The organism is Amycolatopsis sp. M39, from assembly GCF_001651785.1.
Classification (GTDB): domain Bacteria; phylum Actinomycetota; class Actinomycetes; order Mycobacteriales; family Pseudonocardiaceae; genus Amycolatopsis; species Amycolatopsis rubida.
This window is the reverse complement of record NZ_LWSF01000005.1, coordinates 164,958-222,628: the sequence shown is the minus strand read 5'-3', so window position 1 is coordinate 222,628 and position 57,671 is coordinate 164,958. Positions and strand designations below refer to the sequence as shown.

Here is a 57,671-nt window from a genome sequence, read left to right as displayed (position 1 = left end):
GATAGAGACCTGACGGGAAACCGTCGATCGAACGTTCCGCGGTGGGATGCGAGTGCAGCAGGCCCGCGTACGAAAGGTTGGAGACCGGCGCGCATACCGCGGGATGCATGCGTCGCGTCAGGTCGAGGAAATACCCCAGTTCCGGCGGGATGATGTCCGCCTCGCCGATCAGGTGACCCAGCGCCGACGCCTCCGCGCCCGCCGGGTGCGTGCCCTGCACGACCTGCGGCAACTGTTGCGGATCCCCCAGCAGCACCAGGTTTTTCGCGCACATCGACACCGCCAGCGCGTCCGCGAGAGCGAACTGCCCGGCTTCGTCGATGACGAGAACGTCGAAGGGTTCCTCGCGCACGGCAGCGTTGGCGAAGGTCCACGCCGTGCCGCCGACCAGATGACCGGTGTCGTGTTCTTCACGCCAGCGTACCAGCGCGGTGTTGTTTTTCGGCTGCTCCCAAGGCAATGCCGGGTCAGGCGTCCGCTTCGCGCGCTTGGCGCAGGCCATCTCCGGCGCGTTCTCCATGGCCGCCGAGAGCACGTTCTCGACCGCTTTGTGACTGTTCGACGTGACGCCGACGGTCCGGCCGGAACGCACCAGATGTGCGATGAGTTTCCCGGCCAGGTAAGTCTTTCCGGCCCCGGGCGGGCCCTGGACGGCGAGCACGGAACCGTCGAGCTGGTCGACCGCGGTGAGCACCGTGGCGACCAAATCTTCGCCCGGTTCGGGCAACCCGCCGCGCAACCGGGGGATGCGGCGCAGCAGATCGACGCCGGGGTGCGACGGCAGCGCGGGCAGTGTTTCCCCTGCCAGCCGGGCGAGATCGGCTACCGCCTCGTCCTTCGGCGACGGACGGACCGGGCTGCCCGGCAGGACCGCCGCGGGGAGATCGTTGGACGTCCGGTCCGGGGCACTGCTCTCCTCCAGCGTCACTTCGACGGCGGTCGCGGACACGACTTTCGCGTCGCGCGCATCGGCGCCGTAGCGCAAACGCACGTCGTCACCAGGCGCGTACGGATGCGGACGGTCCGGGTCGCACCTCACGACCAGCGTGCGTTTCGCGGTGCGCAACCGGCCGGACGGCGGTACCCATTCGCCCGCGGTCACCGACACCGGGACCGCGCAGGTCGTGTCCACTTCGAGGTCGCTGATCGGGGCCGCCAACTGGCGGAAGAACTCCCACCAGGCCGGGTTCGTCTCGCGGCGGTGGTAACCGACGGAGGCGGCCAGCAGCGCGCGGGCGTGGTCGTCGGGGGTGAAATCCGCGGGGTCGTCGGGAAGGCCGTCCAGAAGCGGGTCGACCAGCGCGGCCATCGCGGCGGCGCGCTCGGCTCGGCGCTGGGCGGCTTCCTCTTCTTCGGTGCGGCGGAGCAGAGCGTCCACTTCGGACTCAGGGTCCGGCTCCGCAAGGTCGATTCCGGCTTCGGCGCGCACGCGGTGCAGGAATTCGTGCAGGCGCAAGGTGGACACGCAGTCGTACTCGTTGTAGTCCGCGATGCCGCGCAGCACTTCTTCGGTCTGCTCGGTGTTCCCCGCGGAGGAGAGCGTCAGGTAATCCTCGTACGCCTCGATGCTCGACACTGCCGTTTTTACCTCGCCAGCGCGGGCTTCCGGCATGTACAGTGGTTCTAAATACTTGATCGAATACGACCGCTGTCCTACCCGCAAAGCCTTGCGTACCACGGCATACAGGTCGATCATCGCGCCGCTGCGCAGCAGCTCGTCCACGGCTTCCTCCCGCGTGCCATGGACGGCGGCGAGCCGCTTGATCGCCGTGACCTCGTACGGCGCGTAGTGGTAGACGTGCGCGTCGGGGTGTTCCGCGAGCCGTGCGGTGGCGAAGTCGACGAACTCCTCGAACGCTCGTTTCTCCTGCGCGCGCGAGTGTGCCCAGAACGGGCTGAAGCGCTCGTCCGGGGTGACCGCGCCGAAGAGGTACTCCAGGCCGGTGCCGGCCAGGGCGTACGGGTCGCCTTCCATATCGAAGAAGACGTCGCCGGGGTTGGCTTCGGGCAGTTCGGCGAGCGCGTCCGGGGCAATGATTTCGTAAGCCAGTTCTCCGGTTTCGTCCTGCCGGACCTGGATCGCGGCCTGCGCGCGCAACGAGGCGAACGTGCCCTCGGACATGTCGCGCGGACGGTCGGCGGGCTCGGCGCTGGCGAGCGCGTCGATGGTGCCGAGCCCGGCGGTCGCCAGCTTGCGCCGCTGCTCGCTGCGCATCCCGGCGACCAGCGACAGGTCGCGGTCGGCCTCGCGCGCGGACGAACAGTGGCCGGCGAACGCGCATCCGGTGCACGTCGGACGTTCGTCGGCCCAGATCCGGTCGGGCAGCTGCGGCGGACGGTCCTCCAGCCGGTCGCGGAGCCGGTCTACGAGCGGGAGGAAGTCGTCGACGCGGAGGCTGCGCGTGCTGCCGTCGCCCAGCAGCAGGTGCATCTCCGGCCCGGCGGGCCAGCCGCCGCGGCGCAGAGCGTCGGCGTACGCGGTGAGCTGCACGACCGCCGACGGCTTGGCGTGCCGGGCGAGCTTCGTGTCGTAGACCTCGTAGCGGCCCTGGTCGTCGCGCAGAAGGAAATCCGCGCGGCCGGAGAACTCGCCGTCGTGGAACACCGCCTGGTAGATCACCGGCGCACCCGCGCGCAACGCTTCCTCGGTGGCCTTCGCCGCGACGACCGGATCGTGCTCCTCGATCTCGACGACCTGTGTCCGCTCGCTGCGCAACCGTCCGAGCGTGGCCGCCTCGTGCGCCCGCCCGTGCTTCACCGCCAGCCGATCGGGTGCGGAAGTGGGCCGCGGCGCGCCGGGTATCCCCGCCGCCAATGCCTGCTTGAGGATGCTCCGGTGCTCGCATTCGAGCAGGTCAGCGAGATCAGACGGCGTGTACATCGCCCGGCAGTCTGTCACGGCCTGCGGAGGGCTCTGGCGAGGCGGGCACCGACACGCCGCCCGGAATTGTCGGTGGCGGGTGGGATGATCTTGGAGTGCGCGGGAATGGGTGCGAGGGGAGGTGAGAGCTGGGGTTTTGGGGTGATCAAGGTCAACTGGTGGTGCTGGTGGTCGGAGGTGGAGCTGGATTGGAGGGTTCTCGGTTGACGGCGGATTCGGGTTGCAGGATTCTGGTTTGGAGTCTGTGCTGAGCAGCGTTCGGCGAGCAGCGTTCGGTGAGCTGCGGGCTGGTGGTGAGCTGCGGGCTGGTGGGGTCGCCGGTCAGGTCGTTCGGCGGGGTGCACACCGGCTCGACGGCCTCGGCAGAGCGACGGCCCACGACCGCTATGGCGCGAGGTGGCCGAGCGCGCCCGATGGCAGGTCTCTCGGGCCGCGACGAGCCCTGACCAGCGCGGGCGGGTGGCGTGAGGTCCTGCAACGCGCGGGCCGGTGACGTTGCCGATCACGTTCCGCCGAGTGCTCGCCACCGCGACAGCCTCGCCAGGGCGGCGGACGCGAGACCCTGCAAGGTCCGGACCAGCGACGCTGTCGATCACGTGCTGCGGGGTGCCGCGCGCCCCGACGGCCCCGTCACGGCGGCGGACGCGAGGTCCTGCAACGCGCGGGCCAGCGACGTTATCGACCCACATCCTGCGGGATGCGCGCCACCGCAGCGGCCTCGCCAGGGCGGCGGACGCGAGACCCTCCAACGCACAAACCAGCCACACCGCCGACCACACCTCCGAGGTGCACACCACCCCGACAACCCCGTCACGGCGGCGGCACGCCGTCCCGCTGAGACATCGGGCGGGCGAGCAATCGCTCAAGCCACGACTCACGAGCCGCGACGCATGCGTGAGACAGTGCGGATTCTGGTGCGAGGTCGTAGAAACCATGGAAGGCGCCGCCCCAGACGTGGAGTTCGGCGTTGCCTCCTGATGCCCAGATTGCGCTCGCGAAGGCGACGTCCTCGTCTCGGAAGACCTCAGCCGCGCCGACGTCGATGAAGGTTGGCGGGAGGCCGCTCAGGTCGGTTGCTCGTGCGGCGGCCGCGTAGGGCGAGACGGCGGCGGTTCCCCGGCGATCGCCGAGGACTGCCGTCCACGCGGTCAGGTTGCTGGTCCGGTCCCAGACGCCGGTGCCGTCATACTGGCGTGCCGACACCGTCTCGTTGCGGTCGTCGATCATCGGGCATTGCAGCAGCAGGCCGAGCAGCGCCGGGGTGCCGCGGTCGCGGGCCAGCAACGCGGTTCCGGCGGCGAGTCCTCCGCCGCCGCTGCCGCCGAACATGACTAGGCGCTGTGGGTCTAGGCGCAGGGTGGCCGCGTTGGCGGCCGTCCAGCGCAGGCCCGCGTAGCAGTCCTCGACGGGTACCGGGTCGGGGTGTTCCGGGGCCAGCCGGTACTCGACGGTGACGGCGACCGCGTCGTACTTCAGCACCCACTCGATCAGCGGGCCTGCCGCGGCGAACCGGTCTCCCATCACCATTCCGCCGCCGTGGAGGTGGTAGATGCCGGGGCCGGGCGTTTCGTGGTCCACGCGGGAGAGGACGGAGACCTCGATCTCGGCGCCGCCGTAGCCGGTGATCGTGTGGTGCGCGCAGCGGACGGGGCGGTCGCCGATTTGTTCTTCGATGCTGGGGAAAGGGAGATTCCGGTAGTGCGGCAAGCGGTTCGCGGTCATGCCGACCGGCGCGTGGCCGTCGAGTGCCGGCAGCACCGCGGCGAGTTCTGGGTCGAACGGGGGACGCGGCACATCGTGCGTCATGAAGGCTCCTGGAGATCATCGTTCCCTTCGACAGCGCACAGCGGAGCGCACGCTAGGGCGCGAAGGGGAATTTGGTGGGAAAGAGTCGTGACCGGGCACTCGTCGGCCGGTAAGCCGCCGAGAACCCGGCGGCTAGTCTCTGTCCACCTCGATGAGCATGCGGCGAGATTACCCTACTGCGGGGAAATCCTAGGCGGTGTTTTCGGGCAGCGCGCCCGAAGCCGCTGTCAGGTAAGGGCTGAGAATACTCTGGTCTCCTCGGGGTGACGCATCAGCGAGATCCCGCTGGGTCAGGCGACATCGCCCGGCACCCAGCCGCTACCGCAGTTGATCTCGCCGACGAGACAGCGCAGCAGTCTCCGCGGTATTGCCCGCCAGCTCGATCGCCCGGTCGTAAGCCGCACGTGCGTCCTCACCATGGTCTAACCGGCGGAGCAGGTCAGCGCGAGTGGCGTGGTACGGGTGATACCCGGCCAACCGGTCCCCGAGACTGTCGACCAACTCCAGCGCCGCCTCCGGGCCGTCGAGTTCGGCGAGTGCGATGGCGCGGTTCAGGGCGACGATCGGCGACGGGTCGAGGCGGACGAGCTGGTCGTAGAGGGCGAGGATCTGCGACCAGTCGGTCTCGCGTATCTCGCGCGCGGACGTGTGCACGGCGTTGATCGCGGCCAGGATCTGGTACCGGCCAGGGGCGGCCCGGGCGGCGAGGCGTTCGCGCACCAGGCGGTGGCCTTCGGCGATCAGCGGTGCGTCCCAAAGAGCACGGTCCTGTTCGTCCAGGGCGACTAGTTCACCCTCGGCGGACACTCGGGCTGGGCGGCGGGCTTCGGTGAGGAGCATCAGGGCCAGCAGGCCGGTCACCTCGCCGTGGTCGGGCAGCAGGGCGCGGATCAATCGCGTCAGCCGGATCGCTTCGGCGGTCAGGTCTTGGCGCACGGGGCCGGTGCCGGAGCCGGTGGCCAGGTAGCCCTCGTTGAAGGCCAGGAACAGCACGGTCAGGACCCCGGAGACGCGGGCCGGGAGGTCCTCGGCGGAGGGCACCCGGTACGGGATCCGGGCGGCCTTGATTTTGGCCTTCGCGCGCGTGATCCGTTGTCCCATGGTGCTTTCCGGCACCAGGAAGGCACGGGCGATCTCGGGCACGGTCAAGCCGCCGACCATGCGCAGGGTCAGGGCGACCCGGGATTCGGCGGCCAAAGCCGGGTGGCAGCAGGTGAAGATCAGCCGGAGGCGGTCGTCGTGGATGAGGTGGGGAGGCGTGGTGTCGTACACCGGCTGGGCCTCCCGTTGTTTGTCGTCGCGCTTGTTTTCGCGGCGGATGCGGTCGATGGCTTTGCGGGTGGCGGTGGTGGTCAGCCAGGCGCCGGGGCTGGGCGGCACGCCGTCGGCCGGCCATCGCTCCACCGCGGTCGCGAACGACTCGGCGGCGGCTTCTTCGGCGATGTCCAGGTCGCCGAAACGTTTGGTCAAGCCGGCGACCACCCGGGCCCATTCCTCGCGGTGGGCCCGGGTGATCGCCTCCTGGACGTCGCTCACTGGAACGGTCGCACCTCGACCTTCCGGTTGCACGCCTTCGAACCTTCGGCGGCGAGTGTGAGCGCCACATCAAGGTCCGGAGCCTCGATGACCCAGAAACCCGCCAGGTATTCCTTGGACTCCAGGAACGGGCCGTCGGTGACCATCCCGGCCTCGTCCCGGTTGTCGATGACGGTCGCGGTTTCCGGCGCGGCCAGGCCGCCGGCGAAGACCCAGTGGTTTTCGGTCTGGAGGCGCTCGTTGAAGACGTCGATCGCCGCGTCCTCCTCCGGCGTGGCGAGCGTGGGCTGGTCGTGGACCACGGAAATCAGGTACTGCATCGCAGGATCCTTTCTGAGGTCAGCGGCCCGCGTACTGCGGGCGCCCGGCCGGGCGCCAGACCTGCGTCGTCACGCCCTTCGTGTCCACTCGCGACTCAACCAGATCCAGGGCCAGATCCGGGCCGTTCCGCGGGAAAAGCCGCTTGCCCTGCCCGAGGACCACCGGGATCACGAGGAGGGTCATTTCGTCGACCAGGCCCTGTTCCAGCAGCCACCGGACCAGGGTGCCGCTGCCGTGCACCTGCAGTTCGCCGCCCGGTTCGGCCTTGAGGTCCGCGACGGCGGTCGCCAGATCGCCGGACAGGACGCTGGCGCCGGACCACGCCGGGGCGGTGAGCGTCGTCGAGGCCACGTACTTCGGCCGCTCGTTCAGGGCCTGCCGGATGGGTTCGCGGCCGGGGGCGTCCCCGGCGCTCATCGAGCCCCACGAGCCCGCGAACAGCTCGTACGTCCGGCGGCCGAACAGGAAAGCGTCGGCGCGCTGGTAGGTCTCGCTGATGAACGCGAGCGTGTCCTGGTCGCCCTTCCCCAGCGCCCATCCGCCGCGGTCGAATCCGTTTCGGCGGTCCTCGCCGGACGCGCCGCCGTTGCCCTGGACGACGCCGTCGACGGTCAGCTGGGTCACGGTCGTGAGCTTCATGGTCGCGGTTCCTTCGCTTCGGTGCTGCCCCTCGCGGGCGGCTTCACCACTGCTACGAACACCGGCGACCCGATCCGACAACGGGGTGCGAAAATCTTTGAGAAAATCTTCAGCGGCGTCTCTCCAGCCAGGCCACGACGGCGCGAACGAACCCGTCGACGCTGGTCAGCGGCTTTCCGGCGAAGACCGCATGGAGGTGCTCGACGCCGATCGGGGCGTTCCAGGCCCGGGCGCGGCGGTAGGTCTGTTCGTCGGCGGCCGCGCGGAGGACGTCCCAGCCGTGCCAGGTCGCGACGAGTGCGGCGTCGATCGCTGGGTCAGCCAGGGTCGCCAGGTCCCAGTCGAGGACGCCGGTCAGCTTGCCGTCCGCGCCGAAGTGGACGTTGCTGCCGCCGAGGTCGCCGTGGACGAGCCTCGCTGGGACGTCGTCGAGCGCGAGCAGCGTGTCGAGCCGCCGCCGGACGTCGTCCTGCCACTTCGCCGGCAGCCGGGGAATGACGTCGTGCAGGATCTCCGCCCAGTCCAAGCGGCGCGGGCGGTGGAGAACGGCTTCGAGCTCCGCGGAGATCTCGACCTCCCGCAGTGCCGTCAACAGCGGGCCGAACGCCGCCGGGTCGCCGACGCCTTCCGGCAGCCCGTCGCCGTCGATCCACGAAACCGCGACGGCCGCGCGCTCGCCGAACGTGGTGACCGGAGTCAGCGGCTCCGGAACCGCGAAGGGCAGACCGGCCGCCGCGACCGCGCGGAGGATCCTGACCCGGCGCGGCAGCTCGGCGGCGGAATCGGGGCGCTTGCTGATCCGTACCGCAGCGACGCCGGGCACCAGCACGACGTGGTGCATATTCCCTTGCGTGGCAAGGCGAGCGGAGCCGATCGGAGCATCGGGAACGAGCGCTTCGGCGATTTCCAGCAGATCAGCGGGGATCGATTGCGGCATGCCGCGATTGTGCACCTCAGCGGCGCGGCGGCAGCGGCACCACGTCCAGGTCGCGAGCCACATGGATCTCCCCGTCGAACACCTTCGCGGCCTCGTCGCGGAACCGGTCCGCCTCCTCGTACGGGTAGCGCTGCGAGAAGTGCGTCAGCAGCAACTCCCGGGCGCCTGACTCCGCCGCGAGCCGACCGGCGTCGGTGCTGGTCAGGTGGCCGTAGCGGAAGGCCAGGCCGGCGTCGCCGGCGCGGAAGGTCGATTCGGCGATCAGCAGGTCCGCCTCTCGCGCGCAGGCGAACGCGCCCGCGCACAGGCGCGTGTCCATCACGAACGCGACCACCTGACCCCGGCGCGGCACGCTCACGTCCTCGATCCGGACCACACCGGCCGCGGTGTCGAGTACGCCGTCGACCTGCAGCTTTCGCACAGCGGGGCCCTGGACGCCTGCTGCGGCGAGCGCGTCCGGCAGCATCCGGATCCCGTCCGGTTCGGCGTAGCGGTAGCCGAAGCAGTCGATGCGGTGTTCCAGCGGGTACGCCGACAGCGCGCCGCCGAGCGGGCCCGGCGCGGAGATCGGCAGCGGGACCAGTTCGGCGCGTTCGTGGAACGACGTCGAGTGCCGCAGCCGGTCGAAGTACTCCTGCCCGGACGCCGGGTAGTGGCAGCGCACCGGATGCGCGACGCCGTCAAGGGACAGCCGTTGGATGATGCCGGCGAGGCCGAGGCTGTGGTCGCCGTGGAAGTGGGTCACGCACAGGTGGGTGAGTTCGGTCGCCGTCGCGCCAGCGTACATCATCTGCCGCTGAGTGCCTTCGCCCGGATCGAAGAGGATGCCGTCGGTGTCGAAGCGCAGCAGATAGCCGTTGTGGTTGCGGTGCCGGGTCGGCGTCTGGCTCGCCGAACCCAGCACGACCAGCTCGCGTCGGGACATGACGATCATCTTCGCGCCGCGCCCGGGCTCGCCGCCACCGAAATGAACTCCGCGGAAACGGCGGCGGTCCGGGATGAATTCCCGGGCCGCCGCCCACTGTCGCCGAATGAATTCGTTCGATCACTTTACGCGAATTCGATCTTCAGCCCGTCCCGGGAATTGCCAGCGTCTCCCGATACCAGTTCCGGGCTTGGGCCAACCGGACGCGCAGTCCCGGTCCCGGGGACACTCCGGCGGCCTTCCAGACCTTTTCGCTGTCGTACCAATGGTCCCGGGTGAGCAGCGACCATTGGTGCCCGCTGAGCCACGGCGTGCGCGCCCGGTGCTCGGCCAGCGGCCGGTCCGAGTCGGGAACCCGCAGGTCAAGCGTGATGCAGACGGCTTCGAGCAGCTCGCGCATCCGCACCGGTTCCGGGTCGGCCACGTGGAACACCTCGCCGGGGCTGCCCAGCGCCGGGTCCAGCGCGAACGCGCTGAGCACGGCGGCGAGATCCGGCGAAGAGACCACTGACGTCCGGGCATCGCCGCCCGCGACCCACGCCGGCACCGCCCGCAGCCACTTCACCAGCGCCGGGACCACGTGCCGGTCTCCTTCGCCGTACACCAGGTGCGGCCGCAGAACGATCCCGCCCGCGGCGCGGACCTGCTGTTCTCCGGCCAGCCGGGTGCGGCTGGTGGCCGAGGCGGGCCCGAGGTCGAGCAGGTCCTCGGACTCGCCTCGATGCTCGCCGTCGCGGTAGACCGCGCAGGTGCTGAGGTACACGACGCGCCGCGTGCCCGCGCGATGTGCTTCCGCGAGCAGCCGGGCCGTGCCGCGGTCGTTGACCTCGGCACATTCCTCCTCGGTGCCGCCGATCCGGGACGCGGCGTGCACAAGCGTCGCGACGCCCGTGCACGCCCCGGCCAGCCCGGCGGCGTCGGTGAGATCGCCTCGGTGGATCCGCGCGCCGGATCGCGTGATCCACTCCGGCACCGCACCGCGCGCCAGCACCCGCACCGCGGCGCCGCGGGCGAGCAATGCCCGCAGCACCGCCGAGCCGATGAACCCGGTCGCTCCGGTGACGAGGATTTCCCCGGTCGTACTGTCCGCCCCCAGGCCGGCAGTCATGACCTGCCCATCGCCAGGATGCCGGTGGCGGCCGCGCGGCCCTTCTGCTCCAGCACCACCCGCACCACGCGGCAGCCGTCCGCGTCCGGTTCGAGTTCGTCCGCCACCAGCAGGCATTCGGAGTCGAACTCGACGTAGGCGGAGAACTCGAAATCCGAACGCAACGGCAGCGCGCAGGGATCGCCGAGCGTCAGCAGCGCCGCCTGCCGCGCGCCCTCGATCAGCACCATGCCCGGGACATGGTCCACCGAGTGGTCGAACAGCACCGGATGGTCCGGGTCGAACTGCAGCGACCAGGTGCCCGGCGCCGCGGTGTCCGCGACCAGCACGTCCTCCTCGCGGTCCCGGCCGACGAGCGCCGGGGCCACTGTGGGCAGCGCACGGGCTTGGAACGGCGTCGCCGCGAAGTGGTCGCCGCGCAGCCGGCGGTAGACCGCCGGGGACACGCAGCGCCAGGTTTCCGAAGCGGTGCCGACCAGTTCGTCGTCGCGGAAGCAGCCGAACTCGGTCCGCATGCCGACGAGATTCTTGCCCCGGAACACCGGGTCGTGCGCGCTCGCCCGCAGCACCACGTCGATCGGCCGACCCTCGGTGACCAGCCCTTCGGGGGCGATGGAGCTGGTCTTCCAGTCGGAGATGAACGCGTTGCCGAGCGAAACGCCGTAGGCGCGGTGCGCGATCAGCAGCGACGCCTGGCGGGTGGTTTCCGCGTACAGCATGGGGTCGTGCGACCCCGGGGTGCGCGGGCCGAAGAAGCCGTGCCGGCGCGGCCACTGCGCGCCGACCTCGAACTGCCCCTCGCCCACGATGTTCAGATCAGTGACGAAAACTTCCGAGACGGCCGCGCGGTGCACGAGATTGCGCGGGATCGTCTGCTGGAAGTCGACCGGACGTACGCCCGGCGAACTTTCGCCCTCGGTGATGAAGGTTCCTCGGACAGACTCCTCTAACAACATACCGACCATGTCGGTCCTCCCAGAAAAAAAGAACTTCCCCAGTACCCCCACACCATGTTTAGCGGATACGGGCGGACAAAACCATACCTACCTACCGGTTTTTTTCTTCTGGCTCCGATGGCCGGGACGGAGGTAGACTGGCGTGTCAGCGTGGCCGTTCCGGGCCCGCGGCTTCCCAAAAGGAGTGTGCGCAGTGGCTCGCCAGGAACGCGCGGAGCAGACCCGCAAGGCCATCCTCGACGCGGCCGCGTCCAGGTTCGACGCGGTCGGCTTTCTCGGCGCGAGCCTGTCGGACATCCTCGCCGAGGCAGGGGTGACCAAGGGCGCGCTGTATTTCCACTTCAAGTCCAAGGAAGAACTGGCGGACGCGTTGATCCGCGAGCAGTTCGTCGTGTGGGACCCGCTGGCCGACATCGAAAACCCGGGGCTGCAGACCGCCATCGACCTCACCCAGAACATGGGGCACAGCCTGCGCACCGACGTGCGCGTGCGCGCGGGCATCCGGCTGGTCATCGAGCAGGGGTCGTTCGTCGCCCCGGCCGCGAACGCCTACAAGCAGTGGAACGACACCGTGCACGGTTTGCTGCTCGCCGCCAAAGCGGCGGGCGACCTGCGGAAAGAGGTCAACGCGCACGATCTCGCGCAGTACGTGGTCGCGTCGTTCACCGGGACCCAGCTCAGCTCGCAGGTGCTGACCGGGCGGACCGACCTGCACGAGCGGGTCACGTTCATGTGGCAGACGATCCTGAACGCGGTGGTCCCGCCGCGGCGGCTGCACAAGTTCGATCCGGCAGGGACTTCTCCCGCCGACGCCGCGTGAGACCAGTACTGTCCAGTGGAAACCGGGCGGTCGGTTTACTTGGCGAAAGTGCTGCCGCGCCGCGGGTTTCGGCGGATCCGGCTCGCCGGGCTCGCGGGTCTCTCCTCGCACCGCGCGGCCGTCCGGTTCGCTTGACCGGCATCGGGAATTCTCGACCCCGCGCCGCGGATGCCGCAGCCGCTCAGGTGCCGGTCGCCTCGGCAGCGGCCGAATCCGCCGGCCGTGCGGCCTCGATCACCCGCCACAGCTCGGAAAGAGTGCTCGCCAGATCCGTGTCCGCCGGGATCGTGCCGCTCGCGGCCGCCGATTCGAGGCCGACACAGGTCACCACGACCAGCAGCGCCGCCATGTCCGGGCGGACGTGCGGGCTCAGCTCCCCCGCCCCGTGCGCCGCGGCGATGTCCGCGCGCACCTGGCCCATCCACGCGCGGACGAAGGCGGCGAACCGCGGGTCGTTCGAGCCCATTTCGCGGGCCAGCCGGAAGCTCGCGCCCACCTTGGCGTCCTCGGCGAGCCAGCCCATCAGCACCCGGCTCAGGCCGGCCAGCCTGCGCAGATGCGGACGACTCCCGCGGGTTCGCGCGACGTGCCCGCGCAGGACCGCGACGGCGGCCGACTGCACCTCGTCGCAGATCTCGTCCTTCGACGAGAAGTGGAAGTACAGGCCGCCCTTGGTCACACCCGCCTCGCGTGCGATGTCCACCATGCTCGTGGCCGCGTAGCCGTCGCGGTAAAACAGCGCCGCCGCAGCGTCCAGCAGCAGGAGCCTGGTCAGCTCCGCACGAGCCTGTTTAGTCACCGTCTTCCCCATCGTCTCGCGCCGGGAACGGCACGGCGTGTGTCCCAGCCCGCTCATCATGACATACCGACCGCCCGGTTTACCAGAGTTCATGGCCGATTACCTGGCAACATCGGCCCGGTCAAGATCAAAACAGACCAACCTCCCGGTTTCACCTTGAAAACCGACCTCCCGGTTTGCTATGGTCCGGTGGTGGACCCGGCTCGGACCGGCAGGCAGCGGCGCTGGGGGCGCCGCCGGACGGGTCCGGCGCGAGAGACACCGGAGGGCAGTCATGCTGAACTACGAAATTCTCGGACAGATCAGAGTGAGCGGCCGGCCCGGCGTCTGCGCCCCGCGGGCCCGCAAGATCGAGACCTTGCTGTCGGTGCTGCTGGCCAAGAACAACCAGGTCGTGACCGCCGAACACCTGATCAGCGAGATCTGGGGCGAACATCCGCCGGCGCGAGCGAGCGCGGCGCTGTATGTGTACGTGTCGCAGCTGCGGAAACTGCTGCGCGGCACTAGCCAGGACGCGGAAGAGAGCCCTGTGGTCACCAGTCCGCGGGGGTATTCGCTGCACGTCGGGATCGGCGAGCTTGACGCTGACCGGTTCACCCGGCTTTACGAGCAGGGACGGACGTTGCAGGGGGACCGCGGCTACGGGCAGGCGGCGAAGGTGCTGCGGGAGGCTACTGGCCTTTGGCGCGGTGCGGCGTTCGGCGGGTTCGCCGACTCGCCTGATGTGCAGGCCTACGCGACGCTCCTTGAGGAAAGCCGGCTCGGGTGCCTTGAGCTGCTGATGGAGACCGAGCTGCTGATCGGGCGGCACCGCGAGGTCGTCGGTCAGCTGTCCGCGCTGGCGAAGGAACACACGCTGCGCGAGACGTTCTACGAGTACCTGATGACCGCTTTGCTGCGCTCGAACCGTCGCGCGGAGGCCCTTGAGACCTTCGCCTCCGCCCGGCAGAACCTGGTTCAGCAGCTGGGCGTCGAGCCCGGCAGTTCGCTGCGGAAGCTGCACCACAGCATCCTCGTCGGCGAGATGTCGGACGCGGTCTGACCCGGCCCGCGTCCGGCCCAGCGGCCCGGTCCTCCGCCACCAGCGGAGACCGGGCCGTTACTCGTGCTCGGGGGCCGGGCGCGGAGAAAGGCGGCCCGTGCTCGGGGACACGGGCCGCCTTCGCCACCGCGGCGGGGGTCAGCCGCGGGCGCGCTGGTGGAACTTCCGGATCGCGAGGTACGCGCCGCCGGCGGTGATGACGACCGACCAGCCGAGCGCCAGCCACACCGTCGATCCCACGGCCGTGCCGTTCATCAGGCCGCGGACGGCGTCGATCACCACCGTCACCGGCTGGTTGTCGACGACGGCCCGCAGCACCGGCGGCATCGATCCGGTGGGCACGAGCGCGCTGGTGGCGTAGGGGACGAAAACGAAGATCATGCCGAGGCCGCCCGCGCCCTCGACGGTCTTGGCGACCGACCCCAGCAGCGTGGCGAGCCAGAACACGCCGGCGGCGAACAGCACCAGCAGGCCGGTCGCGGCGAGCCAGCCGAGCACGCCGCCCGCCGGGCGGAACCCGATGGCCAGGCCGACCGCGACCATCACCACGAGCGAAAGCATGCTGCGCAGCACGCCGGAGACGACGTGGCCGACGAGGACTGCCGAGCCCGCCATCGGCATCGAGCGGAACCGCTCGACCAGGCCCTGTGTCAGGTCCGCGGCCACGCCGACCACGGTGGTCGTCGAGTTGAAGCCGATGCTGACGACCACCAGGCCGGGCACCAGGTAGTCGACGTAGGCCATGCCGGGCAGGGTGATCGCGCCGCCGAACATGAAGCGGAACAGCAGCAGCAGCACGATCGGCAGCGAAACCGCCTGGATCAGCATCTCCGGGTTGCGGACGATGTGCTTGACGTTGCGCGCGACCAGCACCCGGCAGTCCGACAGCGCCAGCGCGAAGGGCGAACGACTCGGGGAGCCGGGGATCCGCGTCCCCTCGCTCTCCCTGGACAGGGTCTGGGTCATCAGTTCGCTCCCGCGGTTCCGGTGAGGGTGTGGAAAACGTCGTCGAGGGTCGGTTCGGAGAGTTCCAGCCGAGTGGTCGCGAGGCCCGCTTCGTCGATCCGGTTGAGCACCAGCCGGACCTGGGCGGGCTGGTCGATCGCGACGCTGACGGTGTCGCCGGTCAGCACCCCGCCGGCGACGTCGTGCGCGCGCGCCGCGTCGGCAGCGGTGGCGAAGGTGAGCTTCAGCCGTTCGGTGCCCACCTTGCGCTTGAGCTCGGCGGCGGTGCCCTCGGCGACCACGCGGCCCTTGTCGATCACCGCGATCCGGTCGGCGAGCTGGTCGGCCTCTTCGAGGTACTGCGTGGTGAGCAGGATCGTGGTGCCGCCGGTGAGCAGCTCGCGGATCGCGTCCCACATCGCCGAGCGGCTGCGCGGGTCGAGGCCGGTGGTCGGCTCGTCGAGGAACAGCACCGGCGGCGAGGTGATCAGGCTGATCGCCAGATCGAGCCTGCGGCGCATGCCGCCGGAGTAGGTCTTGACCTGGCGGCCGGCGGCCGCCACGAGGTCGAACTGCGCGAGCAGTTCGGTGGCCCGCGCCTTCGCCCGCGCGGCAGGCAGGTGGAACAGCCGGGCCATCATCTCCAGGTTCTCGCGGCCGGTGAGCAGCTCGTCGACCGCGGTGTCCTGCCCGGTCAGGCCGATCTGCTCGCGCACCGTCCGCTTGGACCCGGCGAGGTCGTGGCCGTTGACGGTCACGGTGCCGCCGTCGGCGTCCAGGAGGGTGCTGAGGATCCGCACCGTCGTGGTCTTCCCGGCGCCGTTGGGGCCGAGCAGCGCGAACATCGTGCCGCGCCGCACGCTCAGGTCGACGCTTTCCAGCACTTTCACGTCGCCGTAGGACTTGCGCAGCCCCCGTGCTTCGATTGCGTAGCCGGTGACCATGGGGTTACCTCTCCTCGTTCGGGTCTTGTCAGTGGGCCACAGCCCGGCCGGGCCGGACAACAGTGGCCGGGGCCTGCCGGGTTAGGGGTTCCCGCCCCTCGCGGCCGGTGCGCTCAGTCGTCGCCGGCGCCGATCGCCATGCTGATCAGCGCGTCGGCGTCGAGGTCGTCGATCGAGGCCTCCTCCACCGCTTCCGGCTCCTCGGCGCTGTCTTCGGCCAGGCGCACGCCGGCCAGCTCCAGCAGCCCGTCCAGCAGTCCGGCCGCGCGCAGCTTCTCCAGCGGGATGCCCGCCAGCGCCTCCCGGACTCCTTGCTCCGTAACGGTTTCTCCGGCGACGGCCGCTTCGGCTTCTTCGGCGGGCGCCAGTTCCCCGACGAGGAACTCGGCAAGGATCCGCGGGGTCGGGTAGTCGAAGATCAGGCTGACCGGCAGTTTCAGCCCGGTGACGAGGCTGAGCTTGTTGCGGAACCCGGTGGCGGACAACGAGTCGAAGCCGACCTCGTTGAACGAGCGATCCGCTTCCACCGCCTCCGGACCGGCGTGGCCCAGCAGCGCCGCGGCGTGCGTGCGCACCAGGTTCAGCATGGTCGGGACGCGTTTGTTCGCCGCCAGGCCGGCCAGTTTCGTCGCCAGCGATTCGGTGTCCTCCGCCGTGTCCTGCGCCGCGCGACGGCCGGGCGCGCCTGCCAGTCCGCGCAGCACGGCCGGGAGGTCGTCGCCGCCGGAGGACGCCAGCACGCGCGTGTCCAGCGCGATCGGCACCAGGTGCGCCTCCGCCGCACCCACCGTCGCGTCCAGCAGCCGCAGTCCGTCCTCAGTGGACAATGCGGCGATGCCGGTCTCGCCGATCCGGTGCGCGTCCGCGTCTTCCAGCGCCGCGCCCATGCCGTCGCTCCACAGCCCCCACGCCAGCGAGGTGCCGGCGAGGCCCTCGGCACGGCGCCGGGCGGCCAGTGCGTCCAGGAACGCGTTGGCCGCGGCGTAGCTGCCCTGCCCCGGTGCGCCGAGGACCCCGGCGGCCGACGAGAACAGCACGAACGCGGTGAGGTCCAGCTCGCGGGTCAGCTCGTGCAACGCCGCCGCCGCGTCGACCTTCGGGCGCAGGACCTTGTCGAGTCGTTCTGGGGTAAGGGAAGTCAGCACCCCGTCGTCCAGGACGCCGGCCGCGTGCACCACCGCCCGCAGCGGCGCGTCGGCCGGGATTCCGGCCAGCAGCGCCGCCAGCGCGTCCCGGTCGGCCACGTCGCAGGCGGCCAGGGTGACGTCCGCGCCGAGTTCGGCCAGTTCGTCCCGCAGCTCGGCCGCGCCCGGGGCTTCGGCCCCGCGGCGGCTGGTGAGCAGCAGGTTGCGCACGCCGTGCTCGCCGACCAGGTGCCGCGCCACGGCCGTGCCGAGCGCGCCGGTGGCTCCGGTGACCAGCACCGTGCCCTCGGCGTCCCACACCGGAGCCGCCGCCGCGTCGGCCGCCCGGACCAGGCGCGGCACCAGCACCGCACCCGCCCGCAACGCCACCTGCGGCTCGTCGGAGGCCGACACCGCGGCCAGCGTCCGGCCGGCCGGGGTGCCCACGCCGAGATCGGCCAGTGTGATCCGGCCGGGGTGCTCGGCCTGCGCCGAGCGCACCAGGCCCGCGACCGCGGCCCCGGCCGGATCGGGGTTCTCCCCCTCCTCGGCGGCCACCGCGCCCCGGGTCGCCACGATCAGCGAACCGGTGGACCCGGCCAGCCAGTCCTGCAGCAGGCCCAGCACGCGGTGCAGTTCGGCGTGGACGTCGTCCGTGCCGCCCGCGGGCAGCACGACCAGTCCGCTCGCCTCGGCGACCGATCCGGCCGCCTTGGCGCCCAGCGCCTCGGTGAGGCCGAAGGGGTCCGGGCCCAGCACGGTCCAGTCGGTGACCTCGGCGACGGCGTCGAGGTCGGCCTGTTCCCAGGCGACGCGGAACAGCGAGTCGCCGCCGCCGGCCGGCACCGCCTGCGGTACCGCCGACATCGGGCGCAGCAGCAGGGATTCCACCGACGCGACCGGAGCCCCGGCACCGTCGGCGACATCGAGCGAGACCGCGCCGGAGCCGACCGGGCGGACGTGGACGCGCAGGGTCGTCGCCCCGACTGCGTGCAACCGGACGCCTTCCCAGGCGAACGGCAGCGCCGGTTCGTCCCCGGCCGCGCCGGAGACGCCGATGGTGTGCAGCGCGGCGTCGAGCACGGCGGGGTGGATGCCGTAACGGTCCACATCGGACACCGAGGCCGGGAGCTGGATTTCGGCGAACGCTTCGCCGTCGCGCTTCCAGGCCGCGACGAGCCCGCGGAACGCGGGACCGTAGACCAGCCCGTCCGCGGCCAGCTCTTCGTAGGTGCCCTCCAACCGGACTTCCCCGGCATCGGCGGGCGGCCACTCGGCCAGCTCGAACTTCCCGGCCTTGCCCGCCTTGGCGAGCTTGCCGATCGCGTGCCGGGTCCAGACGGCGCTGTCGCCTTCCGGCCGGGAGTGCACGCTGAACGTCCGGGCGCCGCCGCCGTCGGGCGCGTCGAGGGCGAACTGCACGCGGACGCCGGAGCGCTCGGGGACGACCAGCGGGTACTCCAGGGTCAGCTCGTCCAGGCGCGGGCAGCCGGCCTCGTCGCCTGCCCGGATCGCCATCTCGACGAAACCGGTTCCGGGGAACAGGATCGAGCCGCCGACGACGTGGTCGGCCAGCCACGGGTGCGTGCCGACCGAAAGCCGTCCGCTGAACAGCAGCCCCTCGGCGCCGGCCAGTTCCAGTGCCGTCCCGAGCAGCGGGTGGTCCTCCTCGCCGACGGCGCCGGAGGTGCTCTCCAGCCAGAAGCGCTGCCGCTGGAACGGGTAGGTCGGCACCGGCACCGGCCGAGCGCCGGTCGGCTCGTAGACCGCCGACCAGTCGACGTCGACGCCGCTGACGTACAGCTGCGCGACACCGGTCAGCGCGGCCACCGCCTCGTCGTTCTCCTTGTGCAGCAACGAGGCCAGCGCCTCGGGCTGCTCGTCGAAGCAGCCCGCGGCCATCGCGGCGAGCGTGGTGTCCGGGCCCAGCTCCAGGAAGCGGGTCACGCCGTCCGCGGCCGCCCGGGTGACCGCGTCACGGAACCGCACGCCCGCGCGAACCTGATTCACCCAGTACTCCGGCGAGGTCAGGTCCGCCGGGCCGCCGGTGACCGTCGAAATGACCGGGATCCTCGAGTCCGCATAGGACAGTCCTTCCGCGACAGTGCGGAACTCGGCAAGCATCGGGTCCATCAGTCGCGAGTGGAATGCGTGCGAGACACGGAGTTTCTTGGTGCGCTCGAACTTCGCCGCCACTTCGGCAACCGCTTCCGCGGCTCCGGAGATGACAACGGCGGCCGGACCGTTCACCGCGGCGATGTCCACAGTGTCCCCCGCCGCTTCGCGAACCGCCTCGGGAGTCCCGTCGATCGCCGCCATCGCCCCGCCGGCCGGCAGCGCCTGCATCAACGCGCCGCGAGCGACCACCAGCTTCGCCGCGTCTTCGAGGGAGAGCACGCCGGCGCAGTGAGCCGCCGCGATCTCGCCGATCGAATGCCCGGCGAGCACGTCCGGCTTGACCCCCCACGCCCGGACCAGGCGGAACAGTGCGACCTCCAGCGCGAACAGCGCGGGCTGGGTGTAGCGGGTCTCGTCGAGCCCCTCTCCGCTGTCGATGACCGGCCGGATCGGGCGGTCCAGGTGCCGGTCGACCGCGGCGCAGGCTTCGTCGTACGCGGCGGCGAACACCGGGTACTGCTCGGCGAGCCGTGCCCCCATCTTCGCGCGCTGCGAACCCTGGCCCGCGAACAGGAACGCGGTGCGCCCGCTCGCGGTGGCGATCCCGCTGACGACCCCGCGCGCCTCCTCCTCGTCGACCAGCGCCGCGAGACCGCGGACGAACTGCGGTGACCGGCTGCCGATCAGCACTGCCCGGCGGTCGAACGCGCCGCGCGTGGTGGCGAGCGAGAAGCCGATGTCGGCGAGGCTGCCTTCGGGCTCTTCGTCCACATAGGACATCAGCTGTTCGGCCTGCGCGCGCAACGCCGCGGCGCCGCGGCCGGAGACCGGCCACGCGACCGGGCCGTCGTGCTCCGGACCAGTCGAGGCGGTGACCTCGCGCCGGTCGCCCTCCTCCAGGATCACGTGCGCGTTGGTGCCGCTCACGCCGAAGGAGGAGACGCCCGCCCGGCGGGTGTGGCCGTTCGGCAGCCACTTCACCGGTTCGGCCAGCACCCGCACCGCGCCCGAGGACCAGTCGATCTCGCTCGACGGTTTGCCCACGTTCAACGTCGCGGGGAGCTCGCCGTGCCGCATCGCCTCGATCATCTTGATCACCCCGGCGGCGCCCGCGGCGGCCTGGGTGTGCCCGATGTTCGACTTCACCGAACCGATCCACAACGGACGGTCCGCCGAGGTCTGCGTGCCGTAAGTGGCCAGCAGCGCCTGTACTTCGATCGGGTCGCCCAGCTTCGTGCCCGTGCCGTGCGCTTCGACAGCGTCCACATCGGACGGTTCCAGCCCGGCGTCGGCCAGTGCCGCGCGGATCACCCGCTGCTGTGCGGGACCGTTCGGCGCGGTCAAGCCGTTCGAGGTGCCGTCCTGGTTCACCGCGCTGCCCTTGAGGACCGCGAGCACCGGGTGCCCGTTGGCGCGGGCGTCGGAGAGGCGCTCCAGCACCAGGACGCCGACGCCTTCGGACCAGGTCGTGCCGTCGGCGTCGTCGGAGAACACCTTGCACCGGCCGTCGGCCGCGAGTCCCTTTTGGCGGCTGAACTCCACAAAGGTCTCCGGCGTGGCCATCACCGTGACCCCGCCGGCCAGCGCGAGCGAGCAGTCCCCGCCCCGCAATGCCTGCGCCGCCATGTGCATCGCGACCAGCGACGACGAGCACGCCGTGTCCACGCTGACCGCCGGACCTTCCAAACCGAGGGAGTAGGACACCCGGCCAGTGACGATCGAACCGGCGCTGTTCGCGCCCACGTAGTCGTGGTACTGGACGCCCGCGTACACGCCGGTCGGGCTGCCCTTGAGCGAAACCGGGTCGATCCCGGACCGCTCCAGCGCCTCCCACGACGCTTCGAGCAGCAGCCGCTGCTGCGGGTCGATCATCGGCGCTTCCTTCGGCGAGACACCGAAGAAGGCCGGGTCGAAGTCGCCCGCGTCGTAGACGAACCCGCCGCGCGCGACATACGTCGTGCCGGGGCGGCGGCCGGTCGGGTCGAGCAGGCCGTCGAGGTCCCAGCCGCGGTCGGCCGGGAAGCCGCCGATCGCCTCGCGGCCCTCGGCGACCAGTTCCCACAGCTGTTCCGGCGAGCTGACTCCGCCGGGCAGCCGGCAGGCCATGCCGACGATGGCGATCGGCTCGTCCGAGTTGTCCTTAGCGGACACCGCGCTGATCTCGACCGCCGTGCCGGCCAGCTCGGCCAGCAGGTGCGCGGCCAGCGAGGCCGGCGTCGGGTAATCGAAGATCAGGGTGGCGGGCAACCGCTGCCCGGTGGCCGCGGTGAGGCCGTTGCGCAGCTCGATCGCGGTCAGCGAGTCGAAGCCGAGCGACGAGAACTGTGCCGAGGACTCGATTTCGTGCGCGCCGCCGTAGCCGAGCACGGTCGCGGCGTGCCCGCGCACCAGTTCCAGCACGGCGTCGCGCCGGTCTTCTTCCGGCAAGCCCAGCAGCCGTCCGGCGAAGGAGTCCGCTGAGGATTCGGCCGTGGCGGCGACCCGGCGCGTGGTGCGGCCGACGAGCTGTTCCAGCGTACGCGGGAGCCGGTCGAGTTTGCGCAGCACCGGAAGGTCGAGCTTGGCCGGGACGGCGGTCGGCTTGCGGACCGCGAGCGCGCGGTCGAACAGCGCCAGACCGTCCGCAGTGGACAGCGGCACGATGCCGCTGGCCGCGAGCCGCTGCACCTCCTCTCCGGTGAGCGTGCCGCCCATGCCGCCGACCTCGCCCCACAGGCCCCAGTCGAGCGACAGACCCGGCAGACCGTGCGCGACGCGGTGCGACGCGAGTGCGTCCAGGTAGGCATTGGCCGCCGCGTAGCTGCCCTGACCGGGCGCGCCGAGCACGCCGGAGACCGACGAGAACAGCACGAACGCGGACAACGCGGTCTCGCGGGTGAGTTCGTGCAGGTTCAGCGCGCCGTCGACCTTCGGGGCGAGCACGGCGTCGACCCGCTCCGGGGTGAGCGCGGTGACCACACCGTCGTCGAGAACGCCGGCGGCGTGCACGACCGCGGTGAGCGGGTTCTCCTCCGGCAGCGACGCCAGCACGCCGGCCAGTGCCTCGCGGTCGGCGACGTCGCAGCGCTCCAGCCGGACGTCGACCTCGCTTTCCCGCAGTTCGGCGGCCAGCTGGCCGAGCGCGGGCGTGATCCGGCGGCTGAGCAGCAGCAGCCTGCGCACGCCGTGCTCGGCGACCAGGTGCCGGGCGAGCTTTCCGCCGAGCGCGCCGGACGCGCCGGTGACCAGCACCGTGCCGTGCGGGCAGAAGTACGGCCGGTCCAGCTCCGGCGTCGTGCGGACCAGCCGGGGCACGAGGACCGTGCCGAGCCGGACCGCAGCCTGCGTTTCGCCGGAGGCCAGCACCTGCGGCAACACCGCTTCCGGCGTGGTTTCGGCATCGAGGTCGAGCAGGACGAAGGCGTCCGGGTTCTCTTCCTGCGCCGAGCGGACCAGGCCCCAGACCGCCGAGGCGGCGAGGTCGGTGACGTCCCCGGCGGCCGGAACCGCGCCGCGCGTGACCACCACGAGCCTGGCTTGCTCCGGGTGTTCCTCGGCCAGCCACGTCTGGAGGGCGGCCAGGACGCGGTGCGTGAGTTCGTGCGTCTCGGCCGCGGTGCCGGATTCGCCGGCGCACTCCAGGACCTGCACGTCCGAAGTGTCTGCAGTGGATTCTGTCTCCGCAGGCCGCTGCCATTCGATCCGGTACAGCGGAGCGGCCTGCTCGGCGACTGGCGCGGCGAAGGCGCGGAACACCGTCTCGGCGACCGTCGCGACCGGCGCTCCGGTCGGGTCGGCGAGGGCGATCTCGTAGCCGTCCTCGGTGGTCGGCGTGAACCGCACCCGCAGCGCGGACGCACCGGTGGCGTGCAGCTCGACTCCGGTCCAGCAGAACGGAACCAGGCCGACGCCGCCGTCCCCGCCGCCCGCGACGCGCAGGGCGTGGGTGCAGGCGTCGAGCGCGGCCGGATGCAGGCCGAAGCGGTCAGCGTCGCTGTCCTCCGGAAGCGCGACTTCGGCGAAGATCTCGCCGTCGCGTTGCCATACTGCTCGCAGCGAACGGAAAAGCGGGCCGTAGGTCAGGCCGGTGTCGGCGAAGTCGTCGTACACGCCCTCGATCCCGACCGGCTCGGCACCGGCGGGCGGCCACTCGGCCAGCTCCACCCCGCCGCGGTACGACGGTGGCGTGACCGTGCCGCTCGCGTGCAGCGTCCACGGTTCGCCGTCGGCGCCTTCCGCGCGCGAGTGGACCGTCACGGCGCGGACGCCGTGCTCCCCCGCTGCGCCGACGGTCACCTGGACCTGCACGCCGCCGCGCTCCGGCACCACCAGCGGGCTGCTGAGCGTGAGTTCCTCGATCCGGCCGCTGCCGACCTGGTCGCCGGCGCGGACCACCAGCTCCAGGAACGCCGTGCCGGGCACGGTGATGACCTCGCCGAGCCGGTGCTCGGCCAGCCACGCGTGCGTCTCCGCCGAAAGCCGCCCGGTAAGCACCACGCCGTCGGTGTCGGCGAGCGAAACGGCGGCACCGAGCAGCGGGTGCCCGGCCGAGGCGAGGCCGGCCGCGGTCACCTCGTCGCGGTTGGCGCGGGCGTCGATCCAGTAGCGCTTGCGCTGGAAGGCATATGGCGGCAAGTCGACACGCTGGGCGCCACGGCCGGCGAAGACCGCGGCCCAGTCCGGGACGAGCCCGCTGACGAACAGTTCGGCCAGCGCCGTGAGCGCTGCCCGCGGCTCCGGCCGGTCCTTGCGCAGGACCGGCACGACCACCGCGTCGAGGCTCTGCCGGGCGAGCGCGGAGAGCACCCCGTCCGGCCCGACCTCGACGAACCGGGAAACGCCCTGGGCGCTCAGCGCGGTCAGCCCGTCGTGGAACCGGACCGCGGCGCGGACGTGCGAGACCCAGTACTCCGGCGTGGCGATCTCGGCCCCGGCGAGCGCGCCGGAAACGTTGGAGATCAACGGGATCTCGGGCCGGGAGTAGGCGAGCGTGCGGGCGACGGCGGCGAACTCCGCCAGCATCGGCTCCATCAGCGGCGAGTGGAACGCGTGCGAAACCTTGAGCTTCGAGGACTTGCGGCCCTCGAACTTCGCCACCACCGCGGCGACCGCGTCCTCGGTGCCGGAAAGCACCACTGAGTCCGGGCCGTTGATCGCGGCGATGCTGACGGCGTCAGTCAGGTGCGGGGCGACCTCGTCCTCGGTCGCCTGCAAGGCGGCCATCGAACCGCCGGCCGGGAGAGCCTGCATGAGCTTCGCCCGTGCCGCGACGAGAGCGCAGGCGTCGGTCAGCGACAGCACACCCGCGACGTGCGCGGCGGCCAGCTCGCCGACCGAGTGGCCGAGCAGGAAGTCGGGCTTGATGCCCCACGAAGACAGCAGCCGGAACAGCGCCACCTCGATCGCGAACAGGGCGGGTTGGGTGTAACCGGTCTGGTTGATCAGCCGCGGGTTCTCGAAGACGACCGTCTTGAGCGGACGGTCGAGGTGCGGGTCGAGCGCGGCGAAGACCTCGTCCAGCGCCTCGCGGAAGACCGGGAACGCGGCGGCCAGCTCGGCCCCCATGCCCGCGCGCTGAGCGCCCTGGCCGGAGAAGAGGAACGCGGTCAGCCCCTCGACGGCGGTGCCGGTGACGAGCGCGGGCGACGCCGAGCCCTCGGCGAGTGCGGCGACCCCGGCCTTCCCGTCGAGCACGACGGCGCGGTGGCTGAGCGGCGACCGGGACGTCGCCAGCGAGAAACCGAGGTCGAGCGGGGTGGCACCGTCCACAACGGACAGCAGCTGGGCCGCCTGCGCCTTCAGCGCCGCGGTGCCGTGCCCGGCGAGCGGCCACGGGACCGGGACGCCTTCGGGCCAGCTCGGCGTCGCTTCTTCCGCTTCGACGGCGGGGGCTTCTTCGACGATCACGTGTGCGTTGGTGCCGCTGACGCCGAACGACGACACGCCCGCGCGCCGGGGGCGTTCCCCAGCCGCCCACGGACGCTCCTCCGTCAGCAGTTCGACCGCGCCGGAGGTCCAATCGACCTCGGTGGACGGTTCGGTGACATGCAGCGTGCGAGGCAGCAGACCGTGCCGCAGCGCCTGCACCATCTTGATCACACCGCCGACGCCTGCCGCGCCCTGCGCGTGCCCGATGTTCGACTTGATCGACCCCAGCCACAGCGGCTCGGCGCGGTCCTGGCCGTAGGTGGCCAGAAGTGCTTGTGCCTCAATGGGATCGCCGAGCGTGGTGCCGGTGCCGTGGCCCTCGACAGCGTCCACATCGGACGCCGAGAGCCGCGCGTTGGCCAGTGCCTGCCGGATCACCCGCTGCTGCGAAGGGCCGTTCGGCGCGGTGAGACCGTTGGACGCGCCGTCGGAGTTCACCGCGGAGCCGCGCACGACCGCGAGGACCGGGTGGCCGTTGCGGCGCGCGTCGGAAAGCCGTTCCAGCAAAAGGGTCCCCGCACCCTCGGCCCAACCCGTGCCGTCCGCGCTGTCGGAGAACGCCTTGCACCGGCCGTCCGCGGCGAGCCCGCGCTGCCGGCTGAACGCCAGGAACGGACCCGGCCGCGACATCACCATCACACCACCGGCCAGCGCCAGCGAGCAGTCGCGCTGCCGCAGCGCCTGCACGGCGAGGTGCAGGGCGACCAGCGACGACGAGCACGCCGTGTCGACCGTGACGGCCGGTCCTTCCAGCCCGAGCGCGTAGGCGACCCGGCCGGAAATGACCGACGCGGCGTTGCCGGTGCTCAGGTAGTCCGCGACCTCGCCCGCCAGCACCGACGGCGGCAGCTCGTCGTAGTAGTCCTGATCGCCGCTGCCGACGAACACGCCCACCTGCTGCTTGGCGAGCGAGTGCGGCGCGATGCCCGCCCGCTCGAACGTCTCCCACGCCAGCTCCAGCACGAGCCGCTGCTGCGGGTCCATGGCGAGCGCCTCGCGCGGGGAGACGCCGAAGAACGGCGCGTCGAACTCGCCCGCGTCGTGGACGAACCCGCCCTCGGAGACGTAGCTCGTGCCGGGGCTGTCGGGGTCGGCGTCGAACAGGGTGTCCAGGTTCCAGCCGCGGTCGGACGGGAACGCGCCGACCGCGTCCCGGCCGCCGGCCACCAGTTCCCAGAGGTCCTCCGGCGAGCGCACGTCGCCCGGGTACCGGCAGCCCATCGCCACGATCGCGATCGGCTCGGCTTCCGCCGCCTCGACCGCACGAAGCCGCTCACGCGTCTCCTGCAGGTTGGCGGTCACCCGCTTCAGGTAGTCGACCAGCTTGCTTTCGTCAGTCATCGCCAGAATCCTCTTGTCGCTGGGTGGGTGCGCTCAGGCGCCGAGCTCGTTGTCGATGAGGGCGAACAGCTCGTCCGTGGTCGCGGTGTGCAGGACGTCGGCGGCCTTGGTGCCGGCCTGGGTCTGGTGCAGGGCGGTCACCATCGCCTGCAGGCGGACGACGATCCGGGACCGGTCGATCTCCGCGGCGTCCAAAGCGGACGCGACCGCTTCGAGCCGGTCCAGTTCCGCCTCCAGCGGGACCGCCGCTTCGCCGCCGCCCAGGCGCGTCCACAGATGCTCGGCGAGCGCCCGCGGGTTGACGTGGTCGAACGCGACGGTGGCCGGGAGCTTGAGGCCGGTGGCGGCCCCGAGCCGGTTGCGCAGGTCGACCGCGGTGACCGAGTCGAACCCGAGCTCCTTGAACGCGCGGGCCGGTTCGACCGCCGAGCCGTTGTCGTAGCCGGCGACCACGGCGACCTGGCCGCGGACCAGCTCCAGCAGCGTCCGCTGCTGTTCGGCGGGCGTCAGCGAGGCGAGCTTCCCCTTCAGGTCGCCGGTGTCCTCGACCGGGCCGGTCTCGTCCTCGGCGACCTCGGCCAGTGCGCGCAGCAGCGGCCGCGGCCGGGCGAGCTGGTACACCGGGGCGAACGTGGCCCAGTCGATGTCGGCGACCACCAGGTGGGTCTCGTCGCGGTCCAGGGCCTGGCCCAGCGCCTCGGCCGCGAGTTCCGGGGCCATCTCGGCCAGGCCGATGCGCCGCAGCAGGTCGCTCGCTTCGGCGCCGACCATGCCCCCGCCGCCCCACGAGCCCCACGCGACCGCGGTCGCGGTGCGTCCCGCGGCGCGGCGACGGCGGGCGAGCGCGTCGAGGTAGGCGTTGCCCGCGGCGTAGGCGGGCTGGCCGGAGGTACCCCACACCGCGGCGCCGGAGGACATCAGCACGAACGCGTCCAGCTCGGTGTCGCCCAGCAGTTCGTCGAGCAGAGCCGCGCCGGTGATCTTGGCGCGGGTGGCAGCGGCGAACTCCGCGGGCGTGACTTCGGCAAGGGCCGGCTCGTCGGTCAGCACGCCCGCTGCGTGCACCACGGCTGCCGGCGGGTGCTCGGCCAGCAGCGCCGCGAGCGCCTGCCTGTCGGTGACGTCGCAGGCCGCCACCGTGACGCGGGTGCCAGCCAGCTCGTCGACCAGTTCACGCGCGCCTTCGGCGTCGAGGCCGCGGCGGCTGGTGAGCACGAGGTGCTCGGCGCCGCGTCCGGCCAGCCAGCGGGCGACGTGCGCGCCGACCGCGCCCGTGCCGCCGGTGACCAGCACCGTCCCCCGAGGCTGCCACTCTGCTTCGGTCGCGGGCAGTGGAGCGCGGACCATGCGCCGGGCGAACACTCCGGACGGCCGGATCGCGACCTGGTCCTCGCTGTCCGCCCCGGATACCACCGCGGCCAGCCGCGCGGCGTCCGCGGGGCCGTCGACGTCGACCAGGCCGCCCCAGGTGGAGGGCTGGTCGAGCGCGACGACCGTGCCGAGTCCCCACACCGCTGCGGCGGCCGGGTCGGCGTCGGAGAAGGCGTCCACCGCGACCGCACCACGGGTGACCACCCACGCCGGGACGTCGACCTCGTTGTCGCGCAAGGCTTGCAGCAGCGCGACGGTAGCGGCGACCGCGGTGCTGAGTGCGGGGTGCTCCGGGTGTTCGCGGGTGTCGAGCGCGAGGAGCGACAGCACGCCGTCGAACGGCCGCAGCGCTGTCGCCTCGGTGAGCAGCCCGGCCAGTTCTTCGCGGTCCGCCGTCGCGATCACCCGCACGACGTCGCCGTGCGCGGCCAGCGCGTCGGCCAGTTCGGCCGCCTCGGGAACGTCGGCGGGGACGACGACCAGCCAGGTGCCGGCCAGCTCGCCCGCGACGCTCACCGGAGCCCACGAGACGCGGTAGCGCCACGATTCTATTGTGGACAGATCGGTGCGACGGCCGTGCCAGGCGGCCAGCGCCGGGACGACCTCGGCCAGCGGGGCGGCTTCGACGCCGAGCCGGGCGGCGAGCGCGTCGACGTCGCCCGCGGCGATGTCCTGCCAGAAGTCCTGGTCGGCGACCTGAGCTCCGGTCGCGGGCACCGCCGCGGCCTCCTCTTCGTGCCAGAAGCGCTTGTGCTGGAACGGATACGTCGGCAGTTCGACGAGCCGCGCGCCGGGCACCAGCGAGGCCCAGTCCGCCGCGCCGCCGCGGACCGAGTGCTCGGCCAGCGAGGTCGCGAACCGGGTCAGGCCGCCTTCGTCGCGGCGCAGGGTCCCGGTGACGGAACCGTTGTGGCCGCCCTCGTCGAGGGTCTCCTGGATGCTCATGGCCAGCACCGGGTGCGGGCTGATCTCGATGAACCGCGGGTAACCCGCGTCGGCGAGCTTCGCGACCACCGGCGCGAACCGGACCGTCGTGCGCAGGTTGGTGAACCAGTACCGGGCGTCCACAGTGGACTCGGCCACCGGCTCCCCGGTCACCGTGGAGGTCATCGCGACCGTCCCGGCTCCGGGGGCGATCGGGGCGAGGTCGGCCAGCAGACGGTCGGCGAGGTGCTCGACGTGCGCGGAATGCGACGCGTAGTCCACCGGCACCCGCTTGGCGCGGAATCCCTCGGCGACGAGCTGGTCGCGCAGCTCGTCGAGGGCGGCACCGTCACCGGACAGCACGGCCGAGGTGGCCCCGTTGTCCGCGGCCACCGAGATCCGGCCGTCCCAGGCATCGAGCCGGGAGCCAAGGCCGGAGGCGGGCAGGCCGACGGCGAGCATCCCGCCGCCCCGGCCGCCGAGGACGTCCCCGATCGCCTTGCTGCGCAACGCGACCACCCGGGCGCCGTCCTCAAGGGACAGTGCGCCCGAGACGCTCGCGGCGGCGATTTCGCCCTGCGAGTGGCCGATCACCATGTCCGGTTCCACGCCGTGCGCCCGCCACAGCGCGGCCAGCGAGACCATCACCGCCCACAGCATCGGCTGCACCACGTCCACGCGGTCGGCAGGCGGGGTGCCGCTTTCGCCGCGCAGCACCGCGAGCACCGACCAGTCCGCGAACTTCCGCAGCTCCGCGTCGCACTCGGCCATCCGCTCGGCGAACACCGGCGACTGCTCCAGCAACGCGGTCGCCATGCCGGTCCACTGCGAGCCCTGGCCGGGGAACACGAACACGGTCTTGCCGCGTGCGTCGGCGGTGCCGGTGACGACGTCCGGGCGAGACGCGCCGGAAGCCAACGCGCGCAGGGCTTCCGCAGCCTGCTCGCGGTCTTGCGCGACGACTACCGCGCGGTGGTCGAGCCGGGCCCGTCCGGTGGCGAGGGTGTGCGCGATGTCGGCGAGTTCGCCAGCTTGACCGTCCACATGGGACGCGATCCGGCCCGCGGCCGCAGCCAGCGCGGCCGGGGTCTTCGCCGACAGCACGAGCGGATAGACGGGAGCCGCGGCGGGCTCGGCCGTCTCGGTGACCGGTGCCTGCTCCAGAATCACGTGCGCGTTGGTGCCGCTGACGCCGAACGAGGACACGGCCGCGCGGCGGGGTCGATTCACTTCGGGCCATGCGCGCGATTCCGTCAGCAGTTCCACCGCTCCGGCGGTCCAGTCGACGTGCCGCGACGGGGTGCCGACGTGCAGCGTCTTCGGCAGCCGGGCGTGCCGCAGCGCCTGCACCATCTTGATCACCCCGGCGACGCCGGCGGCGGCCTGCGGGTGGCCCATGTTGGACTTGATCGAGCCGAGCAGCAGCGGCTCCCCCGTCGTGCGCTGCCCGTAGGTCTCCATCAGCGACTGCGCCTCGATCGGGTCGCCGAGCGCGGTGCCGGTGCCGTGTGCCTCGACAGCGTCCACATCGGACACTGAAAGCCCGGCGTCGGCCAGCGCCGCCTCAATCACCCGGACCTGCGAGGGACCATTCGGAGCGGAGAAACCGTTGCTCGCGCCGTCCTGGTTCACCGCGGATCCGCGCAGCACCGCGAGGATCTGGTGACCGTTGCGGCGCGCCTCCGAAACGCGCTCCAGCACCAGCACGCCGACACCCTCGGCCCACGACGTGCCGTTCGCGTCGTCGGAGAACGACTTGCTGCGGCCGTCCGCGGCCAGCCCGCGGCGGCCGGAGAAGTCGACGAACATCTCCGGCGTGCCCATCACGGCGACGCCGCTGACCAGCGCGAGCGTGCAGTCGCCGCGGCGCAGGCCCTGGGCGGCCATGTGCAGTGCCACCAGCGAAGACGAGCACGCGGTGTCCACCGACACCGACGGTCCTTCGAGGCCGAGCGTGTAGGAAACCTGACCGGACACGAGACTGCCCTCGGGGCTGCCGCCGCTGTAATCGTGGTACATCACGCCGGCGAAGACGCCGGTGGGGCTGCCCTTCAGCGCGTGCGGGTCGAGCCCGGCGCGCTCGATGGCCTCCCAGGACGCTTCGAGCAGGATCCGCTGCTGCGGGTCGGCACGACGCGCGTCGCGCGGGCTGATGCCGAAGAACTCCGCGTCGAAGTTCGCCGCGTCGTAAAGGAAACCGCCGTGGCGCGTGTAGGTCTTGCCGGGCCGTTCGGGTGTCGGGTCGTAGACGCCCTCGATGTCCCAGCCGCGGTCGGCCGGGAACTCCCCGATCACGTCGCGGCCCTCGTCGACCACGTCCCACAGGTCGTCCGGCGTCGCGATGCCCCCGGGGTAGCGGCAGCTCATGCCGATGATCGCGATCGGCTCGGTGTCGCGCGCCTCCAGCTCGTGCAGCCGGCGGCGGGCCTGCTTGAGATCGGCCGTCGCACGCTTCAGGTAGTCGCGGAGCTTGTCCTCGTTGCTCATGGTCTGCCCGTTCATGAGATGCCCAATTCGTCGTCCAGCACGGCAAACAGCTCGTCGTCGGTCGCCTCGTCCAGACCGGCTTCGGTTTCGGCTCCCGCGTGCGCGTCAGCCCACTTGCGCACCAGGGCGTCCAGGCGCGCGGTGACCTTCGCGGTCGACCCGTTCAGCGTTCCGGCCGCGCCGCCGAGCAGCGTTTCCAGCCGGTCGATCTCGGTCAGCAGCGGCTCCGCGGCGCCGCGGCCGGGGCCGAGCAGCTCGTGCAGGCGCCGGGCGAGCGCGGCGGGCGTCGGGTGGTCGAACACGACGGTCGCGGTCAGCTTCAGGCCGGTCAGCGCTCCGAGCTGGTTGCGCAGCTCGACCGAGGTGAGCGAGTCGAAACCCATTTCCTGGAAGGCCCGCTCGGGCTCGACCGACGCGGCCGAGGCGAATCCCAGCACCGCCGCGACCTGCTCGGCCACCACGTTCAGGAGGTGCGCCTCGCGCTCGGCCTCGGGCAGCGTGCTCAGCCGGGCGGCGACCGCGGCACCGGACCGGGCGGCCGGGCGGCGGCTCGGCGCGGGCCGGACGAGCCCGCGCAGGACCGGCGGAAGAGCGTCGCTGCGGGCGCGCAACGCCGCGAGGTCGAGCTTCACCGGCGCGAGCACGGCGTCCTCGGCGGTGAGACACGCGTCGAGCAGGGCGAGCGCCTCCTCGGTGGCCATCGGCGGCGTGCCGAGGCGGCGCAGCCGGCGGAAGTCGGCCTCGTCGAGTTCGCCTGCCATGCCGCCGTCCTCGGCCCAGGCGCCCCAGGTCAGTGCCGTCGCCACGAGCCCGTGGGCCCGGCGGTGGCGAGCCAGCTCGTCGAGGTAGGCGTTGGCGGCGGCGTACCCGGCCTGGCCTGCCGCGAGGACGGTGCTCGCGGCCGAGGAGAACAGGACGAACGCGGCCAGGTCGCGGGTCAGCTCGTGCAGGTGCCACGCGCCGTCGACCTTGGGGGCGAAGACACGGTCCAGCTCGTCGTCGGCGAGGGTCTCGACCCGGCCGGCGGCGGGAACGCCCGCGGCGTGCAGGACGGCGGTCAGCGGCGCTTCGGCCGGGATCGCGTCGAGCAGCGACCGCACGGACGCCGCGTCGGTGACGTCGCAGCTCGCGATCGTCACCTCGCTGCCCAGCTGCCGGAGTTCTTCGCGCAGTTCGGCCGCGCCGGGCGCGTCGGCGCCCCGGCGGCTGGTGAGCAGCAGACGGCGCACGCCGTGCCGCGTCACCAGGTGCTTCGCGACGACCGCGCCGAGCCCGCCGGTGCCCCCGGTGATGAGGACGGTCCCGTCCGGGTTCCAGTTCAGGTCCCCGGCCCGCGCGGTCGCGGGGGTCAGGCGCGGCACGAAAACCTTGCCGCCGCGGACGGCTGTCTCGGGTTCGCCGGTGGCCAAGGCGGGCTCGGCGGCGCCGTTCCCGTCAAGGTCGACGAGCGCGAACCGGCCCGGGTTCTCGGCTTCAGCCGCCCGCACCAGGCCCCAGACCGGCGCGAGGACCGGGTCGAGGTCCTCACCGCCGACCGCCACCGCGCCGCGCGTGATCACGGCCAAGCGGGTCTCGCCGTCCCCGGCGAGCAGTTCCCGCACCGCGGCGAGCACCTGCCGCGTGACCGCGCGGGCCGCGGCGGGCGGCGAACCGTCCGGAATGGACACTTCCAGCACCTTCGCGCCATCGGCGTTCCCGGTGCTCCCGGCGGGCGAAGCGGGTTCCCACTCCACCCGGAACAGCGAGTCCCGGGTCGACGCCAGCTTGTCCAGCGAGATCGGCCGCGCGGCCAGGGATTCGACGGACAGCACGGGCGCGCCGGTGTCGTCGGCGATCCGCAGCGTGATGGTGTCCGGACTGGTCGGCGAGACGTGCACCCGCAGCGCCGCCGCTCCCGCGCGGTGCAGGGTGGTGCCAGTGAAAGCGAACGGCAGCATCGGCTTCGCTTCGCCGTCCTCGGGCTCCGGGCCGAGCAGCTGGGCGTGCATGGCGGCGTCGAGCAGCGCCGGGTGCAGACCATAGCCGACAGCGTCGGCGGCGTCGGGCAGGACGACGTCGGCGTACACGTCGTCGCCGTCGCGCCACATCGCCCGCAGGCCCTGGAACGCGGTGCCGTAGTCGTATCCCAGCTCGGCGAGCCGCGCGTACGGGTCGGCCAGCTCGACTTCGACGGCACCCGCCGGCGGCCATTCGGCCAAGTCGAACGACGGCGGCTCCGCCTCGGTTCCGGCGAACCCCTCGGCGTGCCGGATCCAGGCGTCCTGGCCGTCGGGTCGCGAGTGGACAGCGATCCGGCGGCGGCCGTCGTCCTCGGCGTCCACCGAAACCTGGATCGCCGCGCCCGCGCGCTCGGCGAGAGTCAGCGGGGCGTGCAGCGTCAGCTCCTCGATCCGGGCGCAGCCCGCTTCGTCTGCGGCGCGCTGCGCCAGCTCAAGGAAGGCCGTGCCGGGCAACAGGATCGTGTCGAGTACGACGTGGCCGGCCAGCCACGGCACGGTGCTGGTGGACAGCCGGCCGGTCAGCACGAGCGTGTCGGAGTCCGGGACCCGCACGACGGCGCTGAGCACAGGGTGCCCGGCGGCCTGCTGACCGTGGTCCGCGACGTCCCCGGCTGTGGTGGCGGCGGGTGTCCAGTAGCGAGTCCGGCGGAACGAGTAGGTGGGCAGCGCGACCCGCCGGGCACCGGCGTAGAACGCGGCCCAGTCCACGGGAATCCCCCGAGCGTGCAGGGTCGCGAGCGCGGTGACGACGGTGTGGGCTTCGGCGCGGTCCTTGCGCTGGGCCGGGACGAAGGCGAGTGTGTCGTCGTCGAATCCGTTCTGGGCGGCGGCGGTGAGCACCGCGGCCGGTCCGATCTCGACAAACGTCCGGACGCCTTCGTCCGCTAGCGACTGAACCCCGGCGTGGAACCGGACGGTCGCGCGGACCTGGTGCACCCAGTACTCCGGCGTCGCGAGGTCGGCATCGGCCGAGACCGTCGAGACGACGGGGATCGCGGGCGCGGCATAGGAGAGCTTCTTCGCGACTGCGGCGAACTCGGCGAGCATCGGCTCCATCAGCGGCGAGTGGAAAGCGTGCGAGACGCGCAGCTTCGAGGTCTTGCGGCCGTCGAACCGAGCGGCGACGGCGGCTGTTCCTTCTTCGGTACCGGAAACCACGAGCGCGTCCGGTCCGTTGATCGCGGCGATGCTCACCTCGTCCGTGAGCAGCGGCGTCACCTCGGCTTCAGTGGCCTGGATCGCGACCATCGCGCCACCGGAGGGCAGGGCCTGCATGAGTTTCGCCCGCGCGACGACCAGCGTGCAGGCGTCGCGCAGCGACAGGACGCCTGCGACGTGCGCCGCGGCCAGCTCGCCGATCGAGTGCCCGAGGAGGAAGTCCGGCCGCACGCCCCAGGTCTCCAGCAACTGGAACAGCGCGACCTCGACGGCGAACAGCGCCGGCTGCGTGAAGCCGGTCCGCTCCAGTGTTTCCTCGTCGCCGAGCACTGTCCTCAGTGGACGGTCCAGCTGCGGGTCCAGTTCGGCGGCCACGGCGTCGAGCGCCTCGGCGAAGGCCGGGTACTGCTCGGCGAGCGCCAGGCCCATCCCGGCGCGCTGGGTGCCCTGACCGGTGAACAGGAACGCCGTCCGGCCGCTGCCCCGCCGGTCGCGCACCACGCCGGGCGCGGCGGTGCCCTCGGCGAGCGCGTTCAGCCCGGCGAGCAGCTCCGCGTGGTCGGCACCGACGACGACGGCCCGGTGGTCCAGCACCGAACGGGTCGTGGCGAGCGAGAAACCGATGTCGGCAGGCGAACCGGCGGCATCGACGTGCTCGGCGAGCCGCCGCGCCTGCGCGGCCAGAGTGTCCGCCGAGTCGGCCGACACCGGCCACGCGACGACGGGCAGCGCGAGCGGGGTCACCGGCTCCTCCGGGACCGCCTCCGCTTGCTCGACGATCACGTGCGCGTTCGTGCCGCTGATGCCGAACGACGACACCGCGCCGCGCCGCGGCCGGGACACCGCGGGCCACGCACGGGACTCGGTGAGCAGTTCGACCTTGCCTGCCGACCAGTCGACATGCGGCGAAGGCGCGTCCACGTGCAAGGTCTTCGGCAGCACGCCGTGGCGGATGGCCTGCACGACCTTGATCACGCCGCCGACGCCCGCGGCGGCCTGCGCGTGCCCGATGTTCGACTTGAGCGAGCCCAGCCACAGCGGCTCTCCGGCCGCGTCGGAGCGCTGACCGTAGGTCGCCAGCAGGGCCTGCGCTTCGATCGGGTCGCCCAGCTTCGTCCCGGTGCCGTGCCCTTCGACGAGGTCCACGTCCGATGTGGACAGTCCGGCCGATTCGAGCGCCTGCTGGATGACCCGCTGCTGCGCCGGCCCATTGGGCACGGTGAGCCCGCTGGAGGCCCCGTCCGAGTTGACCGCGCTGCCGCGCACGAGGGCGAGCACGTCGTGGCCGAGCCTGCGGGCGTCGGACAGCCGCTCGACGACGAGCACACCGACGCCCTCGCCCCAGCCGGTGCCGTCGGCACCCGCGGCGAACGCCTTGCAGCGTCCGTCGTCCGACAGGCCGCGCTGCTCGGCGAAGTCCACGAACGTTCCGGGCGTGGCCATCACCGTGACCCCGCCGACGAGGGCCAGCGCGCAGTCGCCGCGGCGCAGCGCCTGGGCGGCCCAGTGCAACGCGACGAGCGAGGACGAGCACGCGGTGTCCACCGTCACCGCCGGGCCCTCCAGCCCGAGCGCGTACGCGACCCGGCCGGAGACGACGCTGCCGGCGGCCTCGTGGCCGAGGTAGTCGTGGTACATCACCCCGGCGAACACGCCGGTGCTGCTGCCGCGCAGCGTCTCCGGCACGATGCCGGCCCGCTCCAGCGCGGTCCAGGACGTCTGCAGCAGCAGCCGCTGCTGGGCGTCCATCGCGCGTGCCTCGCGCGGCGAGATGCCGAAGAACTCCGGGTCGAACTCGGCGGCGTCATAGAGGAATCCCGCTTCGCGGGTGTTCGTGGTGCCGGGCCGCTCGCCCGAAGGGTCGTAGAGCGCGTCCAGCGCCCAGCCGCGATCGGCCGGGAACGGGCCGATCGCGTCGGTGCCGGTCGCCACCAGCTCCCACAGGTCCTCCGGGGAGCCGACGCCGCCGGGATACCGGCAGTCCATGCCGACGATCGCGATCGGCTCGGTCTCGGCGTCGCGCGCGTCCCGCAGGGCCTGCTTCGCCTCGCGCAGTTCCGCGGTGGCGCGCTTGAGGTAACCGAGCAGCTTGCCCTCGTTTTCCGTGCTCACGTCATTGCCCCCAGTTCGGCGCCGGCGAAGCAGAAATTGGCACTCACGTAATCGACCGCCTCGGGAAGTTGCCGCGATTTCCAGGTGATTCCGGGAAAAACGCTATCCAGATGTTTTGCCCTGTCCCACCCCTAACCGGCGGAGTCCGGGGTGGGTGAGCGGCTCCCGCCGCGGCTCTGCTCGGCAGACATCCGTGAGGGCCGCCTTGAGGGAATGAGATTCCCTCAAGGCGGCCCTCACGGACTTCGGCAGGCGCGGTCAGCGAATCAGTTCGGCCACAACGGTGCGCGGAGCGGGCAGCGCGGCGATCTCTTCCCGCAACGCCTTCGCGGCGCGGCCCAGCTCCTCGTCGGCCGTCAGCGTGCGGGCCGCTTCGCCGGAGCCGGTCTTCCCGGCGCCTGCCGCCGCGATGCGCGCGGTGATCGCCGTTTCGGCAAGAGAAAGCTGGGGCAGGCCGTGTGCCGCCGCCGCGAGCGCGAGGGCCGCGTCGCCGTCGTGGACGACCGCGGCGCACGTCGGCAGCAACGCGGCCGGCGGCACGGAGTCGACGAGCCGGACATTGGCCGGCAGCGTGACCCCCGCCGGTACGCGGGCCGAGCACACGAGTTCGAAGTCCGCTCCCGCGACCGCGTCGAAAAGCGGGCCGAACAGCGTCTCGTCGGTGAGGGAGAGCAGCACGCGGCTGCGCCGTGCCTTGCGGCGCAACCAGTTCGGCACCACCACGGGACCGAAGTAGGGCACGTGCCGCACCGCGCGGACGGCACCGCTCCCGGCCCGCAGCGACGGCGGCACGGTGTCCAAGGTGATGTCCGCGGCGTCCTCCGCGTCCGGCTCGTCCAGGGCGCCGAGGACGCGGACGGCGACGGCGCCGACCGCTCGCGCGGCGGCCGTTCCCGCCGGGGCGAGGGCGTCGGAGACCACGACCTGAGGACGCCACAGCTCGGCGAACTCGGCCAGGGCCGCGGATTCGGCGAGCCCCTCTTCGGCACCGCTTTCCAGCTCTACCGCCACGCAACTGGTGCGGAGGATCTCCTCGGCGAACGAAGGGCGTCCGGCGATTTTCACGTCATGGCCCGCCGTCCGCAATGCCCACGCGAGTGGCGCGAGATTGTGCAGCCGGGCGGGCGAGGACGGGGCGGCCATGAGCACACGCATGGAATCCACTCCAGGAAAAGGAAACCGGGGCACGCCCGGCGCGGATGGGTGATCCGAGATTAACCGCGCCGGAGATGCCCCAGTACCCCTATTGCGCACTGCCCCGGGCAGGGTCGCCGCCTCGATCGGCTGCCGCCGCACGGCGATCGGCCGGGCGACCGGACCCCCCGGATCGAACCCGGCCGCGATTCGTCAGGGACAGCGGACGGCCGCTCCGGCCTTATCCGCCCGCCCCGGACACCGCGCGCAGGCGGCGATCCCACTCGCGCGCGGCCCACACGCCGCCCGCGAGCACCCCGCCGCCGAGCAGCACCCAGAGCAGCCACGACGGGTCCCAGTCCCCGTTGAGCACGCCGTCCAGCAGCCAGATGACGATGTGGACGACGCTGACGAGCAGCCACAGTGCGATCGCGACCCGCGGTGCCGCCTCGAGCGCGGGCGGGATGACGTCCCCGGCCCGGCCGGCGACCGCGACGCGCAGCGCGGCCTGCGTGGTCGCGGTTTGGACGCGCGCCAGCCGCCGGGCCGCCTCGGCGACGTCGTACTCGCCTTGCGAGCGGGCGTGCTCGATCTCGGTGGCCGCCAGCTTCCGGTCCAGCTCGGTGACCCGGCCCGCGAACCGGCGGGTCGCGTTCACGACAGCGGACCTTCGGCCAGGACGCGTTCTGGCGCGGGCTTGGATGCCGCCACGACCATTCCGGTAGCCTCTCAGCTTGATTAGTGTAGGGCTTGCACAGTTTACTCGAAGGACACCGCGGAGCGAAAGGGCCCGCCCGGGGAGCCGTTCTGTCCGATGTGGACACTCACCGGCCACGAGCGGACGGTCTTCGCCCGCCGCGCCCAAGGTCTGCTTCAGACGGTCTTCAGGGGTTGTCGGTTCTCGCCGGCGAATGACAGATTTCCGGCACGCCGGAGCCCATGGGACGGGTCCGCGCATTGACTTCGTCCCGCCGCCATTCCGCCGCGCGAGAGACGGGTGAATCGCAATGACGACTACTGCCGCTGAACACGAAGCCATCGCCGAGCTGAACCGCTTGACCTCGGTCGCGGCAATCGGGATGGGGCACGTCGGCCTGCCGACCGCGCTCGGACTGCGCGAGAGCGGCGTCGGGGTGATCGGCATCGACCTGTCACAAGCCGCCTCGGCTCGATCCGCTCGGGCGAGGTCGACCTGATCGAGGCCGGCCACCGCCGGCTGGACAAGGCCGTGCACCAGGGGACTTCCAGCTCACCGCGGACTCGGCGCCGATGCGGTGCTGGTGTGCGTCCAGACCGGGCTCGATGAGTACCTGATGCCCGACCTCGACCAGCTACGTCGGCACGTCCGGGTGCCTGCTGGTGAAGCCGTTGACTGCCCGGGGTTTCCGGGTCGGGCACGACATCTTCATCGCGTTCCGAGCGCATCGACCCCGGCAACGAGACGCACACGCAACAGGAGACCCCGCGCGTGACGCCGACGTGCACCACGATGGCCCAGCGCGTGATCAACCTCCTGACCCCGGCCGTGTTCGCCCACGCTGGCTTTCTTTCCCCGGCCGATCCCCGCGAGCAGGCTGCAAAACGGAGCCTGTCGTCTGTGAAGGGCTCCTTGTGGGAATCTGATTCCCTCAAGGAGCCCTTCACGGACCTGGCGACACGGTCAGCGCGCTGGCACGGCCGCCTGAGGTCCGCGGCTACCGGGAGCCGAGCCACTCCTCGACTGCCCGCGCCGTCGTCACCGAACTGCCCTCGACCAGACTGAAGTGGTCGCCGGGGACCACCGCGGTCTCATCAGCCAGGCTCCACGCCGTCCGCCACGCCTCCGAGTCCCCGTTTCCGGCCTCGCCCGCGTCGAACCGGTCCTGCGGGCGCACCAGCAGACTCGGGGCGTTGATCTCGGGCAGGACGACCTCGGGGAGCACCTCCAGGTACTTGGCGAGCGCGGTCAGCTTGGTCCGGTCGTAGGGCCCGTACCGGTCCTCGTTCGCGAGCAGCCCCGAGACCAGGCCGAGGGTGGCCTTGTCCCGCTCCTCCTGGTCGCTGCGCCGCATGTCCTCGCCGCCGGCCGCGTACGTGTCCAGCAGGACGACCGCGGCCGGGCCGGTGCCCGACTCCTCCAGCCTGCCCGCGATGGCGTGCGCGAAGATCCCCGCCGACGAGTAGCCCAGCAACGCGAACGGCTCGTCGCCCACGGCCTCGCGGACGCTCTCGGTCAGCACGTCCAGGATGGCCTCGGCCGACTCGGGCAGCAGCTCGCCCGCCAGGAACCCCGGCATCGGCAACGCCGACAGCGTGCGCACGCCGCGGAAGTGCGCGGCGAACCGCGCGTACTGGTACGCGCCGCCCATGGCCGCCGGGGTGGACAGGCACAGCAGGTGCGGCTGCCGCGGTCCGCCGGCCATCCGGACCGGTGCTGGGAGCTGGTCGATGTCAGCCGCCGACCGGAAAGCCTTCCGCAACCGGGCCGCCGCGCTCAGCAGGCCGATCCCGTCCTCCGTCTGTCCCGAACGGACGGCCTCGGCGAACATCTGCTTGAGCCCGTCGGAGGCCGGGTCCTCCGGCGAAGCGGTGCCCGCACTGTCCAATTCGGACAGCAGGTGGGCGGTCAGCGCCACCGGGTTCTGGTGGTCGAAGATGACCGTCGGGGACACGCTCAGCCCGGTGGCCTCGTTGAGGCCGTTGCGCAGGCCGACCGCGGTCACCGAGTCGAAGCCCGATTCGAGGAAGTGCCGGTTCGGGTCGACCGCGTCGGAGTCGGCGTAACCGAGCACGGCCGCGGTGTGCTCGAGCACGACCTCCAGGAGGATCTTCTCGCGCTGCGCCTGGGTCTGCCCGGCCAGCCGCTCGCGCAGCACGTCCGGGTCGGCCGCGACGGCGGTGCTCGCCGTGCGGCGCACCCGGACCGGCCCGGCCTTGACGGTTTCCGCGGGCGCGGCAACGGTTTCCCGCACCTCGGCGACGGGCCGAACCGTCACGGCCTCGATCGAGGCCACCGGCTTGCCCGCCTGGTCGGCCAGCGTCACCGCGACCGTGTTCGCGCCGACCGGGGTCATCCGCACGCGCAGCTTCGCCGCCGCGGCGGCATGCAGTTCGACGCCCGCCCAGGCGAGGCCGAGTCCCGGCTCGCCGCCGGGACGCAGGCCGAACGCCTGGATCGCGGCGTCCAGTGCGGCCGGGTGCAGCCCGAACCGGCCCGCCTGCAAGCTCGTCTCCTGACCGAGGCTCACCTCGGCGAACACCTCGTCGCCCCGGAGCCAGCCCGCGCGCAGGCCTTGGAACGCGGGGCCGTGGCCGAGCCCTCCGCCTGCCCGCGCCTGGTACCGGCCGCGCACCGGCACAGGCTCGGCTTCGGCGGGCGGCCACTCTTCGAGCCCTTCCGGCCTGACCTTCCCGCCGGCCAGCGATCCGGTCGCGTGCCGGGTCCATCCGGCGACCGGGTCGTCCGGGCGCGAATACACCGTCAGCGACCGCGCGCCGGCCTCGTCCCGAGCACCGACCACCGCCTGCACCTGCACCTTCCCGCGCTCCGGCAGCACCAGCGGCGTGTGCACGACCAGCTCCTCGACCCGCGAACAGCCCGCTTCGTCGCCGGCGCGGACGGCGATCTCGACGAAGGCCGCGCCGGGCAGCATGATCTCGCCGCCCACGGTGTGTTCGGCCAGCCAGGGGTGGGTGCCGGCGGAGAGCCTGCCGCTGAGCACGATGCCGTCCGAGTCCGCCAGCCACATCGCCGCGCCGACGAGCGGGTGCCCGGTCGATTCGAGCCCGGTGGCGCCCAGGTCGCCGCTCGACCGGATCGCCTCCATGTCGACGTCCGGCCAGTACCGCTTGCGGTGGAACGCGTAGGGCGGCACCGGCACCCGCCGCACCTGCAGCCCGGCGAACAGCCGCGTGCCGTCGAGGGCGAGTCCGCCGACGTGCAGCTGTCCGGCCGCGCGCAGCACCGCGGCGGTCTCGGCGAGATCGCCGGGCAGCACGGGCAGTTCGGCGACGTCCTCGCCCGGTCCGGTCAGGCACGGCCGCACGTCGTGCGCGAGCCCGCCGCCGGGGCCGAGGTCCACGAACCGGTGCACCCCCGCCGCTTCGAGGCCGCGGACCGCGTCGAGGAAGCGGACCGGCTGCCGCAGGGTGGCGACCCAGTGCGCCGGCTCGGACAGTTCGTCCCCGGCGAGGGCTCCGGTGACCGTGGAGACCACCGGGACGCGCGGGGCGCCGTACGACAGCTCCCCGGCGATCTCGGCGAGCTCCTCCAGTACCTCGTCCATCCGCGGCGAGTGCGCCGCCTGCGGCACCGGCAGCCGCCGGGTCCGGCGTCCGCGTTCTTCCCAGTGGGCGGCGATCTCAAGCACCGATTCCTCGTCGCCGGAAAGAACGACCGAGGCCGGTCCGCCGACCTCGGCGATCGCCGCGCGCGCGGTCAGCAGCGGGCGGACTTCCTCCTCGCTCGCTTCGACCTCGACCATCGCGCCGCCGGTCATTTCTTCGAGCAGCTGCGCGCGGCTGGCGACCAGTTTGACCGCGTCGGGCAGCGAAAGCACGCCCGCGACGTGCGCGGCGGCCACCTCGCCGCCGGAACGGCCCAGCACGTAGTCGGGCCGCTGCCCCCAGAATTCGAGCAGCCGGAACAGGGCGACCTGCACGGTGAACAGCGCCGCTTGCGTGAACGACGTCCGCGCGAGCAGCTGCGCGTCCACCGAGCCCTCCTCGGCGAACAGGACGTCCAGCAGCGGCCGGTCCAGGTACGCCCCGAACTTCTCGCTCACGTCGGTGAATTCCCGGGCGAACGCGGGGAAGGCCGCGCAGAGGTCCTTGCCGCTGCCCGGCCGGACGGCGGCGTGGCCCGCGAACAGGAACGCCGTCTTCGCGCCCGTCTGGACACTGCCGCGCAGCACCGTGCCGGCGGGCTCGTCCTTCGCCAGCGCGGCGAGCCCCGCGAGCAGTTCCTGCCGGTCCGCGCCGACCACGACGGCGCGGTGCGGGGCCGGGGCACGGAAGGTGGCCAGCGAGTACGCGAGGTCGGGCAGGCGGGGTTCGTCACCGGCGGTCAGCCAGGACAGCAATCGCTGTGCCTGCAGCGGCACGGCCTCCTTGCTGCGCGCGGAAAGCAGCAGCGGCAGCGGCCCGTGCGACTCGGGCGTCACCGAGGGCACAGTCTCGTCCGTCTCCTGCGCCGGTGCCTGCTCGATGATCACGTGCGCGTTGGTCCCGCTGTACCCGAACGAGGAGACCCCGGCGCGGCGCGGACGTCCGGCGTCCGGCCACGGGACGGTCTCCGCCAGCAGCCGGACCTGCCCCGCCGACCAGTCGACCTGTGTGGTCGGGTTGTCCGCGTACCGGGTCATCGGCAGTCGCTCGTGCCGCAGCGCCATCACCATCTTGATGACGCCAGCGACCCCGGAAGCGGCCTGGCTGTGGCCGATGTTCGACTTGACCGAGCCCAGCCACAGCGGGCTGTCGCCGGGCCGGTCCTGCCCGTAGACCGACAGCAGTGCGCGCGCCTCGATCGGGTCGCCGAGGGTGGAGCCGGTCGCGGACGCCTCGACAATGTCCACATCGGACGGTTTCAGCCCGCCGAGCGCGAGTGCCTTGCGGATCACGCGTTCCTGCGAGGATCCGCTCGGCGCGGTCAGCCCGTTGGACGCGCCGTCCTGGCCCACCGCGCTCGACCGGATCACCGCGAGGATCTCGCGGCCGTCGCGCACGGCGTCCGAAAGCCGCGCGACCACGAGGACGCCGGCGCCTTCGGACCAGCCGATGCCGTCCGCGTCCGCGGAGAACGACTTGGACCGGCCGTCGGCGGCGGTGCCGCCGGAATCGAAGTGGGCGAACGGGCTCGGCGAGGTGAGCGCCGAAACGCCGCCGATCAGCGCGAGCGAGCAGTCGCCCTGGTTCAGCGCCTGGCTCGCGGAGTGCAGCGCCACCAGGGACGACGAGCAGGCGGTGTCGATCGAGACCGACGGCCCCTCCAGGCCGAGCGCGTAGGACACCCGGCCGGAGACCACGCTGCCGAGCACGCCGGTGCTGCGGAACAGGCCGGTGGTCTCCAGGTCGCCGGCCGGTCCGGGGTCGTAGTCGGATTTCATGACCCCGGCGAACACGCCGGTGTCGCTGCCCTTGAGCGAAACCGGGTCGATCCCGGCCCGCTCCAGCGCCTCCCAGCAGGTCTCCATCAGCATCCGCTGCTGCGGCTCGATCATCGGGGCCTCGTGGGGGCCGATCCCGAAGAAGGCGGCGTCGAAGTCGGTGATGTCGTGCACGAACCCGCCTTGCGGCAGCCGCCCGCTCTCCTCGACCAGGCCGAGCCAGTAGTCCATGTCCCAGGACCGGTTGACCGGGAAGGCGGAGATCCCGTCCCCGCCGGAGGACGCGAGCCGCCACAGGTCTTCCGGGCTGGCGACCTCCCCGGGGTACCGGCAGGCCATCCCGATGATCGCGATCGGCTCGTCGCCGGCCACGGAGGTCAGCGTGACCGTCTCCGGCTTGCCGTCCAGCTCGCCGAGCAACGACTGGTACAGGTGCTCGGCCAGCTCCGCCGCGGTCGGGAAGTCGAACACCAGGGTGGGCGGCAGGGACAGCCCGGTGGCCGCGCCGAGCTGGTTGCGCAGCTCGACGGCCAGCAGCGAGGTGAAGCCGAGGTCGTTGAACGCGCGGTCGACGTCGATGAGGTCCGCCGAGTCCTGGTCGAGCACCGCGGCGACGTTGGCGAGGACGACCCCGCGCACAGCTTTGAGCCGCTCGGTGGCGGGAAGCGCGAGCAGCTTGCCCCGCAGGGAATCCGGGTCGGCCCCGGCACCGGCCTGCGCGGCGGTCTCCGGTACGCTGGCGGCGCGCCGCGCGACCGGTTCCGGAGTGCGGCCGGGCTCGCGGCGCGGCGCGGCGGCGCGGACGGCGGCGAGCTGTTCCCCGGAGATCTGCCGCAGGGTCAGTGATTCGACCGAGGCGACCGGATTCCCCGCCACGTCGGCGAGTTCCAGCGCCACCGTGTCCGGTTCGGTGCGCCGCAACCGCACCCGCGCCGCCGCTGCGCCCGAGGCGAACAGCTCCACACCAGACCAGGTGTACGGGAACGAAACGCCTTCTCCGTCGCTCGCGAGGCCGATCGCGTGCAGCGCCGCGTCGAGCACGGCGGGGTGCAGCCCGAAGCCTGCCGCGTCCCGCCTGGCCCGTTCGGGCAAGCTCACCTCGGCGAAGATCTCGTCCGCACCGCGCCACGCGGCCCGCAAGCCGCGGAACACCGGTCCGTAGTCCAGGCCGCGTTCGGCCATTTCCTCGTACAGGTCCGCGAGTTCCAGCTGCTCGGCCTGGGCGGGCGGCCAGGAATCCGGCGCGAAGGACGCCGCGCCGTTCGCGCCGGCCAGCACCCCGCTGGCGTGCCGGGTCCACGTTCCTTCGCCGGTCAGGTCGTCGGTGCGCGAGCTGATCGCGAACGAGCGCGCGCCGGACGCGTCCGGGGCGTTGACGCTCACCTGGATCCGGACGCCGCCTTCGGCGGGAAGCGCCAGCGGCGCCTGCAGGGTCAGCTCCCGCAGCCGGGAGCACTCCACCCGGTCCCCCGCCCGGATCGCGAGTTCCACGAAACCCGTTCCGGGGAAGAGGATCGAGCCGCCCACGGCGTGGTCGGCCAGCCAGGGATGGGTGCCGACCGAGACCCGCCCGGACAGCACGACGCCCTCCGAGTCCGCGAGCACGGTGGCCGCGCCCAGCAGCGGGTGGTCCACCGGTTCCAGGCCGAGGGAAACCGGGTCGCCGTAGATCTTGGCCGACTGCATCCAGTACCGCTGCCGCTGGAAGGCGTACGTGGGCAGTTCGGCAGAATGCGCGCCACGGCCGGTGAAGCAGGCCCGCCAGTCCGGAGATACCCCGTGCGCGTGCAGCTCGCCGATCATGGCGGTCACGGCCTCGGCGGGCCGGTCCCCGCTCGGCGCGGACACGACGAGGGCGTTCCCCGTCAGGCTTTCCCGCGCGCCCGCTGGCCCGAACTCGACGAACCGGTTCACGCCCTGGGCTTCCAGGTGCCGGATCCCGTTCGCGAAGCGGGCCTTCGCGCCGAGCCGCCGGACCCAGTACGCGGGCGAGCACAGCTCTTCGTCGGTCGCCAGCTCCGTGCCGCCGCCCGGCAGCACCGGGATCTCCGGCTCCGCGTAGCTCAACGGCTCGGCCGCCTTCCGGAGCGCGTCAGGCCCGGCACCGGCGGCCGCCACCAGCGCGGCCGCGTCCGCCAGCGACAGCACGCCGGAAACGTGCGCCGCGCTCAGCTCGCCGATCCCCTGCCCGGTAACGAAATCCGGGGTGATCCCCCACGACTCCAGCAGCCGGAACAATGCCACCTCGACGGCGAACGCGGTGTCGTTCTCAGCGTCGCCGTACTCGGCCAGCTTCGCGTGCGCTTCTTCGTACGCCGTGGCGAACGTGGGGAACGCGCCGCTCAGCTCTTGGCCGAGGCCGCCGGACGCGGTGCCGGAGAACAGGAACGCCGTCGACGTCTCGCCACGGGCCACCCCGTGCACGACCTCGGCGGAGGTCTCGCCCTCGGCGACGGCGGCCAGGCCGCGAACCAGTTCCTCGCGACCAGTCCCGGTGACCACGGCCCGGTGCGGGAACGCCGACCGGCCGGTGGCGAGGGAGTAGCCGATGTCGAGCGGGTCGAGACCCGGGTTGCCGCGAACGTGCTCCAGCAGCCGCGTGGCCTGCGCCCGCAGCGACTCGGGGTTCCGTCCGGACAGCACCCACGGGATCGCGCCGCCCGCGAGGGTTTCCTGTTCCGGAAGCACCGCGGTGACTGCGTCGTCTTGGGGGGCCTCCTCCAGGATGATGTGCGCGTTGGTTCCGCTCATGCCGAACCCGGACACCGCGGCCAGGCGAGGCCGGTCGTCGCGCGGCCAGGCCACCGGTTCGGTGAGCAGCTCGACGCCGCCGGAGGCCCAGTCCACCCGGTGGTTCGGCTCGTCCACGTGCAGCGTCTTGGGCAGCAGATCGTTGCGCAGCGCGAGCACGACCTTGAGCAGCGAAGCGACCCCGGCCGCCGCTTGGGTGTGCCCGAGGTTCGACTTGATCGAGCCGAGCCGCAGCGGCCGTCCGTCCGGCCGTTCCCTGCCGTAGGTGGCCAGCAGCGCCTGCGCCTCCACCGAATCGCCGAGCGGGGTCGCCGTGCCGTGCGCCTCCACGAGGTCGACCTGGTCGCCCGATACCTGGGCGTTCGCCAGCGCCTGGCGGATCACCCGCTGCTGGGCCGGGCCCCGCGGCGACATCATCCCGTTCGAGGCGCCGTTCTGGTTGACCGCGCTGCCGCGGACGACTGCGAACACCGGGTGGCCGTTGCGGCGCGCGTCCGAAAGCCGTTCCAGCAGCAGCATCCCGGCGCCCTCGGACCAGCCGATGCCGTCCGCGGACTCCGCGAACGACCGGCACCGGCCGTCGACCGACAGCGTGTCGTCGACGCTGAACTCGGCGAAGGTCTGTGGGGAGGCCATCACCGTGACCCCGCCGGACAGCGCGAGCGAGCACTCGCCCTGGCGTAGCGCCTGCACCGCCATGTGCAGGGTCACCAGCGAGGACGAGCAAGCGGTGTCCACGGTCACCGTGGGCCCTTCGAGACCGAACGCGTAGGCGAGCCGTCCGGACACCACCGCCGAGGAACCGTAGTGGCCCGGGTAGTTGTGGTACATCACCCCGGTGAACACCCCGACCGGGCTGCCCTTCACCGACGCGGGCAGGATCCCGGCCCGCTCGAACGACTCCCAGGTGGTCTCCAGCAGCAGGCGCTGCTGCGGGTCCATCGTGAGCGCCTCCCGCTCGCCGAACCCGAAGAACCCGGCGTCGAACTCAGCCGCCTCGTACAGGAACCCGCCGTGGCGGGTCCGGCTGGCTCCCGGCCGCTCGCCGGTCGGGTCGTAGAGCCGGTCGGTGTCCCAGCCGCGGTCCGCGGGGAACTCGCCGACGACGTCGGAGCCGTCGGCCAGCAGCCGCCACAGGTCCTCCGGCGTGCTCACCCCGCCCGGAAACCGGCAGGCCATGCCGACGATCGCGATCGGCTCGTGGCCGGCCCCGCTGAGCTTCTTGTTCTGCGCGCGAAGACGCTCGGTCTCCTTCAGGGACGCACGGAGGGCGTGAACCAGCTTGTCGTCGGACTTGTTCATTCAGACCTTCTCCTGAGTCGCGTGGTCGTCGGCGCGGTGCGGGCCGGGTCGCCCGGGCACGGCTGCCGGGAGGTCCCCGGGAACGGCTTCGGCGGGGTTTTCCGTTATCGCCCAATGCACCCACCTGACGCCGTACGTTACGAGCGGTGAGCAGGGCATACCCACCCCTAACCGGCCGCCCGGCCCCCAGAGCGGGCCTGGATCGCCGCCCCCTGCCCGCAGAGCGGCTCGACGGCACCGGCCTAGGGGTTGCCGGTCCCGCGAAGGGACCGGAGACTTCCTGAACTGTGACTGCCCTGAACGAGAAATCGAGCCGATGGCTCCGGCGATTCCACGCGGCCGACGCCGCCGCGGTGCGACTGGTGTGCCTGCCGCACGCGGGCGGGTCGGCGACCGCGTACTTCCCGTTCTCGCGGGCGGTCGCCGAAGGCGGACTGGATGCCGATGTCATCGCCGTGCAGTACCCGGGCAGGCAGGACCGGCGGGACGAGCCGTGCTTCGACGAACTCGCCGCGATGGCCGAAGTCATCGCCGACGACCTCGGTCCGTGGATCGACCGGCCGGTGGCCCTGTTCGGCCACAGCATGGGCGCGACGCTCGGGTACGAGGTCGCGTGCCGGCTGGAGACGCGGGGCACCCGGCCGCTCGGCCTGTTCGCGTCCGCGTGCCCGGCACCCTCCGTGCCGCGGCCCGAGGACGTCCACGAGCTCGGCGACGACGGTCTGATCGCCGCCCTCAAGGAGATCAGCGGAACCGGCAGCGCCGTTTTCGGTGACGACGAGCTGCTGCGCATGGTGCTCCCCGCCGTCCGCGGGGACTACACCGCGGTCGAGACCTACCGCCACGAGCCCGGGCTCGCGCTGGACTGCCCGATTCAGGTGCTGCTCGGCGCGGACGACCCGGTCGTCGACCTCGCCGAGGCCGAAGCGTGGCGTGGCCACACCAACGGAAGCTGCGCGGTGAAAGTGCTGCAGGGCGGGCACTTCTACCTGAACGCCCAGCTTGCGGGCGTGCTGACGACCGTCGCCGCGTGCTTGCGCGACTGGCGCGGGGAGGCGCTCGCTTCGGCAACCCCTGATCTCGGGCGCCTGACGGGGGAGTAAACCCCAGGCCGCCTTCAGGTGCCGCCCCCATGGTCCGACGGGCCCGGGTCCGCGAAACTGGGCACAGCAAGGAAACAGACCGGACCACCGCCCCTCGGAGGCAGCCATGATGGCCATTCGACCCGCTCACGGTGTCGCGCAGCGGATGCTCCCGGACGGGCATCTCGAACTGGTCAGCAGCAGCCGCCGGGTGGACTGCGAACCGGTGGCCGCGGCCATGTGGATCGCCCTCAAGCAGCACAACGGCGACATCGACGGAGCCAGTGCCGTCCTCGCCGAGCTGTGGGAGACCGACGTCGAAGACCTCCGCTACGACATGATCGCCCTGGCCGGTTCCCTCTGCTCCCTCGGGCTGCTCACCGAGGTGTGAGTCCCCACAGCGCGACGCGAGTCCCCGCCGCGCCGTTGGCTTGGCGTCAGCGGGGACTCGCGGGATCACACCGGTTTGGTGTCCAATTCCTCGTCCAGGAGCGCGAAGAGGTCCTCGGCGCTGGCGTTCTCGATGTCGGCGGGCTTCTCGGGAGCCGAGTACGCCGCCAGCACCGCGGTCAAGCGGCTGACCAGCTTCTCGCGGTCGGCCTCGGCCAAGGCGTTGTCCCGCAACGCGGCTTCGAGAGCGGCCAGCCGGGAGTCCACAATGGACGGCTGGCCCGCCAGTCCCGTTCCGAGCAGCCCCGCCACGGCGCTCGGGGACGGGTAGTCGAAGATCAGAGTCGCGGGCAGGCGCTGTCCGGACAGCTCGTCCAGCCGGTTCCGCAGCTCGATCGCCGTCAGGGAATCGAAGCCCAGCTCGATGAACCCCTTGCGCGGGTCGATCGCGTCCGGGCGGTCGTGCCCGAGCACCACCGCTGCCGTGCCGCACACGAGGCCGAGCAGCGCCCGCTCCTGTTCCGCGGCGGGCAGGGCCGCGATCCGGGCCCACGAGTCGTCGGCGGCCGCGGCTCGCCGCCGCGTGCCCCCGCGCACCAGGCCCCGCAGCATCGGCGGCACGCGGTGCGCGTCGGACCGCAGCCCGGCCATATCGAGCCGGACCGGCACCAGCGCCGGCTGCGAGGTGCCGAAGGTCGCGTCGAACAGCTCAAGCCCGTCGGCGAAGGACAGCCCGGCCACGCCGGACCGCGCCATCCGGACCAGGTCGGTGTCGCCGAGCGCGCCCGCCATGCCGCCGGACCACAGGCCCCACGACAGCGACACCGCGGGCAACCCGAGTGCCGCACGGTGGTGGGCCAGCGCGTCGAGGAACACGTTCCCGGCCGAGTAGTTCGCCTGCCCGGCCGAACCGAGCGTGCCCGCGACGGAGGAGAACAGCACGAACGCGGCCAGGTCGAGCTCCGCGGTCAGCTCGTGCAGGTGCCAGGCCGCGTCCAGCTTCGGCCGCAGCACCGCGTCCATCCGCTCCGGAGTCAGCGCGAGCAACACCCCGTCGTCCAGGACGCCCGCCGTGTGCACGACCGCGGTCAGCGGGTGTCGGGAAGACACGCCGGCCACCAGCGCGGCCGCCGCGGTCCGGTCCGCGAGATCGCAGGCCGCCAGCGAAACCGAAGCGCCCAGCCCCTCCAGCTCCGCCTTGAGCTCCGCCGCTCCCGGAGCAGCCTCGCCACGACGGCTGGTGAGCAGCAGGTGGCGCACGTCGTGTTCGGTCACCAGGTGCCGCGCGATCAACGCGCCCAGCGCACCGGTGCCGCCCGTGACCAGCACGGTTCCGTCCGGGTTCAGCGACGGCGCCGAAGTCTCGGGGGCGAACTTCGCCAGCCGGTGCACCAGCACCGCCCCGTCCCGGACGGCGACCCCGGGCTCACCGGCTTGGATCGCACCGAGCACCGTGGCCAGCGGCGCCTCACTGCCGTCGAGGTCGACCGCGGCGAACCGGTCCGGGTATTCCAGCTCGGCCGACCGGACGACGCCCCACAGCGCGGCGTGGGCCAGGTCGGTGACGTCCTCCTCGGCACGCGTCGCGATGGCGTGGGAGGCGACCACGGCGAGCCGAGAAGCGGCCAGCGCCGGTTCACTGACCCACGCCCGTACCAGATCCAGCAGCCGGTTGGCAGCCTCGCGCGCCAGCGCGGGCGAGGCCGTCTCGGGTGCCGCGAACGATACGGACATCACGTCCGGGGCAGCCTTCCCCGCCCCCACCGCATCGATCAGCGCGGAAATGTCCACATAGGACTCCCCGCCGAGAGCGAAGGGATCCGCGCCGAGCACCGCGTGCGAAACGCCGGAAGCAGCGTCGCCGGAGTAGGGCAGCCATTCCACCCGGAACAGCGAGTCGCCTGCCGCCGGAGCGGCGAACGCGTCGTCGGCGATCGGCCGCAGCGCGAGCGACCCCACGGTCACGATCGGAGCCCCGGCGGGATCGGTGGCGGTGAGCGAGATGCTGTTCTCGACGTCCGAGGAGAGCAGCACGCGCAAGCTCGACGCCCCGCCGGCATGCAGCGAAACCCCGCTCCAGGCGAACGGCAACGCCGGCTTGTCCTCGGTCAGCCCGGCCAGGCCGATGGTGTGCAACGCGGCATCCAGCAGGGCGGGATGCAACGCGAACGCCGAACCGTCGGTGTGCTCCGGCAACGCGACTTCGGCGGCCAGAGTGTTCCCGTCGCGCCAGACCCGGCGCAGCCCGGCGAAAACCGGCCCGTAATCGAAGCCCTGGGCGGCGAGTTCGTCGTAACGACCGGTCACGTCGATCTCGACCGCACCGGCCGGGGGCCACTCCGCGGCGGCCACGGGCGGATCCACCGTCGGCGACACCCTCCCGCTGGCGTGGTGCGTCCACTCCCCGGTGTCCGCGGCCCGCGAGTAGATGCCCACCGCGCGGGTGCCCGACTCGTCCTCCGCACCCACCGTCACCTGAACCGGGACGGCTCCGTGTTCGGGCAGGATCAGCGGGACCGCGAGCGTCAGCTCGTCGAGCCTCGCGCAGTTCACCTCGTCGCCCGCCCGCACGGCCAGTTCGACGAAAGCCGTGCCGGGGAACAGCGGCACCCCCTGTACGACGTGGTCGCCGAGCCACGGCTGTGCGCGCAGCGAGAGCTGCCCGGTGAGCACGACGCCGCCAGTGTCGGCGGTCGTCACGACCGCGCCCAGCAGCGGGTGCCCGGCGTCGACCTGTCCGACCTCGGCGACCCCGCGGCCGCGGGCCCCGGTCGGGTTCTCCAGCCAGTAACGCTTGCGCTGGAAGGCGTACGTCGGCAGCTCGACCGGTGCACCGCCGGCGTAGAACGCGGAAAAGTCCACAGTGGACCCGGTGGTGAACAGCGCGGCCACGGCGGCGGCCGCCGACTCGCCTTCGTTCCGGTCCTTGCGCAGCACCGGAACGAACGTCGCCCGGTCGTCGGCGCCAAGGCACAGCTGACCCATCGCGGTGAGCACGGCCGACGGGCCGACCTCGACGAACGTCGTGACGCCGGCGTCGAGCAACGTGCGGACACCGTCGGCGAACCGGACGGCGTCGCGCACCTGGTTCACCCAGTACTGCGGCGAAGTCAGATCGGCGTCCGGCGAAACCGTGGAGACGATCGGGATCACCGGCTCGGAATAGGTCAGGTTCCTGGCGATGAGAGCGAAATCGGCGAGCATCGGCTCCATCAGCGCCGAGTGGAACGCGTGCGACACCTTCAGTCGCGAAGTCTTCTCGAAGTTCGATGCCACGGCGAGGACCGCGTCCTCGTCGCCGGAGAGCACCACCGACGCCGGTCCGTTGACGGCGGCGATCGACACGCCCTCGGTCAGCAGNCGGCTTCGGCGGCCGCGACGGCGACCATCGCCCCGCCGGCGGGAAGGGCCTGCATCAGCCGCGCCCGGGCCGTCACGAGCGTGCACGCGTCTTCGAGCGAGAGCACCCCGGCGACGTGCGCCGCGGCCAGCTCGCCGATCGAATGCCCCAGCAGGTAGTCCGGGCTGACGCCCCACGACTCAAGCAGCCGGAACACCGCGACCTCGACGGCGAACAACGCCGGCTGCGTGTACCCGGTCTCGTCGGAACCCAGCACGGACCGCACCGGCACGTCGAGGTGTTTGTCCAGTTCGGTGGCCACCGCGTCGAAGGCCTCGGCGAACGCCGGGTGGGCCGCGGCCAGCTCCAGGCCCATCCCGGCACGCTGGGCGCCCTGGCCGGTGAACAGGAACGCTGTGCGCCCGGTGCCCGCCACGCCTTCAACCACACCCGCCGGCGTGCGGCCCGCCGCGTACTCGGTCAGCGCCCGGATCGCGGCGGCCCGGTCGGCCGCGACGATCCCGGCGCGGTGCTCGGAATGGGTCCGGGTGGTCGCCAGCGAGAATCCGATGTCCATAGTGGACGCTTCGGCGGCGGAGGACGCGAGCTTGCCCGCCTGGGCCCGAAGGGCGCCGGAGTCGTTGGCCGACAGCAGCCAGGTCACCGGCCCGTCGTCCGAAGAACGAGTCACCGGGTCGCCCTGCTCGACGATCACGTGCGCGTTGGTCCCGCTGATGCCGAACGACGACACGCCCGCGCGACGCGGCCGCCCGGTCTCCGGCCACGGCTTCGGCTCGTTCAGCAGCGAGACGGTGTCGGTCCATTCGACGTGCGGCGACGGCTCGTCGGCGTGCAGCGTGCGCGGGAGCACGCCGCGCCGCAGCGCCTCCACCATCTTGATCACGCCGCCGACGCCCGCCGCGGCCTGCGTGTGGCCGACGTTCGACTTGAACGACCCGACGTGCAGCGGCCGGTCGGCCGTCGCCGCCTTGCCGTAGGTGGCGATCAGCGCCTGCGCCTCGATCGGGTCGCCGAGCTTCGTGCCGGTGCCGTGCGCTTCAACGGCGTCCACATCGGACAGTTTCAGTCCGGCGTCGGCCAGCGCCGCGCGGATCACGCGCTGCTGCGCGGGCCCGTTCGGAACCGTGATGCCGCTGGACGCGCCGTCGGAGTTGACCGCGCTGCCGCGCAGCACCGCGAGGACGTGATGGCCGTTGCGGCGCGCGTCGGAAAGCCGTTCCAGCAGAAGCATTCCGGCACCTTCGGAGCAGCCGACACCGTCGGCACCGCTGCCGAACGCCTTGCAGCGGCCGTCCGGGGAGAGGCCCTGCTGTTCGCTGAAGTAGACGAACATGTCCGGAGTAACCATCACGGTGACCCCGCCGGCCAGTGCCAGCGAGCACTCGCCGCGGCGCAGCGCCTGGGCTGCCCAGTGCAGGGCGACCAGTGACGACGAGCACGCCGTGTCGACCGACACCGACGGGCCTTCCAGCCCGAGGGTGTAGGAGATGCGGCCGGAAATCAGGCTGCCGTCGCTGCTGCCCGCGCCGTAGTCGTGGTACATCACGCCGGCGAAGACGCCGGTCTTGCTGCCCCGCAACGTCGACGGCACGATCCCGGCGCGCTCCACGGCCTCCCACGCGGTCTCCAGCACGACCCGCTGCTGCGGGTCGAGCGTGCGGGCCTCCCGCGGGGAGATGCCGAAGAACTCCGGCTCGAAGTCGGCGGCGTCGTAGAGGAAGCCGCCTTCCTTCGAGTACGTCGTGCCGGGGCGGCCCGTGGGGTCGAAGATCGACTCGGTGTCCCAGCCGCGGTCCCCGGGGAACTCGCCGACTGCGTCGACACCGCCCGCGACGAGATCCCAGAGCTGTGCGGGCGTGGCGACCCCACCGGGGTACCGGCAGCCCATCCCGATGACGGCGATCGGCTCGCTCATCGCCGCGACGAGCTTCTGGTTGTCCGCCTTGAGCCGCTCATTGTCCACCATGGACTGACGCAGCGCGGCGACGATCTGTTCGGTGGACGGTGCGGTGTTCTGCTCGTGGCCGGTCACTGGGAAGTCCCCTCGTTCGTCGGTCTCTCTGCCTGCCATCGCGGGCGTGAAGCAAACCAGCACTCATGGTCGTCTTGTCCGGATGGTAGGTCGGCGCGCAGCACAGCCGGATCCCCTGAAAACCCTTCTAGGGGAAGGAAAATCGGTGCTCCGTCACCAGGCGATGCGCAGGAGCGACGGACCCCGCACGATGACGCCGTACTCCCACTTCACGCCATCGCGGCCGTCCGCGAACCGCAATTCCGGAAACCGCACCAGGATCGCCTTCAACGCCTCCTGCAACTCAAGACGGGCCAACTGCGCACCAATGCAATGATGCGGCCCATGCCCGAACGCCACATGCGGATTCGGACTCCGCGTCAAGTCCACCACATCCGGATCCGCGAACACCTCCGGATCACGGTTAGCCGCATGCAACGCAGGCAACACCGGATCACCCGCCCGCACCACCACATCACCCAAGCGAACATCCTCGACCGCATAACGCGCGAACATCGCCGCCGTGTTGACCGGCACCCACCGCAACAACTCCTCCACCGCCGCCGGCACCAACTCCAGGTTCTCCCGCAACTGCGCCACCAGGTCCGGCCGCGTCAACAACGTGAAAACAAAACTCGGCAACGCCGACGAAACCGTCTCCACCCCACCAGTCAGCAACCCCGCACCAGCGATCGCGATCAACTCGCTCTCACTCAGCTTCTCACCAGCATCACGCGCATAAACAAGCGCACCAAGCAAATCATCAGCCGGCTCCTCACGACGCCGCGCAACCAACCCCGCCACATACCCGTCCAACCGATCGCCGTAGACATCCAGCACATCGCCCTTCGCCGTCGCGTCGCTGACGAGGGCCTGAGTCCACTCGCTGAAAATCCTGTGATCCTCCTCCGGCACACCGAGCAACTCACAGATCACCGTCACCGGCAACGGCCGCGCAAGCCCCTCCACGAGATCGCCAGGCCCGCCGCTCTCGACCATCCCGTCGATCAGCTCATGCACCAGCACACGGACACTCTCCCGCATCGCCTCCAGCCGACGCGCGGTAAACGCCTTGCTCACCAAACGACGCAACCGGGAGTGATCCGGCGGATCCATCCCCATAATGCCATCACCCATCTGCTGACGACGCATCCTCGGCTGATCAAGCCCCTGCGCCAACTCACGACTGAACCGCGAATCAGTCAACACCAACTTGACGTCGGCATACCTCGTCGCCAACCACGCCGGCTCACCAAACGGCAACTGCACCCGACTCACCGGCTCGTCACACTGCAACCGACGATACGTCTCAGAAACAGACGTCTCACACATATCGAACGGATACGCCCGCACAGTCCGACGAATGCTCATCACAATTCCCCTCCGATCACAGCCATCGGTTGCTCCAATGCCTGGGTGTCATGGGTGTGCTGGACATAGGAAAGCGCCGACATCAGCGTCGACGAGGTGATCCGGCCGCTCGGCGCGCGCTCGGCGATCCCGCGCAACGGCAGCGAACCGAGCTCGGACCAGCCGAGCCTGCCGTCCGCGTCGAGCGTGCTGCGCGCCTGGCCCGCGTTGTCCGGATGCAGGCAGTACGGCACGTCGAGCAGACCGCGTTTGAAGGCGACCACGAGCGCGCGGTCGAGATCGGCGTGGCTGTTGAGGACCGCGTCGACCAGGGCGTGGGCCTCGCGGTAAACCTGGTTGTCGGCGTCCACAATGGCCTTGATGCCTTTAGCCGACGCCGCCGCGTGTTCGAGCGCGGTCACGTTCTCCGCGACGGTCGGGATGCGGTGCGCTTCGGCGGCGGTCTTGACGATCAACCGCTCCGAATCTGTGCTCATCGCCAGTTCAGCGGCCTTGCCCAGCAACAACATCGCGCCGTCGGGCGTGCGCGGGAAGAGGCCCATGTAGGCGTAGATCACCACGTGCCAGGTCGCTTCCGGCAGGAACTCGGCGCACAACCGGCGCAGCGCGGCAACCGCTTCGCGATCCTGCTGAAGGTTCGTCTGNGTTCGTCTGCTGCGCATAGCTCACCGAGATACTGCGTACGCCTTTGCGGTAGAAGAACAACGCCTCCAGAAAGCTGATCGCGACCAGCTCGCTCGGCGGGCACAGTTGCCCCAGCATGCAGCCGCCGAACGTCTCCAGATGCGGACGGCCGCCCGGATGTTCGGCCTCGACGAGCAGATCGCAGCAGGACGCCCAATTCCGCACGGCTTCGTCGAGCGGCGTGCGGCTGTAGGGCAGGCAGTAGGAAACCGGGCCGCCCTCAGTGGCGTGCAGACCGGCGGCGATCATCGCGCGGAAGATGTCCACCGGCCGCGCCGAACCGTGCCGGACCTGCACCGGGAAGTCCGGGCCTTCGAGGCCGTCGAGCATGGCCCGGGTCACCTCGGGCGGATGGTTGACGATCGGGTAGCCGTTGAGCGGAATCCCGTTGCGCAACGCATGTGCCGCGGATTCGGTGTCGCGGACCCGGGTGTAGCTGTCGAGCGTAAGCGTGCCGACGGTCGCGGCGTTCGCGTGTTTGGTCGCGACCAGACCGGCGCGCATCGCGGCCGGACTGTCGAAGCCCATGCGCGGTTGCACGACCAGTTCCCCGGCCGCGTGCCGCTGCGCGACGAACCGCTCGAAGCTCACGCCTCCTCCAGCTGGCTGACCCCGCCGGGAAGCGTGGCCGCGAAATGCCGGAAGGCGGCGGCGTTCTTCTCGTCGAACACCCCGTCGAACCCGGCGAACAGCAGCTCCGCGGTCTGCTCGTCCGACAGCGGTCCGCCAGTGCCGAGCTTGCCGCCGATCACCATCGGCAGCCGACGCAGCTCCGGGATTCCCCGCAGCCGCTGCACGACCCGGAGCCCGTCTTGGTAGCCGTGCCCGTTGACGCTGCTCAGCACCAGCATCGCCGGACGGCGGCTGACGCATTCGGACTCCAGCAGCTCGTCCGGCACGCACGCACCCAGGTTCACCACGTCGAAACCGAGTTCTCCCACCAGAAGTTCGAGGTAGACGAGGTTCCAGGTGTGCGAGTCCGACGCCATGCTGCTGACGATCACCGTGCGTCCGCTGGGCTCTTCGACGATGCTGCTGCCGTACGCGCGGACCTCCTCGCTCATGGCGACACCTCATAAGCTCGCTGATAGTCCAATCGCGACACTGAGATGACCTCATCGCCGCGGACCACGACTTCGGTGGGCGCCGGGCGGCCGAGAAAGCTGATCAGACTCGCGGTGACGCCGTACGCACCGACGTTCGGCACGGTCAGCAGGTCTCCAGCGGACAGCTCAGGCAGCTTCGCCGCCTTCGAAAGCGAGTCACCGGGAGTACACAGTGGACCGACGAGCTGTCCCGGG

27 protein-coding genes and 2 pseudogenes (2 of these 29 cut by a window edge) are annotated in these 57,671 nt (G+C 71.8%); 5 read left to right on the top strand and 24 right to left on the bottom strand.

Annotation, left to right across the window (positions count from 1 at the left end; genetic code table 11):
* The 9 genes from A4R44_RS15500 to A4R44_RS15460 all read right to left on the bottom strand — a co-directional run.
* On the bottom strand, window positions 1–2,881 hold the 5' portion of the coding sequence (locus tag A4R44_RS15500; RefSeq protein ID WP_067580547.1) for a TM0106 family RecB-like putative nuclease. The gene continues 470 nt to the left of window position 1, outside the view; the window shows 2,881 of its 3,351 coding nt (coding positions 1–2,881); it begins with the start codon at window positions 2,879–2,881; its stop codon lies off the left edge, out of view.
* 810 nt (window positions 2,882–3,691) lie between these two features.
* Window positions 3,692–4,687: an alpha/beta hydrolase gene (locus A4R44_RS15495; RefSeq protein ID WP_067580546.1), complete on the bottom strand. Its 996-nt coding sequence runs from the start codon at window positions 4,685–4,687 to the stop codon at window positions 3,692–3,694.
* Between the two features lie 318 nt (window positions 4,688–5,005).
* Window positions 5,006–6,223 carry an RNA polymerase sigma factor gene (locus A4R44_RS15490; RefSeq protein ID WP_067580545.1) on the bottom strand — a complete coding sequence of 406 codons (1,218 nt, stop codon included), beginning with the start codon at window positions 6,221–6,223 and terminating at the stop codon, window positions 5,006–5,008.
* Window positions 6,220–6,543, bottom strand: a complete 324-nt coding sequence (locus A4R44_RS15485) for a YciI family protein (RefSeq protein ID WP_067580542.1) — start codon at window positions 6,541–6,543, stop codon at window positions 6,220–6,222. Before A4R44_RS15485 ends, A4R44_RS15490 begins: the two co-directional genes overlap by 4 nt.
* Before the next feature lie 19 nt (window positions 6,544–6,562).
* On the bottom strand, window positions 6,563–7,183 hold the full coding sequence (locus A4R44_RS15480; RefSeq protein ID WP_067580541.1) for a dihydrofolate reductase family protein: 621 nt from the start codon (window positions 7,181–7,183) through the stop codon (window positions 6,563–6,565).
* Between the two features lie 109 nt (window positions 7,184–7,292).
* On the bottom strand, window positions 7,293–8,120 hold the full coding sequence (locus A4R44_RS15475) for an aminoglycoside phosphotransferase family protein (RefSeq protein ID WP_067581245.1): 828 nt from the start codon (window positions 8,118–8,120) through the stop codon (window positions 7,293–7,295).
* Between the two features lie 16 nt (window positions 8,121–8,136).
* Window positions 8,137–9,045: a ribonuclease Z gene (locus A4R44_RS15470; protein ID WP_067581244.1), complete on the bottom strand. Its 909-nt coding sequence runs from the start codon at window positions 9,043–9,045 to the stop codon at window positions 8,137–8,139.
* A 142-nt stretch (window positions 9,046–9,187) separates the two neighbouring features.
* Complete coding sequence (locus A4R44_RS15465) at window positions 9,188–10,153, bottom strand: NAD(P)-dependent oxidoreductase (protein WP_067580539.1); 966 nt, start codon at window positions 10,151–10,153, stop codon at window positions 9,188–9,190.
* Window positions 10,150–11,118, bottom strand: a complete 969-nt coding sequence (locus tag A4R44_RS15460) for a ScbA/BarX family gamma-butyrolactone biosynthesis protein (RefSeq protein WP_067580537.1) — start codon at window positions 11,116–11,118, stop codon at window positions 10,150–10,152. Before A4R44_RS15460 ends, A4R44_RS15465 begins: the two co-directional genes overlap by 4 nt.
* A gap of 184 nt (window positions 11,119–11,302) precedes the next feature.
* Between A4R44_RS15460 and A4R44_RS15455 the strand changes: the two genes are divergently transcribed.
* Window positions 11,303–11,929 carry a ScbR family autoregulator-binding transcription factor gene (locus A4R44_RS15455; RefSeq protein WP_067580536.1) on the top strand — a complete coding sequence of 209 codons (627 nt, stop codon included), beginning with the start codon at window positions 11,303–11,305 and terminating at the stop codon, window positions 11,927–11,929.
* 181 nt (window positions 11,930–12,110) lie between these two features.
* Here the strand turns inward: A4R44_RS15455 and A4R44_RS15450 are convergent, their stop codons facing one another.
* On the bottom strand, window positions 12,111–12,728 hold the full coding sequence (locus tag A4R44_RS15450) for a ScbR family autoregulator-binding transcription factor (protein WP_232791615.1): 618 nt from the start codon (window positions 12,726–12,728) through the stop codon (window positions 12,111–12,113).
* Window positions 12,729–13,002: 274 nt separating this feature from the next.
* Here A4R44_RS15450 and A4R44_RS15445 point away from each other — a divergent pair, with 274 nt between their 5' ends.
* Window positions 13,003–13,770: an AfsR/SARP family transcriptional regulator gene (locus A4R44_RS15445; RefSeq protein WP_095213362.1), complete on the top strand. Its 768-nt coding sequence runs from the start codon at window positions 13,003–13,005 to the stop codon at window positions 13,768–13,770.
* A 138-nt stretch (window positions 13,771–13,908) separates the two neighbouring features.
* On the opposite strand, the gene A4R44_RS15440 is transcribed toward A4R44_RS15445, so the two are convergent.
* From A4R44_RS15440 to A4R44_RS15410, 7 genes and pseudogenes are all read right to left on the bottom strand, one after another.
* Window positions 13,909–14,736: an ABC transporter permease gene (locus tag A4R44_RS15440; RefSeq protein ID WP_067580533.1), complete on the bottom strand. Its 828-nt coding sequence runs from the start codon at window positions 14,734–14,736 to the stop codon at window positions 13,909–13,911.
* A complete protein-coding gene (locus A4R44_RS15435) occupies window positions 14,736–15,659 on the bottom strand; it encodes an ATP-binding cassette domain-containing protein (protein ID WP_067580532.1) in 924 nt (307 codons plus the stop codon). The genes A4R44_RS15440 and A4R44_RS15435 overlap by 1 nt, the downstream gene beginning before the upstream one ends.
* A 113-nt stretch (window positions 15,660–15,772) precedes the next feature.
* On the bottom strand, window positions 15,773–26,149 hold the full coding sequence (locus A4R44_RS15430) for a type I polyketide synthase (RefSeq protein ID WP_067580530.1): 10,377 nt from the start codon (window positions 26,147–26,149) through the stop codon (window positions 15,773–15,775).
* Between the two features lie 33 nt (window positions 26,150–26,182).
* Window positions 26,183–30,931 (bottom strand): type I polyketide synthase, encoded by a 4,749-nt coding sequence (locus A4R44_RS15425; protein WP_067581239.1) that lies wholly within the window; start codon window positions 30,929–30,931, stop codon window positions 26,183–26,185.
* A gap of 11 nt (window positions 30,932–30,942) precedes the next feature.
* A pseudogene (locus A4R44_RS15420) lies at window positions 30,943–36,177 on the bottom strand (type I polyketide synthase); the annotation flags it as partial.
* A 282-nt stretch (window positions 36,178–36,459) separates the two neighbouring features.
* Window positions 36,460–37,356, bottom strand: a complete 897-nt coding sequence (locus A4R44_RS15415) for a nucleotide disphospho-sugar-binding domain-containing protein (protein WP_067580527.1) — start codon at window positions 37,354–37,356, stop codon at window positions 36,460–36,462.
* A 220-nt stretch (window positions 37,357–37,576) separates the two neighbouring features.
* Window positions 37,577–37,993, bottom strand: coding sequence for a hypothetical protein (locus tag A4R44_RS15410; protein WP_067580526.1), 417 nt, complete (start codon window positions 37,991–37,993; stop codon window positions 37,577–37,579).
* Between the two features lie 349 nt (window positions 37,994–38,342).
* Between A4R44_RS15410 and A4R44_RS50295 the strand changes: the two genes are divergently transcribed.
* Entirely contained in the window at window positions 38,343–38,531 is a 189-nt protein-coding gene (locus tag A4R44_RS50295) for a hypothetical protein (protein ID WP_067580524.1), read from the top strand.
* 498 nt (window positions 38,532–39,029) lie between these two features.
* On the opposite strand, the gene A4R44_RS15400 is transcribed toward A4R44_RS50295, so the two are convergent.
* Entirely contained in the window at window positions 39,030–47,471 is an 8,442-nt protein-coding gene (locus A4R44_RS15400) for a type I polyketide synthase (protein WP_067580522.1), read from the bottom strand.
* A 287-nt stretch (window positions 47,472–47,758) separates the two neighbouring features.
* Here A4R44_RS15400 and A4R44_RS15395 point away from each other — a divergent pair, with 287 nt between their 5' ends.
* On the top strand, window positions 47,759–48,574 hold the full coding sequence (locus A4R44_RS15395) for a thioesterase II family protein (RefSeq protein WP_095213361.1): 816 nt from the start codon (window positions 47,759–47,761) through the stop codon (window positions 48,572–48,574).
* A 109-nt stretch (window positions 48,575–48,683) separates the two neighbouring features.
* Window positions 48,684–48,944 (top strand): hypothetical protein, encoded by a 261-nt coding sequence (locus A4R44_RS15390; protein ID WP_067581235.1) that lies wholly within the window; start codon window positions 48,684–48,686, stop codon window positions 48,942–48,944.
* A 65-nt stretch (window positions 48,945–49,009) separates the two neighbouring features.
* Here A4R44_RS15390 and A4R44_RS52345 read toward each other — a convergent pair.
* The 6 genes and pseudogenes from A4R44_RS52345 to A4R44_RS15365 all read right to left on the bottom strand — a co-directional run.
* Window positions 49,010–54,336: pseudogene (locus A4R44_RS52345) on the bottom strand (SDR family NAD(P)-dependent oxidoreductase).
* Window positions 54,337–54,489: 153 nt separating this feature from the next.
* Window positions 54,490–55,584 (bottom strand): cytochrome P450, encoded by a 1,095-nt coding sequence (locus A4R44_RS15380; protein WP_232791614.1) that lies wholly within the window; start codon window positions 55,582–55,584, stop codon window positions 54,490–54,492.
* A 101-nt stretch (window positions 55,585–55,685) separates the two neighbouring features.
* Window positions 55,686–56,282, bottom strand: coding sequence for a hypothetical protein (locus A4R44_RS51720; RefSeq protein ID WP_255366089.1), 597 nt, complete (start codon window positions 56,280–56,282; stop codon window positions 55,686–55,688).
* The gene (locus A4R44_RS51715; protein ID WP_255366088.1) at window positions 56,170–56,961 is read right to left on the bottom strand and encodes a hypothetical protein; all 792 of its coding nucleotides are present in this window, start codon (window positions 56,959–56,961) and stop codon (window positions 56,170–56,172) included. Before A4R44_RS51715 ends, A4R44_RS51720 begins: the two co-directional genes overlap by 113 nt.
* Window positions 56,958–57,434, bottom strand: a complete 477-nt coding sequence (locus tag A4R44_RS15370) for a cobalamin B12-binding domain-containing protein (protein ID WP_067580518.1) — start codon at window positions 57,432–57,434, stop codon at window positions 56,958–56,960. Before A4R44_RS15370 ends, A4R44_RS51715 begins: the two co-directional genes overlap by 4 nt.
* Window positions 57,431–57,671 carry the 3' portion of an alanine racemase gene (locus A4R44_RS15365; protein ID WP_067580516.1) on the bottom strand. The gene runs 974 nt beyond the window's last position, so 241 of the gene's 1,215 nt are visible here — the last part of the coding sequence; its start codon lies off the right edge, out of view; its stop codon occupies window positions 57,431–57,433. Before A4R44_RS15365 ends, A4R44_RS15370 begins: the two co-directional genes overlap by 4 nt.

Coding starts and splice junctions, on each gene's coding strand:
- A4R44_RS15495 (WP_067580546.1), bottom strand. CDS start 4,687: ATGACGCACGATGTGCCGCGTCCCCCGTTCGACCCAGAACTCGCCGCG.
- A4R44_RS15485 (WP_067580542.1), bottom strand. CDS start 6,543: ATGCAGTACCTGATTTCCGTGGTCCACGACCAGCCCACGCTCGCCACG.
- A4R44_RS15480 (WP_067580541.1), bottom strand. CDS start 7,183: ATGAAGCTCACGACCGTGACCCAGCTGACCGTCGACGGCGTCGTCCAG.
- A4R44_RS15475 (WP_067581245.1), bottom strand. CDS start 8,120: ATGCCGCAATCGATCCCCGCTGATCTGCTGGAAATCGCCGAAGCGCTC.
- A4R44_RS15470 (WP_067581244.1), bottom strand. CDS start 9,045: ATGTCCCGACGCGAGCTGGTCGTGCTGGGTTCGGCGAGCCAGACGCCG.
- A4R44_RS15465 (WP_067580539.1), bottom strand. CDS start 10,153: ATGACTGCCGGCCTGGGGGCGGACAGTACGACCGGGGAAATCCTCGTC.
- A4R44_RS15460 (WP_067580537.1), bottom strand. CDS start 11,118: ATGGTCGGTATGTTGTTAGAGGAGTCTGTCCGAGGAACCTTCATCACC.
- A4R44_RS15445 (WP_095213362.1), top strand. CDS start 13,003: ATGCTGAACTACGAAATTCTCGGACAGATCAGAGTGAGCGGCCGGCCC.
- A4R44_RS15440 (WP_067580533.1), bottom strand. CDS start 14,736: ATGACCCAGACCCTGTCCAGGGAGAGCGAGGGGACGCGGATCCCCGGC.
- A4R44_RS15435 (WP_067580532.1), bottom strand. CDS start 15,659: ATGGTCACCGGCTACGCAATCGAAGCACGGGGGCTGCGCAAGTCCTAC.
- A4R44_RS15430 (WP_067580530.1), bottom strand. CDS start 26,149: ATGACTGACGAAAGCAAGCTGGTCGACTACCTGAAGCGGGTGACCGCC.
- A4R44_RS15425 (WP_067581239.1), bottom strand. CDS start 30,931: ATGAGCAACGAGGACAAGCTCCGCGACTACCTGAAGCGTGCGACGGCC.
- A4R44_RS15415 (WP_067580527.1), bottom strand. CDS start 37,356: ATGCGTGTGCTCATGGCCGCCCCGTCCTCGCCCGCCCGGCTGCACAAT.
- A4R44_RS50295 (WP_067580524.1), top strand. CDS start 38,343: ATGACGACTACTGCCGCTGAACACGAAGCCATCGCCGAGCTGAACCGC.
- A4R44_RS15400 (WP_067580522.1), bottom strand. CDS start 47,471: ATGAACAAGTCCGACGACAAGCTGGTTCACGCCCTCCGTGCGTCCCTG.
- A4R44_RS15390 (WP_067581235.1), top strand. CDS start 48,684: ATGGCCATTCGACCCGCTCACGGTGTCGCGCAGCGGATGCTCCCGGAC.
- A4R44_RS15370 (WP_067580518.1), bottom strand. CDS start 57,434: ATGAGCGAGGAGGTCCGCGCGTACGGCAGCAGCATCGTCGAAGAGCCC.